General features: G+C 59.3%; 56 protein-coding genes, 4 tRNA genes and 1 pseudogene (1 of these 61 only partly in view). 33 read left to right on the forward strand and 28 right to left on the reverse strand.

The genetic code is table 11. The features are described from left to right. Window positions 1-44 carry the end of an FKBP-type peptidyl-prolyl cis-trans isomerase gene (locus KGA81_RS18950; protein WP_108216420.1) on the forward strand. 574 nt of this gene lie to the left of the window's left edge, so the window shows 44 of its 618 coding nt (coding positions 575-618); the start codon falls outside the window, past its left edge; it ends in the stop codon at window positions 42-44. A 115-nt stretch (window positions 45-159) separates the two neighbouring features. Here the strand turns inward: KGA81_RS18950 and KGA81_RS18955 are convergent, their stop codons facing one another. From KGA81_RS18955 to KGA81_RS18965, 3 genes are all read right to left on the reverse strand, one after another. Beyond that, entirely contained in the window at window positions 160-417 is a 258-nt protein-coding gene (locus KGA81_RS18955) for a hypothetical protein (protein WP_223547682.1), read from the reverse strand. A gap of 207 nt (window positions 418-624) precedes the next feature. Further along, window positions 625-966, reverse strand: a complete 342-nt coding sequence (locus KGA81_RS18960; RefSeq protein WP_020798653.1) for a zinc ribbon domain-containing protein YjdM — start codon at window positions 964-966, stop codon at window positions 625-627. Between the two features lie 185 nt (window positions 967-1,151). Then, on the reverse strand, window positions 1,152-2,120 hold the full coding sequence (locus KGA81_RS18965; RefSeq protein ID WP_223547683.1) for a polyprenyl synthetase family protein: 969 nt from the start codon (window positions 2,118-2,120) through the stop codon (window positions 1,152-1,154). Between the two features lie 239 nt (window positions 2,121-2,359). On the opposite strand from KGA81_RS18965, the gene rplU reads away from it, so the two are divergent. The 5 genes from rplU to KGA81_RS18990 all read left to right on the forward strand — a co-directional run bounded on the left by rplU (window position 2,360) and on the right by KGA81_RS18990 (window position 6,119). Further along, window positions 2,360-2,674 (forward strand): 50S ribosomal protein L21, encoded by a 315-nt coding sequence (gene rplU, locus KGA81_RS18970; protein WP_003176051.1) that lies wholly within the window; start codon window positions 2,360-2,362, stop codon window positions 2,672-2,674. Between the two features lie 35 nt (window positions 2,675-2,709). Then, on the forward strand, window positions 2,710-2,967 hold the full coding sequence (rpmA, locus tag KGA81_RS18975) for a 50S ribosomal protein L27 (protein WP_003281574.1): 258 nt from the start codon (window positions 2,710-2,712) through the stop codon (window positions 2,965-2,967). 195 nt (window positions 2,968-3,162) lie between these two features. Continuing rightward, entirely contained in the window at window positions 3,163-4,386 is a 1,224-nt protein-coding gene (gene cgtA / locus KGA81_RS18980; protein WP_008052064.1) for an Obg family GTPase CgtA, read from the forward strand. 137 nt (window positions 4,387-4,523) lie between these two features. Then, window positions 4,524-5,642 carry a glutamate 5-kinase gene (proB, locus tag KGA81_RS18985; protein WP_223547734.1) on the forward strand — a complete coding sequence of 373 codons (1,119 nt, stop codon included), beginning with the start codon at window positions 4,524-4,526 and terminating at the stop codon, window positions 5,640-5,642. A 12-nt stretch (window positions 5,643-5,654) separates the two neighbouring features. Continuing rightward, the gene (locus KGA81_RS18990) at window positions 5,655-6,119 is read left to right on the forward strand and encodes a CreA family protein (RefSeq protein WP_150803287.1); all 465 of its coding nucleotides are present in this window, start codon (window positions 5,655-5,657) and stop codon (window positions 6,117-6,119) included. A 181-nt stretch (window positions 6,120-6,300) separates the two neighbouring features. On the opposite strand, the gene rpsT is transcribed toward KGA81_RS18990, so the two are convergent. Then, window positions 6,301-6,579, reverse strand: a complete 279-nt coding sequence (gene rpsT, locus KGA81_RS18995; protein WP_007970922.1) for a 30S ribosomal protein S20 — start codon at window positions 6,577-6,579, stop codon at window positions 6,301-6,303. 252 nt (window positions 6,580-6,831) lie between these two features. On the opposite strand from rpsT, the gene murJ reads away from it, so the two are divergent. The 6 genes from murJ to ispH all read left to right on the forward strand — a co-directional run bounded on the left by murJ (window position 6,832) and on the right by ispH (window position 14,314). After that, entirely contained in the window at window positions 6,832-8,370 is a 1,539-nt protein-coding gene (murJ, locus tag KGA81_RS19000; RefSeq protein WP_223547684.1) for a murein biosynthesis integral membrane protein MurJ, read from the forward strand. A gap of 130 nt (window positions 8,371-8,500) precedes the next feature. Continuing rightward, window positions 8,501-9,439, forward strand: a complete 939-nt coding sequence (gene ribF, locus KGA81_RS19005) for a bifunctional riboflavin kinase/FAD synthetase (RefSeq protein WP_223547685.1) — start codon at window positions 8,501-8,503, stop codon at window positions 9,437-9,439. A gap of 13 nt (window positions 9,440-9,452) precedes the next feature. Further along, a complete protein-coding gene (ileS, locus tag KGA81_RS19010; protein WP_223547686.1) occupies window positions 9,453-12,284 on the forward strand; it encodes an isoleucine--tRNA ligase in 2,832 nt (943 codons plus the stop codon). Further along, the gene (lspA, locus tag KGA81_RS19015) at window positions 12,277-12,789 is read left to right on the forward strand and encodes a signal peptidase II (protein WP_223463599.1); all 513 of its coding nucleotides are present in this window, start codon (window positions 12,277-12,279) and stop codon (window positions 12,787-12,789) included. Before ileS ends, lspA begins: the two co-directional genes overlap by 8 nt. A gap of 7 nt (window positions 12,790-12,796) precedes the next feature. Then, the gene (fkpB, locus tag KGA81_RS19020; protein WP_223547735.1) at window positions 12,797-13,234 is read left to right on the forward strand and encodes an FKBP-type peptidyl-prolyl cis-trans isomerase; all 438 of its coding nucleotides are present in this window, start codon (window positions 12,797-12,799) and stop codon (window positions 13,232-13,234) included. Window positions 13,235-13,366: 132 nt separating this feature from the next. Continuing rightward, window positions 13,367-14,314, forward strand: a complete 948-nt coding sequence (ispH, locus tag KGA81_RS19025; protein WP_223547687.1) for a 4-hydroxy-3-methylbut-2-enyl diphosphate reductase — start codon at window positions 13,367-13,369, stop codon at window positions 14,312-14,314. On the opposite strand, the gene KGA81_RS19030 is transcribed toward ispH, so the two are convergent. Further along, on the reverse strand, window positions 14,283-14,822 hold the full coding sequence (locus tag KGA81_RS19030; RefSeq protein ID WP_223547688.1) for a GspH/FimT family pseudopilin: 540 nt from the start codon (window positions 14,820-14,822) through the stop codon (window positions 14,283-14,285). The genes ispH and KGA81_RS19030 overlap by 32 nt on opposite strands. A gap of 130 nt (window positions 14,823-14,952) precedes the next feature. Here KGA81_RS19030 and KGA81_RS19035 point away from each other — a divergent pair, with 130 nt between their 5' ends. Genes KGA81_RS19035 through thiO form a run of 7 tightly spaced genes read left to right on the forward strand, consistent with a single transcriptional unit; the run spans window position 14,953 to window position 19,037 of the window. Further along, on the forward strand, window positions 14,953-15,426 hold the full coding sequence (locus KGA81_RS19035) for a GspH/FimT family pseudopilin (RefSeq protein WP_223547689.1): 474 nt from the start codon (window positions 14,953-14,955) through the stop codon (window positions 15,424-15,426). Then, window positions 15,423-15,872, forward strand: coding sequence for a type IV pilus modification protein PilV (gene pilV / locus KGA81_RS19040; protein WP_223547690.1), 450 nt, complete (start codon window positions 15,423-15,425; stop codon window positions 15,870-15,872). The genes KGA81_RS19035 and pilV overlap by 4 nt, the downstream gene beginning before the upstream one ends. Then, on the forward strand, window positions 15,869-16,576 hold the full coding sequence (locus tag KGA81_RS19045) for a PilW family protein (protein WP_223547691.1): 708 nt from the start codon (window positions 15,869-15,871) through the stop codon (window positions 16,574-16,576). The genes pilV and KGA81_RS19045 overlap by 4 nt, the downstream gene beginning before the upstream one ends. A 10-nt stretch (window positions 16,577-16,586) precedes the next feature. Beyond that, on the forward strand, window positions 16,587-17,066 hold the full coding sequence (locus KGA81_RS19050; protein WP_223547692.1) for a PilX N-terminal domain-containing pilus assembly protein: 480 nt from the start codon (window positions 16,587-16,589) through the stop codon (window positions 17,064-17,066). Window positions 17,067-17,124: 58 nt separating this feature from the next. Then, complete coding sequence (locus tag KGA81_RS19055; protein WP_223547693.1) at window positions 17,125-17,466, forward strand: hypothetical protein; 342 nt, start codon at window positions 17,125-17,127, stop codon at window positions 17,464-17,466. A gap of 14 nt (window positions 17,467-17,480) precedes the next feature. Next, window positions 17,481-17,882 carry a type IV pilin protein gene (locus tag KGA81_RS19060; RefSeq protein ID WP_223547694.1) on the forward strand — a complete coding sequence of 134 codons (402 nt, stop codon included), beginning with the start codon at window positions 17,481-17,483 and terminating at the stop codon, window positions 17,880-17,882. A 54-nt stretch (window positions 17,883-17,936) separates the two neighbouring features. Continuing rightward, entirely contained in the window at window positions 17,937-19,037 is a 1,101-nt protein-coding gene (thiO, locus tag KGA81_RS19065; protein ID WP_223547695.1) for a glycine oxidase ThiO, read from the forward strand. A gap of 129 nt (window positions 19,038-19,166) precedes the next feature. On the opposite strand, the gene KGA81_RS19070 is transcribed toward thiO, so the two are convergent. From KGA81_RS19070 to KGA81_RS19085, 4 genes and pseudogenes are all read right to left on the reverse strand, one after another. Then, window positions 19,167-20,507, reverse strand: coding sequence for a sigma-54-dependent transcriptional regulator (locus KGA81_RS19070; protein WP_223547696.1), 1,341 nt, complete (start codon window positions 20,505-20,507; stop codon window positions 19,167-19,169). Further along, window positions 20,501-20,803 (reverse strand): annotated as a pseudogene (locus tag KGA81_RS19075) (hypothetical protein); the annotation flags it as partial. The gene KGA81_RS19070 and the pseudogene KGA81_RS19075, both read right to left, overlap by 7 nt. Before the next feature lie 46 nt (window positions 20,804-20,849). Beyond that, the gene (locus tag KGA81_RS19080) at window positions 20,850-21,083 is read right to left on the reverse strand and encodes a PP0621 family protein (RefSeq protein ID WP_108216441.1); all 234 of its coding nucleotides are present in this window, start codon (window positions 21,081-21,083) and stop codon (window positions 20,850-20,852) included. A gap of 125 nt (window positions 21,084-21,208) precedes the next feature. Next, a complete protein-coding gene (locus KGA81_RS19085; protein WP_223547697.1) occupies window positions 21,209-22,231 on the reverse strand; it encodes an outer membrane protein assembly factor BamD in 1,023 nt (340 codons plus the stop codon). A 151-nt stretch (window positions 22,232-22,382) separates the two neighbouring features. On the opposite strand from KGA81_RS19085, the gene rluD reads away from it, so the two are divergent. The 7 genes from rluD to KGA81_RS19120 all read left to right on the forward strand — a co-directional run bounded on the left by rluD (window position 22,383) and on the right by KGA81_RS19120 (window position 27,578). Continuing rightward, the gene (gene rluD / locus KGA81_RS19090) at window positions 22,383-23,345 is read left to right on the forward strand and encodes a 23S rRNA pseudouridine(1911/1915/1917) synthase RluD (RefSeq protein ID WP_008052092.1); all 963 of its coding nucleotides are present in this window, start codon (window positions 22,383-22,385) and stop codon (window positions 23,343-23,345) included. Further along, on the forward strand, window positions 23,342-24,067 hold the full coding sequence (gene pgeF, locus KGA81_RS19095; protein ID WP_223547698.1) for a peptidoglycan editing factor PgeF: 726 nt from the start codon (window positions 23,342-23,344) through the stop codon (window positions 24,065-24,067). The genes rluD and pgeF overlap by 4 nt, the downstream gene beginning before the upstream one ends. A 129-nt stretch (window positions 24,068-24,196) precedes the next feature. Continuing rightward, window positions 24,197-26,761 carry an ATP-dependent chaperone ClpB gene (clpB, locus tag KGA81_RS19100; protein ID WP_223547699.1) on the forward strand — a complete coding sequence of 855 codons (2,565 nt, stop codon included), beginning with the start codon at window positions 24,197-24,199 and terminating at the stop codon, window positions 26,759-26,761. 403 nt (window positions 26,762-27,164) lie between these two features. After that, window positions 27,165-27,240, forward strand: a tRNA-Asn gene (locus KGA81_RS19105). Between the two features lie 9 nt (window positions 27,241-27,249). After that, window positions 27,250-27,326 (forward strand) — tRNA-Pro (locus KGA81_RS19110). Between the two features lie 5 nt (window positions 27,327-27,331). Then, window positions 27,332-27,407 (forward strand) — tRNA-Lys (locus tag KGA81_RS19115). A 94-nt stretch (window positions 27,408-27,501) separates the two neighbouring features. Next, window positions 27,502-27,578: transfer RNA gene (locus KGA81_RS19120), tRNA-Pro, on the forward strand. 160 nt (window positions 27,579-27,738) lie between these two features. Here KGA81_RS19120 and KGA81_RS19125 read toward each other — a convergent pair. The 3 genes from KGA81_RS19125 to KGA81_RS19135 form a co-directional block, all read right to left on the reverse strand. After that, complete coding sequence (locus tag KGA81_RS19125) at window positions 27,739-29,037, reverse strand: NAD(P)/FAD-dependent oxidoreductase (protein ID WP_223547700.1); 1,299 nt, start codon at window positions 29,035-29,037, stop codon at window positions 27,739-27,741. Window positions 29,038-29,100: 63 nt separating this feature from the next. Then, the gene (locus tag KGA81_RS19130) at window positions 29,101-29,274 is read right to left on the reverse strand and encodes a DUF3094 domain-containing protein (RefSeq protein WP_007970531.1); all 174 of its coding nucleotides are present in this window, start codon (window positions 29,272-29,274) and stop codon (window positions 29,101-29,103) included. 104 nt (window positions 29,275-29,378) lie between these two features. Continuing rightward, window positions 29,379-30,005, reverse strand: coding sequence for a DUF1780 domain-containing protein (locus KGA81_RS19135; protein WP_007970534.1), 627 nt, complete (start codon window positions 30,003-30,005; stop codon window positions 29,379-29,381). A gap of 220 nt (window positions 30,006-30,225) precedes the next feature. Between KGA81_RS19135 and KGA81_RS19140 the strand changes: the two genes are divergently transcribed. From KGA81_RS19140 to KGA81_RS19150, 3 genes are read left to right on the forward strand one after another with little or no spacing between them, the layout of a single operon-like run. Beyond that, a complete protein-coding gene (locus tag KGA81_RS19140) occupies window positions 30,226-31,569 on the forward strand; it encodes an MFS transporter (protein WP_223547701.1) in 1,344 nt (447 codons plus the stop codon). 3 nt (window positions 31,570-31,572) lie between these two features. Beyond that, window positions 31,573-32,793, forward strand: coding sequence for a benzoate/H(+) symporter BenE family transporter (locus tag KGA81_RS19145; protein WP_223547702.1), 1,221 nt, complete (start codon window positions 31,573-31,575; stop codon window positions 32,791-32,793). A 16-nt stretch (window positions 32,794-32,809) separates the two neighbouring features. Beyond that, the gene (locus KGA81_RS19150; protein ID WP_223547703.1) at window positions 32,810-34,078 is read left to right on the forward strand and encodes an OprD family porin; all 1,269 of its coding nucleotides are present in this window, start codon (window positions 32,810-32,812) and stop codon (window positions 34,076-34,078) included. An 8-nt stretch (window positions 34,079-34,086) separates the two neighbouring features. On the opposite strand, the gene KGA81_RS19155 is transcribed toward KGA81_RS19150, so the two are convergent. Then, complete coding sequence (locus KGA81_RS19155) at window positions 34,087-34,329, reverse strand: DUF2790 domain-containing protein (protein ID WP_223547704.1); 243 nt, start codon at window positions 34,327-34,329, stop codon at window positions 34,087-34,089. A gap of 120 nt (window positions 34,330-34,449) precedes the next feature. Here KGA81_RS19155 and KGA81_RS19160 point away from each other — a divergent pair, with 120 nt between their 5' ends. After that, window positions 34,450-35,382, forward strand: a complete 933-nt coding sequence (locus KGA81_RS19160) for a LysR family transcriptional regulator (protein ID WP_223547705.1) — start codon at window positions 34,450-34,452, stop codon at window positions 35,380-35,382. A gap of 71 nt (window positions 35,383-35,453) precedes the next feature. Further along, complete coding sequence (locus KGA81_RS19165; protein ID WP_223547736.1) at window positions 35,454-36,143, forward strand: energy-coupling factor ABC transporter permease; 690 nt, start codon at window positions 35,454-35,456, stop codon at window positions 36,141-36,143. 35 nt (window positions 36,144-36,178) lie between these two features. On the opposite strand, the gene yacG is transcribed toward KGA81_RS19165, so the two are convergent. From yacG to KGA81_RS19185, 4 genes are read right to left on the reverse strand one after another with little or no spacing between them, the layout of a single operon-like run. Next, the gene (yacG, locus tag KGA81_RS19170) at window positions 36,179-36,379 is read right to left on the reverse strand and encodes a DNA gyrase inhibitor YacG (protein WP_108216452.1); all 201 of its coding nucleotides are present in this window, start codon (window positions 36,377-36,379) and stop codon (window positions 36,179-36,181) included. Beyond that, window positions 36,376-36,999, reverse strand: coding sequence for a dephospho-CoA kinase (gene coaE, locus KGA81_RS19175; RefSeq protein ID WP_223547706.1), 624 nt, complete (start codon window positions 36,997-36,999; stop codon window positions 36,376-36,378). The genes yacG and coaE overlap by 4 nt, the downstream gene beginning before the upstream one ends. Next, window positions 36,996-37,868: a prepilin peptidase gene (locus tag KGA81_RS19180; protein WP_223547707.1), complete on the reverse strand. Its 873-nt coding sequence runs from the start codon at window positions 37,866-37,868 to the stop codon at window positions 36,996-36,998. The genes coaE and KGA81_RS19180 overlap by 4 nt, the downstream gene beginning before the upstream one ends. Window position 37,869: 1 nt before the next feature. Further along, window positions 37,870-39,087 (reverse strand): type II secretion system F family protein, encoded by a 1,218-nt coding sequence (locus tag KGA81_RS19185; RefSeq protein ID WP_223547708.1) that lies wholly within the window; start codon window positions 39,085-39,087, stop codon window positions 37,870-37,872. Window positions 39,088-39,314: 227 nt separating this feature from the next. Between KGA81_RS19185 and KGA81_RS19190 the strand changes: the two genes are divergently transcribed. Both KGA81_RS19190 and KGA81_RS19195 read left to right on the forward strand, forming a co-directional pair. Continuing rightward, a complete protein-coding gene (locus tag KGA81_RS19190) occupies window positions 39,315-39,737 on the forward strand; it encodes a pilin (RefSeq protein WP_223547709.1) in 423 nt (140 codons plus the stop codon). Window positions 39,738-40,204: 467 nt separating this feature from the next. Next, window positions 40,205-40,561, forward strand: a complete 357-nt coding sequence (locus tag KGA81_RS19195) for a BON domain-containing protein (RefSeq protein WP_223547710.1) — start codon at window positions 40,205-40,207, stop codon at window positions 40,559-40,561. A gap of 158 nt (window positions 40,562-40,719) precedes the next feature. On the opposite strand, the gene KGA81_RS19200 is transcribed toward KGA81_RS19195, so the two are convergent. From KGA81_RS19200 to KGA81_RS19250, 11 genes are all read right to left on the reverse strand, one after another. Beyond that, the gene (locus KGA81_RS19200) at window positions 40,720-41,016 is read right to left on the reverse strand and encodes a DUF2845 domain-containing protein (RefSeq protein ID WP_223547711.1); all 297 of its coding nucleotides are present in this window, start codon (window positions 41,014-41,016) and stop codon (window positions 40,720-40,722) included. Continuing rightward, entirely contained in the window at window positions 41,016-43,973 is a 2,958-nt protein-coding gene (locus KGA81_RS19205) for a DUF748 domain-containing protein (RefSeq protein WP_223547712.1), read from the reverse strand. Before KGA81_RS19205 ends, KGA81_RS19200 begins: the two co-directional genes overlap by 1 nt. 93 nt (window positions 43,974-44,066) lie before the next feature. Continuing rightward, complete coding sequence (locus tag KGA81_RS19210) at window positions 44,067-45,083, reverse strand: class I SAM-dependent rRNA methyltransferase (protein WP_223547713.1); 1,017 nt, start codon at window positions 45,081-45,083, stop codon at window positions 44,067-44,069. A gap of 209 nt (window positions 45,084-45,292) precedes the next feature. Next, entirely contained in the window at window positions 45,293-46,165 is an 873-nt protein-coding gene (locus tag KGA81_RS19215; protein WP_223547714.1) for an oxygenase MpaB family protein, read from the reverse strand. Between the two features lie 130 nt (window positions 46,166-46,295). After that, the gene (gene acs, locus KGA81_RS19220) at window positions 46,296-48,233 is read right to left on the reverse strand and encodes an acetate--CoA ligase (RefSeq protein WP_223547715.1); all 1,938 of its coding nucleotides are present in this window, start codon (window positions 48,231-48,233) and stop codon (window positions 46,296-46,298) included. Window positions 48,234-48,433: 200 nt separating this feature from the next. Further along, the gene (pgi, locus tag KGA81_RS19225; protein WP_223547716.1) at window positions 48,434-50,098 is read right to left on the reverse strand and encodes a glucose-6-phosphate isomerase; all 1,665 of its coding nucleotides are present in this window, start codon (window positions 50,096-50,098) and stop codon (window positions 48,434-48,436) included. Window positions 50,099-50,322: 224 nt separating this feature from the next. Further along, on the reverse strand, window positions 50,323-50,703 hold the full coding sequence (gene panD, locus KGA81_RS19230; protein WP_003228271.1) for an aspartate 1-decarboxylase: 381 nt from the start codon (window positions 50,701-50,703) through the stop codon (window positions 50,323-50,325). 194 nt (window positions 50,704-50,897) lie between these two features. After that, entirely contained in the window at window positions 50,898-51,758 is an 861-nt protein-coding gene (gene panC / locus KGA81_RS19235; protein WP_223547717.1) for a pantoate--beta-alanine ligase, read from the reverse strand. Further along, window positions 51,755-52,555, reverse strand: a complete 801-nt coding sequence (gene panB / locus KGA81_RS19240; protein ID WP_223547718.1) for a 3-methyl-2-oxobutanoate hydroxymethyltransferase — start codon at window positions 52,553-52,555, stop codon at window positions 51,755-51,757. The genes panC and panB overlap by 4 nt, the downstream gene beginning before the upstream one ends. 389 nt (window positions 52,556-52,944) lie before the next feature. Next, the gene (gene folK / locus KGA81_RS19245) at window positions 52,945-53,430 is read right to left on the reverse strand and encodes a 2-amino-4-hydroxy-6-hydroxymethyldihydropteridine diphosphokinase (protein ID WP_223547719.1); all 486 of its coding nucleotides are present in this window, start codon (window positions 53,428-53,430) and stop codon (window positions 52,945-52,947) included. A 3-nt stretch (window positions 53,431-53,433) separates the two neighbouring features. Next, window positions 53,434-54,834, reverse strand: coding sequence for a polynucleotide adenylyltransferase PcnB (locus KGA81_RS19250; protein WP_223547720.1), 1,401 nt, complete (start codon window positions 54,832-54,834; stop codon window positions 53,434-53,436). Window positions 54,835-55,517 lie beyond the last annotated feature (683 nt).

Raw genomic sequence — 55,517 nt, forward strand, 5'->3', positions numbered from 1 at the left:
ACAGCGTACTGGTGTTCGACGTCGAACTGCTCGACGTTCTGTAATTGCGGTTACCTGTAGGAGCCGGCTTGCTGGCGAATCGCATCTACACGATTTCACATGCAAACCGTGTCGTCTGCATCGCTGGCAAGCCAGCTCCTACAGGTTTTGCAGCGTTTTTCATATCTCGATCTTATGGTTCAGATCGTGCGACGGGCGCAACGCCCGGGCATAGCAGAACAGAAACAGATTGCGCACCAGCTCCTTGAGCACCACCGGCTCGCTGGAGCTCAGGCCGTTGAGATCAAGATCACCCTGGTCTTGCAGTTCGTTCAAGGCTTCTTCTTCAAGTACCGCACAGACTTCCCCGGTATCCCGATGCAGGATCCTGAGGTAAGGGTGTGGGCGGTCCAGCCAGGCATCGATCAAATAAGTCATGATTCTCATCTCCATTGAAGGTATTTATGAGAATAATTCCTATTCAATAAATAGCAAGCGTCTATTGGCGGTTTGCGCTTTTTTCCAGGTAAAGATTGCGTCAGGTCAGAACGACTGGCGTCTGGCTATTGCGAGGATTGACCGGGCGAAGCGGGGGGAGGGGGAGGCGCCATCCCGCGGCCGGGCGCGGGATGGAAGACAGCAGGTTCAGACTTTCCTGACGAACTCGGACTTGAGTTTCATCGGGCCGATGCCGTCGATCTTGCAATCGATGTCGTGATCGCCATCGCACAGGCGGATGTTCTTGACCTTGGTGCCGACCTTGACCACCAAAGACGTACCCTTGACCTTGAGGTCCTTGATCACGGTGATGGTGTCGCCGTCCTGCAGGACATTGCCCACCGAGTCCTTTTTCACGGCGTCATCGGACACAGCTTCGGCTTCACCGCTGGCGGACCATTCGTGGGCGCACTCGGGGCAGATCAGCTGTGCGCCGTCTTCATAGGTGTATTCGGAATTGCATTTCGGGCAGGGTGGCAACGTGCTCACTAAGGCTCCTTGGATTCAGGATCGCTAAAAAGCGCACATTATATAGGGTTTTAGGCGGGAAAGGGCGATGCAACACCTGTAGGAGCGAGCTTGCTCGCGAAGAACTCAAAGACGCCGCATTCATTCAGGATGCACGCGTTATCGTTGACGACCTTCGCGAGCAAGCTCGCTCCTACAGATACCCCTTAGTGCGTACGCGCGACTGCGAACTCACTCAGCTCAACCAGCGCATCGCGGTATTCGCTGGCAGGCAGCATTTCGAGGCACTTGATCGCGCGGGCCACATAATCGCGGGCCAGTTGCGCTGTGTACTCCAGCGAGCCCGAGGCTTCCACGGCTTCGCGGATGCTTTCCAGATCTTCGATTCCGCCTTTCTGGATCGCCTTGCGCACCAGGGCGGCCTGCTCCGGTGTGCCTTCACGCATGGTGTAGATCAGCGGCAGGGTCGGCTTGCCTTCGGCCAGATCGTCACCGACGTTCTTGCCCAGGGTTTCGGCGTCGCCTTTGTAGTCCAGCAGGTCGTCGACCAACTGGAAGGCCACCCCCAGGTGATCCCCGAATGTACGCAGGGCTTCGGCCTGTTCCGGCGAGGCCTGGCACAGGGCGGCAGCACTGTGGGTCGAGGCTTCGAAGAGCATCGCGGTCTTGCCGCGGATGACTTCCATGTAGGTTTCTTCGGTGGTGCTGGCGTCACGAACCTTCGATAGCTGCAACACTTCGCCTTCAGCGATGATGCGTGTGGCCTGCGAAAGGATCTTCATCACCGGCATCGAGCCCAGCTCGACCATCATTTCGAATGAGCGCGAATACAGGAAGTCACCGACCAGCACGCTTGGCGCGTTGCCCCACATGGCGTTGGCAGTCGAGCGGCCACGGCGCATGCCGGACATGTCGACTACGTCGTCATGCAGCAGGGTAGCCGTGTGCAGAAACTCGATGGTCGCGGCCAGCAGGCGCAGCTCGTCGCCTTCGCGACCCAGGGCCTTGCCACACAGCAACACCAATAAAGGACGCAGGCGTTTGCCGCCGGCCGAGGTAATGTAATCGCCGATTTTCGATACGAGCGGCACGCGCGAAGTCAGCTGCTTCTTGATGATGCCGTCGACGGCGCTAAAATCGTCCGCCACCGCGCGGTAGAAAGCTTGGGGTTGCATCAGCGACAGTCGCTCCAGAAGGGTTGCGCGGCATGCTAGGACCCGCGCCTGCAGGTGTCAAGGCGCGATGGACGGCCCCTTGCAAGGGACTCGTGCCTTGCGTACAATCGCGCACCCTGAACTTCCTGGGCAGCACCTGCCTTACGCAATTGCAAGCGGGCCTCCAGCCCCATGCAGCCATGCCAGCCAATACCTCTTCTTATAAAGAGCTGGGTGAGCAGGATTATCGGAGAAATACCATGTCTTATGCAGTAATCGTTACTGGCGGCAAGCAGTACAAAGTCGCCCCAGGTGAATACCTGAAGATCGAAAAACTGGAAATCGCTACCGGCGAATCCGTTACCTTTGATCGCGTTCTGTTGGTTGCCAACGGTGACGACGTGAATATCGGTGCTCCAGTTGTTGCTGGCGCTACCGTTGTGGCTGAAGTGATCTCCCAAGGTCGTCACGATAAAGTCCGCATCATCAAGTTCCGTCGTCGTAAGCACCACATGAAGCGTATGGGCCACCGCCAGTGGTACACCGAGATCAAAATCACCGGTATTCAGGCTTAATTTCAGCCTAATTCCTCACTAGGAGAATTGAACTCATGGCACACAAAAAAGCTGGTGGTAGTACCCGTAACGGTCGCGACTCAGAAGCCAAACGCCTTGGCGTGAAGATGTATGGCGGCCAGGCTATCAAAGCAGGCAACATCATCGTGCGTCAGCGCGGCACCCAATTCCACGCTGGCTACGGCGTTGGCATGGGTAAAGATCACACCCTCTTCGCTAAGGTCGAAGGCGTGATCAAGTTCGAAGTAAAAGGCGCCTTCGGTCGTCGTTACGTGAGCGTAGTCGCGGCTTAATTGCGCGATCGCTGGAAAAGCCCTGTCTTGCGACGGGGCTTTTTCGTTTGTGGGGTGAGTCTCTTGCAAAGCTGTTTGTATGGGCTGTTGGCGTACGATGTAGGTGTCGTGGTTTGGGGTCGCTGCGCTCATTTTTGCAAGAGTCTTATGTCTTGATTGTTTTTCGGCTCGTCCGTATGGCGAGAGGCGTTTGTTATGAAGTTTGTTGATGAAGTATCGATTCGCGTAAAGGCTGGTGACGGCGGCAATGGCGCCATGAGTTTCCGTCGGGAAAAATTTATCGAGAACGGTGGCCCGAACGGCGGTGATGGCGGTGACGGCGGTTCCATCTACATGATGGCCGACGAAAACCTCAATACCCTGGTGGACTACCGTTACACCCGGCACTTCGATGCCGAGCGTGGCTCCAACGGCGGCAGTACCGACTGCACTGGCAAGAAGGGCGAGGATCTGATCCTGCGTGTACCCGTTGGTACCACGGTGATCGACTCCGCCACTCAGGAAGTGATCGGTGACCTGACCAAGGCCGGTCAGAAATTGATGGTAGTGCAGGGCGGCTGGCACGGTCTGGGCAACACCCGTTTCAAATCCAGTACCAACCGTGCGCCGCGCCAGACCACTCCGGGCAAGCCGGGTGAGCAGCGCGACCTGAAACTGGAAATGAAAGTGCTGGCTGACGTCGGTCTGCTGGGTTTGCCGAATGCCGGTAAAAGTACCTTTATCCGTTCGGTATCGGCCGCCAAGCCGAAAGTTGCCGACTACCCGTTCACCACGCTGGTGCCGAACCTGGGTGTGGTCAGCGTCGATCGCTGGAAGAGCTTCGTCATTGCCGATATTCCGGGTTTGATCGAAGGCGCTTCCGAAGGTGCTGGTCTGGGCATTCGCTTCCTCAAGCACTTGGCGCGTACGCGTCTGCTGCTGCACCTCGTGGACATGGCGCCGCTGGATGACGCCAGTGCACCGGATGCCGCTGAAGTGATCGTCAACGAGCTGATCAAGTTCAGCCCGTCCCTGGCGGAGCGTGATCGCTGGCTGGTCCTGAACAAGTGCGACCAGATCCTTGATGAAGAGCACGATGCTCGCGTCAAGGAAATCGTTGATCGCCTGGAGTGGACGGGTCCGGTCTACGTGATCTCGGCCATCTCCAAGCTCGGTACCGAGCGTCTGTGCCACGACATCATGCGCTACATGGAGGATCGTGCTGATCGCCTGGCCAATGACCCGGCTTACAAGGAAGAGCTGGCTGATCTCGATCAGCGCATCGAAGACGAGGCTCGCGCGCAACTGCAGGCGCTGGATGACAAGCGTGCCCTGCGTCGCAGCGGCGTGAAGTCGGTCCACGACATCGGCGACGATGATTGGGACGAAGAAGATGTGGATGACGAAGACGGTCCGGAAATCATTTACGTGCGTGACTGATTCGTTGCGATAAACTTAAGCGCCGCTCAATCGAGCGGCGTTTTGGTGTCTGGAAATCGATTGTTGGTCGCGAATAACCACGAATAACGTCACGGGCAGTGCCAGGTCGCGCTGTCCTCAAGCTAAGGTTGAAGATGATGCGGAGCAAGGTGACAGGTGCGCAGCGTTGGGTCGTGAAGATCGGCAGCGCATTGCTGACGGCGGACGGCAAGGGCCTGGATCGCGCGGCAATGGGTGTCTGGGTTGAGCAGATGGTGGCCTTGCATGAGGCGGGTGTCGAGCTGGTGTTGGTGTCCTCGGGGGCAGTGGCGGCCGGTATGAGCCGTTTGGGCTGGACCTCGCGACCCAGTGCGATGCACGAGCTTCAGGCTGCTGCTGCAATCGGTCAGATGGGGCTGGTACAGGCGTGGGAATCGAGCTTTGCCAAGCATGGCCGGCATACCGCGCAGATTCTCCTGACCCATGACGACCTGTCCGATCGCAAGCGCTATCTGAACGCCCGAAGCACCTTGCGTGCGCTGGTCGAGCTGAAGGTTATCCCGGTGATCAACGAAAATGACACCGTGGTCACCGATGAGATCCGTTTTGGCGACAACGACACCCTGGCGGCGCTGGTGGCGAACCTGGTCGAGGCTGACCTGCTGGTGATCCTGACGGATCGCGACGGCATGTTCGACGCTGATCCGCGCAACAATCCGGATGCCCGGCTCATTTATGAGGCGCGTGCCGATGATCCGGCGCTCGATGCGGTGGCAGGCGGTACGGGTGGGGCGCTGGGGCGTGGCGGCATGCAGACCAAGCTGCGTGCTGCGCGTCTGGCGGCCCGTTCCGGTGCCCACACCATCATCGTCGGTGGGCGGCTTGAGCGTGTGCTGGATCGTCTCAAGGCGGGCGAGCGCATCGGCACTTTGCTGTCGCCGGAGCGCGGCATGCTGGCTGCGCGCAAGCAGTGGCTGGCCGGTCACCTGCAAACCCGAGGCACCCTGGTGCTGGATGCGGGTGCGGTGATTGCGTTGTCCCAAGGCAACAAGAGCTTGCTGCCAGTCGGAGTCAAATTGGTGCAGGGCAGCTTCCGTCGCGGTGAAATGGTGGTGTGCGTGGCGCCGGACGGTCGCGAGATCGCTCGTGGGCTGGCCAACTACAGTGCGCTGGAAGCACAAAAAATCATTGGTCAGTCGTCTGAGGCGATTGTCGGTCTGTTGGGTTATATGGCGGAGCCGGAACTGGTTCATCGCGATAACCTGATTCTGGTCTGAAGGAATACCTGAATGCGCGTGGCAAAAGGATTGTTGGGGTTGCTGTTGGCGCTGCCCCTGCTGGCTTCGGCCGAAGAGATCGGTCAGGTGTCGACGGTGTTCAAGTTTGTCGGGCCGAATGACCGGATTGTGGTCGAGGCCTTTGATGATCCCAAGGTCGAAGGTGTGACCTGCTACCTGTCGCGGGCCAAGACTGGCGGCGTGAAGGGTGGTCTGGGGTTGGCCGAGGATCGTGCCGAGGCATCTATCGCTTGCCGGCAGGTGGGGCCAATCAGTTTCAAGGGCGAGCTCAAGGATGGCGACGAGGTGTTCAAGGAGCGCACCTCGCTGGTATTCAAGACCATGCAGGTGGTGCGTTTTCTCGACAAGAAGCGCAATACGCTGGTGTATCTGGTGTACAGCGATCGCTTGATCGAGGGCAGTCCGCAGAATGCCGTCACGGCCATCCCGATCTTGCCGTGGGCGCACGCCCAATAATCTGACGCAAATCGAACTGTGGGAGCGAGCTTGCTCGCGATAGCGGACTGTCAGTCAACGATGATGTTGAATGTGATGGCCCCTTCGCGAGCAATCTCGCTCCCACAGTTTTTTGTATGTTCATCAAATCGCAGGCAATAAAAAACCGACCCTGAGGTCGGTTTTTTAATGAACGAGTCGCTTAGGCAGCAGCGGCAACGTTCAGGGCCTTTACGTGGCCATTCAGGCGGCTCTTATGACGAGCGGCCTTGTTCTTGTGGATGATGCCTTTATCGGCCATACGGTCGATAACTGGCACAGCCAGAACGTAAGCGGCTTGAGCTTTGGCAGCGTCTTTTGCGTCGATGGCCTTAACTACATTCTTGATGTAGGTACGAACCATGGAACGCAGGCTGGCGTTGTGGCTGCGACGCTTCTCAGCCTGTTTTGCACGTTTTTTGGCGGAAGGTGAGTTGGCCACCGTCGAGCTCCTCGAAAGACTTTTTAGGAAATAGCAAACAAAATAGGCCGCGAATCATGCCGATGAAGATAAGTCTTGTCAAGGGCGCTTGAAACGTTCCGCTAAGTGGTAGGTATAAAGAGGCGGGATATTTATTTCCGGCGCTTGACCTGTAAACTCGCGAGCTTTGGCTCTGTGCTGTTGCGGCGCGGAGTATCGCACAAGTAGGCGCATTGTTCGCCTGCTGTTTATCGACAGGCACAAACTCCTTCCATGAATCTGCTCAAATCGTTGGCCGCCGTCAGCTCTATCACGATGCTTTCCCGGATTTTGGGATTTGTTCGAGACACCCTCATAGCGCGTGCATTTGGCGCGGGAATGGCGACCGACGCCTTTTTTATCGCCTTCAAGTTGCCCAATCTGCTGCGGCGAATCTTTGCCGAAGGGGCGTTTTCCCAGGCGTTCGTGCCGATTCTTGCCGAATATAAAGGCCAGCAGGGCGAGGAGGCGACCCGAACCTTCATTGCCTACGTCTCGGGCCTGCTGACGCTGGTGCTGGCGCTGGTCACCGTGCTGGGCATGATCGCCGCGCCGTGGGTGATCTGGGTGACGGCACCGGGTTTCACCAGCACGCCGGAAAAATTCGAGCTGACATCAAGCCTTTTGCGGGTGACTTTTCCCTACATTCTGCTGATTTCCCTGTCGTCATTGGCCGGTGCGATCCTCAATACGTGGAACCGCTTTTCGGTGCCGGCCTTCGTGCCGACCCTGCTCAACGTCAGCATGATCATCTTTTCGGTGTTTTTGACGCCGTACTTCGACCCGCCGGTGATGGCGCTCGGCTGGGCGGTTCTGGCGGGCGGGCTGGCGCAATTGCTTTATCAGCTGCCGCACCTGAAAAAGATCGGCATGTTGGTGCTGCCGCGCCTGAACCTGCGCGACACTGGCGTCTGGCGCGTCATGAAGCAAATGTTGCCGGCCATTCTCGGGGTGTCGGTGAGTCAGATTTCGCTGATCATCAACACTATTTTTGCCTCGTTCCTGGTCGCCGGCTCAGTGTCCTGGATGTATTACGCCGACCGTTTGATGGAGTTGCCGTCCGGCGTGTTGGGCGTCGCGCTGGGGACAATTTTGCTGCCGACCCTGGCCAAGACCTACGCCAGCAAGGATCGTCACGAGTATTCGCGCATCCTCGACTGGGGTTTGCGCCTGTGCTTTGTATTGGTGCTGCCTTGCTCGCTGGCATTGGGGATTCTGGCGGAGCCGTTGACGGTTTCCTTGTTCCAGTACGGCCAGTTCAATGCGTTTGATGCATCGATGACCCAGCGTGCCCTGATCGCTTATTCGGTCGGGTTGCTCGGGATTATCGTGATCAAAGTGCTGGCTCCCGGTTTTTATGCGCAACAAAACATTCGCACACCGGTAAAAATTGCGATTTTCACCCTGGTGATCACCCAGTTGTTCAACCTGATGCTGATCGGGCCGCTGGCTCACGCAGGCCTGGCCCTGGCGATCAGTGCTGGCGCCTGCCTCAATGCCGGTTTGCTGTTCTATCAACTGCGCAAACAGCAGATGTACCAACCGCAGCCGGGCTGGGCGAAGTTCGCGTTCAAACTGCTGGTCGCGGTGGCGGTGATGTCCGCGGTACTGTTGGGTGTGATGCACTTTATGCCAGCCTGGGATCAGGGGCATATGCTCGAACGCTTCTTGCGTCTGGGGGTGTTGGTGGCGGCGGGTGTGGTGGCTTATTTCGGCATGTTAGTGTTGATGGGCTTCCGTTTGCGCGACTTCAATCGCAAGGCGCTGGAATAGAGGTTCTGGCTTCGATAAACACGGGCGAGCCGACAGTTTTGTCGGCTCGATCACTTTGGGTTACGGTGTTGCCTGTCGTCGGCCGCCGGGTGTGGTTATAATCGACCACTTTATGAGCAAGAAGCGCGTTATGCAGCTGGTTCGAGGCCTCCACAATCTGCGCCCCCAGCATCGGGGCTGTGTCGCCACTATTGGCAACTTTGACGGTGTTCACCGTGGTCACCAGGCTATCCTGGCGCGGCTGCGTGAACGTGCGCTCGAGTTGGGCGTGCCCAGCTGCGTGGTGATTTTCGAGCCGCAGCCGCGAGAATTTTTCGCCCCGGACACGGCCCCGGCCCGTCTGGCCCGGCTGCGGGACAAACTGCAGCTGCTGGCCGACGAAGGTGTCGACCGCGTCCTGTGCCTGGCCTTCAACCAGCGGCTGAGCAAGCTCAGCGCCAGCGAATTCGTTGATACCATCCTGGTGGACGGCCTTGGGGTACAGCACCTTGAAGTCGGAGACGACTTCCGGTTCGGCTGCGACCGCATAGGGGATTTCGATTTCCTGCAACAAGCCGGCATCGTTCAGGGCTTTACCGTCGAGGCGGCGCAAACCGTTGAGCTGGACGGTATTCGCGTCAGCAGCACGCAGGTCCGCAATGCCCTGGCCGCAGCTGATTTTGCCTTGGCCGAGCGCCTGCTGGGTCGGCCGTTCCAGATTACGGGGCGGGTGCTGCACGGCCAGAAGCTGGCGCGCCAGTTGGGTACGCCCACGGCCAACATACAACTCAAGCGCCGTCGAGTTCCGCTTTCCGGGGTTTACCTGGTCAACATCGACATCGACGGCAAGACCTGGCCAGGCGTCGCCAATATCGGCGTGCGGCCAACCGTACAAGGTGATGGCAAGGCCCACCTTGAAATACATCTTTTGGATTTTGCCGGCGATCTGTATGACCGGCGTTTAACGGTGGTTTTCCACCACAAGCTGCGTGAAGAGCAGCGTTTCGCCTCTCTGGAGGCGTTGAAAACGGCGATCAACGCGGATGTCGCCGCCGCCCGTGCACTAGCCGCACCTAGCGCCCATCGCTAATGAAGAGCCTTAAATGACCGACTATAAAGCCACGCTAAACCTTCCGGACACCGCCTTCCCAATGAAGGCCGGCCTGCCTCAGCGCGAACCGCAGATTCTGCAGCGCTGGGACAGCATTGGCCTGTACGGAAAGTTGCGCGAGATTGGCAAGGATCGTCCGAAGTTCGTATTGCACGACGGCCCTCCGTACGCCAACGGCACGATTCACATCGGTCATGCGCTGAACAAGATTCTCAAGGACATGATCATCCGCTCGAAGACTCTGTCGGGCTTCGACGCGCCTTATGTTCCGGGCTGGGACTGCCACGGCCTGCCGATCGAGCACAAGGTCGAAGTGACCCACGGCAAGAACCTGGGGGCAGACAAGACCCGCGAACTGTGCCGGGCCTATGCCACCGAGCAGATCGAAGGGCAGAAGTCCGAGTTCATTCGCCTCGGTGTGCTGGGCGACTTCGCCAACCCGTACAAGACCATGGACTTCAAGAACGAGGCCGGGGAAATCCGTGCCCTCGCCGAAATCGTCAAGGGCGGTTTCGTGTTCAAGGGCCTCAAGCCTGTGAACTGGTGCTTCGACTGCGGTTCGGCCCTGGCCGAGGCGGAAGTCGAGTACGAGAACAAGAAGTCCTCGACTATCGACGTGGCCTTCCCGATCGCCGACGAAGCCAAACTGGCTGCCGCCTTCGGTCTGCCAGCCCTGGGCAAACCGGCTTCGATCGTGATCTGGACCACTACCCCGTGGACCATCCCGGCCAACCAGGCGCTGAACGTCCACCCGGAATTCAACTACGCCCTGGTCGATGTCGGCGACAAACTGTTGGTACTGGCCGAGGAACTGGTCGAGTCGTGTCTGGCGCGCTACTCGCTGGAAGGTTCGGTCATTGCAACCACCACCGGTAAAGTGCTGGAGCTGATCAACTTCCGTCACCCGTTCTACGACCGCCTGTCGCCGGTTTACCTGGCAGACTACGTTGAACTGGGCGCGGGCACCGGTGTGGTTCACTCCGCTCCGGCCTACGGCGTGGACGACTTCGTGACCTGCAAGAAGTACGGCATGGTCAACGATGACATCCTCAACCCGGTACAAAGCAATGGCGTTTACGTGCCGTCGCTGGAGTTCTTCGGCGGCCAGTTCATCTGGAAGGCCAACCCGGCCATCGTCGACAAGCTGACTGAAGTCGGTGCGCTGTTGCACACCACCATCATCGAACACAGCTACATGCACTGCTGGCGCCACAAGACCCCGCTGATCTACCGCGCCACCGCGCAGTGGTTCATCGGCATGGACAAGCAGCCGACCACCGGCGACACCCTGCGCCAGCGCTCGCTCAAGGCCATTGAAGAGACCCGGTTCGTTCCGGCCTGGGGCCAGGCGCGCCTGCACTCGATGATCGCCAACCGTCCGGACTGGTGCATCTCCCGCCAGCGCAACTGGGGCGTGCCGATCCCGTTCTTCCTGAACAAGGAAAGCGGCGAGCTGCACCCACGTACCGTCGAGCTGATGGAAGAAGTTGCCAAGCGCGTTGAAGTCGAAGGCATCGAAGCCTGGTTCAAGCTGGACGCCGCCGAGCTGCTGGGCGCTGAAGCGCCACAGTACGACAAGATCAGCGACACCCTGGACGTCTGGTTCGACTCGGGCACCACGCACTGGCACGTCCTGCGCGGTTCGCACCCGATGGGCCACGAAACCGGCCCACGCGCCGACCTGTACCTGGAGGGCTCGGACCAGCACCGTGGCTGGTTCCACTCGTCGCTGCTGACCGGTTGCGCTATCGACAACCACGCACCGTATCGCGAATTGCTGACCCACGGCTTCACCGTCGACGAGTCCGGCCGCAAGATGTCCAAGTCCCTGGGCAACGTGATTGCGCCACAGAAAGTCAACGACACCCTGGGCGCCGACATCATGCGCCTGTGGGTCGCTTCGACCGACTACTCGGGTGAAATGGCGGTTTCCGAGCAGATCCTGCAACGCAGTGCGGATGCCTACCGCCGTATCCGTAACACCGCGCGCTTCCTGCTTTCGAACCTGACCGGTTTCAACCCGGCCACCGACCTGCTGCCGGCCGAAGAAATGCTGGCACTGGACCGTTGGGCCGTGGACCGTACTCTGCTGCTGCAACGCGAGCTGCAGGAGCACTACAGTGAATACCGCTTCTGGAACGTGTACTCGAAGATCCACAACTTCTGCGTGCAGGAGCTGGGCGGCTTCTATCTCGACATCATCAAGGACCGCCAGTACACCACCGGTGCCGACAGCAAGGCCCGCCGTTCGTGCCAGACCGCGCTGTTCCACATCAGCGAGGCGCTGGTGCGCTGGATCGCGCCGATCCTGGCGTTCACCGCTGACGAACTGTGGCAGTACCTGCCGGGCGAGCGTAACGAGTCCGTCATGCTCAATACCTGGTACGAAGGCCTGACCGAACTGCCGCAAGGCTTCGAGCTGGATCGCGCTTACTGGGACCGGATCATGGCGGTCAAGGTCGCGGTCAACAAGGAAATGGAAATCCAGCGTGCGGCCAAGGCTGTCGGTGGCAACCTGCAAGCCGAAGTGACGCTGTTCGCCGAAGACGCGCTGACCGCCGACCTGGCCAGGCTGAGCAACGAACTGCGCTTCGTACTGATCACGTCGACCGCAAGTGTTGCACCATTGGCGCAGGCACCGGCCGACGCTGTGGTCACCGAAGTCAGCGGCCTGAAGCTGAAGATCGTCAAGTCGAGCCACGCCAAGTGCGCCCGTTGCTGGCACTGCCGTGAAGACGTCGGCGTGAACCCGGAGCATCCGGAAATCTGCGGCCGTTGCGTCGACAACATCAGTGGCGCTGGCGAGGTCCGTCACTATGCCTAATGCCGTTGGCCGTTTCGGACGGCTGAGCTGGCTCTGGTTGAGTTTGCTGGTTCTGGTCATCGACCAGGCCAGCAAGTTCTACTTCGAAGGCAAGCTTGCGATGTACCAGCAAATCGTGGTGATCCCCGATTACTTCAGCTGGACCCTGGCCTACAACACCGGTGCGGCATTCAGCTTTCTGGCTGACAGCTCCGGCTGGCAGCGCTGGCTGTTCGCGTTGATCGCTGTCGTGGTCAGTGCGGTGCTGGTGGTGTGGCTCAAGCGTCTGGGGCGCAACGAGACCTGGCTGGCGATAGCGCTTGCACTGGTGCTTGGCGGCGCGCTGGGCAATCTGTATGACCGCATTGCCCTGGGGCATGTGATCGATTTCATTCTGGTGCACTGGCAGAACCGCTGGTATTTCCCGGCGTTCAACTTTGCCGACAGTGCAATCACGGTTGGTGCTGTCATGCTGGCACTGGATATGTTCAAAAGTAAAAAGACCGGAGAAACCGTTCATGACTGAACAGGTATTGGCTGAGCAACGCATCGGTCAGAACACGGAAGTCACCTTGCATTTCGCGTTGCGCCTGGAGAACGGCGACACCGTGGACAGTACTTTCGACAAAGCCCCGGCGACCTTCAAGGTCGGTGACGGCAACCTGTTGCCAGGTTTCGAAGCGGCCCTGTTCGGTTTCAAGGCGGGTGACAAGCGTACGCTGTGCATCGAGCCGGAAAACGCTTTCGGCCAGCCCAACCCGCAAAACGTGCAGATCATCCCGCGCTCACAGTTCCAGGACATGGAACTGTCGCCTGGCTTGCTGGTGATCTTCAACGATGCAGCCAATACTGAATTGCCAGGTGTGGTCAAAGAGTTCGATGATGCGCAAGTGACCATCGACTTCAACCATCCGCTGGCTGGCAAGACGCTGACCTTTGACGTGGAAATCATTTCCGTCAAGGCGCTGTAATCGCTTTTATGTAGGAGCCGGCTTGCCGGCGAAGGGGCCTTCAAGCCCTGTGGTGAATTGGCTGCCCCCTTCGCTGGCAAGCCAGCTCCTACAAATGATCTAATTCCCTGCGCGCAAGACACGAGGCACAGCATGCAAATCAAACTCGCCAATCCCCGTGGCTTCTGCGCCGGTGTGGACCGGGCGATCGAAATCGTCAACCGCGCCCTGGAAGTCTTCGGGCCACCGATCTACGTGCGCCATGAAGTGGTTCACAACAAGTTTGTCGTCGAAGACCTGCGCTCCCGTGGTGCGATTTTCGTCGAAGAACTGGACCAGGTGCCGGACGATGTCATCGTGATCTTCAGTGCCCACGGCGTTTCCCAGGCCGTGCGCAGTGAAGCGGCTGGCCGTGGGCTGAAAGTGTTCGACGCCACGTGCCCGCTGGTGACCAAAGTCCACATCGAGGTGGCGCGGTACAGTCGCGACGGCCGTGAATGCATTCTCATCGGCCACGCCGGTCACCCGGAAGTCGAAGGCACCATGGGCCAGTATGATGCCAGCAATGGCGGCGCAATCTACCTGGTCGAAGACGAGAAAGACGTTGCGGCGTTGCAGGTGAACAACCCTGAAGCACTCGCCTTTGTGACCCAGACCACGCTGTCGATGGACGATACCAGCCGCGTTATCGACGCTCTGCGTTCGCGCTTCCCGGCCATCGGTGGACCGCGCAAGGACGACATTTGCTACGCCACGCAAAACCGTCAGGACGCGGTCAAGCAACTGGCCGACGAGTGTGACGTGGTACTGGTGGTCGGCAGTCCGAACAGCTCCAACTCCAATCGCTTGCGCGAATTGGCAGAGCGCATGTCCACTCCGGCCTACCTGATCGACGGTGCCGAAGACCTGCAAAAGAGCTGGTTCGATGGTGTCGAGCGTATCGGCATCACCGCCGGTGCATCCGCCCCGGAAGTCCTGGTGCGCGGCGTGATCCAGCAGTTGCAGGCCTGGGGTGCCACCGGTGCCGATGAGCTGGCCGGTCGCGAGGAGAACATTACGTTCTCGATGCCTAAAGAACTGCGCGTTCGCTCGTTGACCTGAATTTTTTCCTCTTTTCGCATAACGGATGCTCAGCCTTGTCGCTACGCAGGCTGACGCGACCGGTCCGGGCCAACACCACTTGATGTTGGCTCACCGGTTTGCGAACAGCGCAAACGTGTAGCGTCCCTCCAAACAGTGACTCGCCCTGACCTCTGAAGCGTATTGAGCTTTCGACCGGACCGTTCCCCACAATCGACAGGCGTGCGCCGCTCTGGTGTTGGGCCAGCAGTGGATTGTCGCTGTCCATCTCTCCCTTGCCGCTGATATCCAGAATGATCCGCCAGCCCTGGCTCCAGTCGCCATTGATGCCGTGAATCACCACGGCCTGGTTACGGACGATGGCTTCCGTCCGGGCGGTGCGAATACCACTGAAAAGAGCCTGTGCCGCTTGCTCTCTTTGGTTCGACTCGATGAGTGCTCCGTATGTCGGGCTGATCAAATGCAGAACAATTCCTGTAATTGCCAGTCCCATGAGCAGTTCGATCAGGCTGAAGCCTTGTTGCCGCATGACATCTCCCTCCCTGGTGTGCTGTGGCTCGCGCAATCCCTGCGCGAGAAATGGCAACGCAAACGCGCCGCATCGCTCGAATGTTGTGTGGTGCAAGGTCAGGTATAGCCGAAGGAAACAGAAGATCTCGATGGATCATCCTACAAAAGGTTTCACGCTGATCGAGTTGCTGGTCGCGTTCGCGATCCTTCTGATTCTGCTGACGCTGGCTGTCCCGGCGTTTACCCGCTCGACGCAAACAACCAGAGCTGATGCTGAAATCGCTGACTTGCGACGAGCCCTGAATTTTGCCCGGCTCGAAGCCGTCGAGCGGGGCAACACCACACGGGTGCGCCCGACGGCCGGTGGGGATGTCTGGAGTGGGGAACTGGCGGTTTACGACGGTACGGGCGCTTTGGCCAATGTATTGCGGGTTGTTCCAGCGATGAGCAGCGGCGCAAATCTGGCACTAACCTCAGGCCTGACTTTCATCGATTTCAACAGTATGGGCGGATTGTCATCATCGTCCTCGGAGGTGGTGATCAGCTATGGGCGGGGCGCACAGAGCAGGACGCTGACGGTGTGTTTGAACGGACGAATTCTATTGGGTGGAAATTGCGGATGAAAGCAGGGAGCAAGCGCAGGCAGGAAGGCATGACGCTGATCGAAGTGCTGGTGGCGCTAGTCATTCTGGGCGTGGGGTTGCTGGGAGCAGCGGCGTTTCAGCTCAATGCGTTGAAGTACACCGATAGCGCGCGAATGAACAGTCAGGCCAGTTTTATCGCCTACGACATGATGGACCGCATTCGCGCCAATGCCGCTGCGGACTACACCATCGCGCCGCCGGCTTCGGGCAATCCGGACGTTACCCGGGATCAGGACCTGTTTGACTTCAACGCCAATATTGTCAATTCGCTCGGTGCTACCGCGACGGGCAGCGTCACCGTCAATCAGCAGGTGTACACCATCACGATTACCTGGGACGACTCACGGGCTGCGAAGGCCGCCGACTCGCGGCGCAGCTTCGTCCTGACCAGTCGCACGGCCATTGATCCGGTGGTGACCCCGTGAGTCGCCGCAGCAAGGGATTTGGCCTGGTCGAACTGCTGATCGCCATGGCGTTGAGCCTGGTTGTGGTGCTGGGCGTGGTACAGGTTTCCATCGCAGCCAAGAACACTTGGCTCAGCCAGAATGCGGCCGCGAACATGCAGGAGGACGCACGTTTCGTGTTGAGCAAAATGATTCAGGAAGTCCGCATGGTCGGGATGTTCGGTTGTCTGGAAACGATCACCGATTCGAGTGAGAAAAGGGATTTCCATGCCAGTCAGCTTGCACCGATACGTTGGGACAACGGTGGCCGCAAGTTGACGCTGGTTACGGCGGATGTCGGCGGCAATGGCGGCAAGCCGGACTGGACCGTGCTTACCGATTGTCGAAACAATTCGACGGCCTACAGTGAGGGGCGGACTCCAGCGGCAGGGCAGCTGGCATTTCCGATCCGGCGGCTGATTTACAGCTTCAGCAACAACCAACTGCTGATGAAGGGCGGGGCCGCTGCGCCCCAGGTATTGGTGGACAACGTCAGCGCTTTCGACGTGAGCTTCGGCCTGGCCAGTACGGCCACTGATCTGGCTGCTTCGCGCTACAGCAGCAACCCGCCGGATCCCGCGCTGATTCGTAGCGTTCGCCTGAGCCTGACCCTCACCGATCCGAATCGCCGGGTGAGCGATCAAACCTTCAACGTGGTTGCCGCTTTGCGCAACCGCTTGCCATGAGAGGGTGCCAATGATTCGGTCTCCCATGACGTATTGCGCTCAACGCGGCATGGCACTGTTGGTCAGTCTGGTGTTCTTGCTCTTGCTGACGCTGATGGGCCTTTCATCGATGCAGAGTGCCAGCCTGCAGGAAAAAATGGCCGGTGGCGTCGCCTTGCGCAATCAGTCGTTCCAGAGTGCCGAAGCCGCATTGCGGGTGGGCGAGAGTGCCGTGCGGCGGGACAGTTATGCGTTACCTGTTTGCAGCGGCATCGTTCAATGCGCACCACCGTCCGAGTCGTCGACTATTACCGCTGCCGGTTTCAACGCCTCTTCAGGCGTGACCTGGGTTGCATCGGGCAAGGGGTTTTATGGCGTGCAAAATATTGGTATCAGCAAAAATGCGGTGAATGTGCCCATCAATACCCCGGCGACCCTGTATCGGGTAACGGCGGTCGGCATCGCGGGGCATTTGCGCAGTGTGGTGGAGAGCATCTATGCGAAGTACTGAGCGACCTGTCAGGTTATGGTCACAACTGATCGGTGTCGTAGTCGCGATTGACCTGTCGATGTCGGCACACGCTGCCACGACAGCGGATTCGCCAGCGCTGAACCGGCCAACCTGTCTGGCGAATGGCAACTGGTACGGTTTTTACCACAGTAATCAGGGGTTGAAAGCCGTCTGCCTGAAGCTGCCCAAGTCAATCGGCGTTAAGATGCTCGACAGCAACGGCGATGGAATAGTCGACAACAGCGACACGCTCTCCGACGGCGTGATCTTTGTTGGAGAGCATTCGACCCAGGACGCCGGTGATAATGGCGGCGCCGTCAACGATTCCACTGGCGACGGTACTGCAGGGATGGAAAAATCCGGCGGCAGCCGTCGCATCATGTGGCGACAAATACAGTAAGTGAGAGTTGAGGCATGCGTAGTTCCAACCGCGGTTTTACCCTGATCGAAATCATGATCGTGATTGCGATCATCGGGATTGTCATGACCATTGCCGCCCCGAGTTTCACCGAATACCTGAACAAGGGCCGTCGCGCAGAAGTAGCCGGTCTGCTCTCGGAGCAGGCGCAGCTTCTGGAACGCTTCTACTCGCAAAAAAATGCCTACACCGATGCGACTGGCCTCAGTGCCGGCAATGATTACTATGCCATCACACCGACCCTCACCGACCAGACCTTTCTGCTGACGGCGGTGCGCAAGGCTGACTCGAGCATGGCCACTGACAAGTGTGGCGACCTGACCATCACCAATACCGGAGTCCTCGGCATGATCAACGCAAAAGCCGGCCTGACCAGCAAAGACTGCTGGGGGCGCTGAGTTTTTTTCGGGTGCCTGTTGCACCCTCTGTCTATTTAACGATTGGATCAGAACATGACCAGGCAACAGCAAGTGGTGATTGTCGGCGGCGGAGTGATTGGCTTGCTGACGGCCTTCAATCTGGCGTCCGAAGTGCAAAGCGTTGTGCTGCTGGATCGCTCGAACGTAGGCCAGGAATCGTCCTGGGCGGGTGGCGGCATCGTTTCGCCGCTTTACCCATGGCGCTACAGCCCGGCGGTCACCGCGTTGGCTCACTGGTCCCAGGACTTCTATCCACAACTGGGCGAGCGCTTGTTTGCCGCCACCGGCGTTGATCCTGAAGTGCACACCACCGGTCTGTACTGGCTGGATCTGGATGACGAGGCTGAAGCGCTGGCATGGGCCGCCCGGGAAAATCGTCCGTTGAGTGCGGTGGATATTACGGCAGCCCACGACGCCGTGCCGGTGCTGGGCAGCGGTTTTTCCCGGGCGATCTACATGGCCGACGTCGCCAACGTGCGTAATCCGCGATTGGTGAAGTCACTCAAGGCCGCGTTGCTGGCGCTGCCGAACGTGACGATCCATGAGCACTGCGAAGTCAGCGGGTTTGTTCGTGACGGCAATAAAGTGGTCGGCGTGCAGACCGCCACAGGTGCCGTCTTGGGCGATCAAGTCGTCCTGACGGCGGGGGCCTGGAGTGGTGATTTGCTCAAACATCTGGATCTGACGCTGCCGGTCGAGCCGGTGAAAGGGCAGATGATTCTCTACAAGTGCGCGGCGGATTTCCTGCCGAGCATGGTCCTGGCCAAGGGCCGTTATGCGATTCCCCGGCGCGACGGGCACATTCTGATCGGCAGTACGCTGGAGCATGAAGGTTTTGACAAAACACCGACCGGGTCGGCACTGGAAAGCCTGAAGGCGTCCGCGGTGGAATTGATTCCGGCACTGGCCGAGGCCGAAGTGGTGGGGCATTGGGCCGGATTGCGCCCGGGGTCACCCGAGGGCATTCCTTATATCGGCCCGGTACCGGGGTTTGGCGGGCTCTGGCTCAACTGCGGGCATTACCGCAACGGGCTGGTGTTGGCGCCAGCGTCATGCCAGTTGTTTGCCGATGTGATGCTGGGCCGGGCGCCGATTATCGATCCGGCGCCTTATGCGCCTGCCGGGCGGCTTTGACTGCGGGACAGTTGTCGTTTGTCAGATCGCCGTCGCGAGCAAGCTCGCTCCCACAGGGTCATTGGTGAACACAACAACTGCGAACACCTCAGAACCATTGTGGGAGCGAGCTTGCTCGCGATGGGGGCCTCAATCCAGTCCCAGCTTCTTCAGTCGGTAACGCATCGACCTGAATGACAGATTCAATCGCTGAGCCGCCGCCGTGCGGTTCCAGCGGGTTTGCTCCAGGGCCTGGAGCAGCAGTTGGCGTTCGACGTTTTCCAGGTAGGTTTCCAGATTGTCGATCCGGGTCAGGTCCGGCAAGCCACCTTCAGCCCCACAGTTGCCTTGCGCCAGGCGCAGGTCACCGGCTTCGATCTGATTGTTCTCACACAGTGTGTGCGCCCGTTCGAGCATGTTTTCCAGTTCCCGCACATTGCCCGGGAAGCGATAGTTTTTCAGCGCGTCGAGGGCCTGGGAGTGGAGTCTCGCTGCAGGTTGACCGGTATCGGCGGCCAGACGCTTGAGTATGTGGCTGGCCAGTATTTCGATGTCATCACGACGCTCACGCAAGGGCGGCACCGAGAGCTCGATCACGTTCAAACGGTAGTAAAGATCATGACGAAAGCGTCCGGCGGCGACTTCGGTGCCAAGGTCCTTGTGCGTGGCGCAGAGAATGCGCACATCCACCGCCACTTCCTGCTGCCCGCCGACGCTGCGTACGGCTTTCTCCTGAATCGCGCGCAGCAGTTTGACTTGCATGGCCAACGGCAGGTCAGCCACTTCGTCGAGGAGCAGGGTGCCGCCGTGAGCTGTCTGGAACAGACCGGGCTTGTCTTCGATGGCGCCGCTGAAACTGCCTTTGCGATGGCCGAAAAACTCGCTCTCCAACAGTTCCGAAGGAATCGCCGCGCAGTTGATCGCAATGAACGGCTGATTGGCGCGAGGGCTTTGTTCATGGATCAGGCGCGCGACCAACTCCTTGCCGCTGCCGGATTCTCCGCTGATGTATACCGTCGCATGGCTGCTGGCCAGTTTGGTGATCTGTTTGCGCAGGTTGCGCATGGGCAATGAGTCTCCCAGCAGACATCGATCGAAGCCGACCCCGCGGGCAGGAACCAGCAGGGCGCTGGTGACCAGTTCACGCAGGCGCGTAAGGTCCACCGGTTTGGTCAGGAAGTCGAATGCCCCGGCCTTGAGCACATTGATCGCGGTTTCGAGGCTGGCATAGGCGGTGATCATCGCCACCTGGACCTGAGGGTGGCTTTGCTGGATGTGCTGCACCAACTCCAGGCCAGTGCCATCCGGCAATTGCATGTCGGTCAGGCATAGATCGAAGGATTCGCGTTTCAGCAGGGATTGCGCTTCGCCGACGTTGCGGGCATTGAACGTCTCCAGTCTCATCCTTCCCAGGGTGATTTCCAGGAGTTCGCGAATGTCCGGCTCGTCATCGACGATCAAGACTTTTTGTCGTGGTCTCGTATTCAACATGGGCTCCGTCCGTGAGCAAAGGTAATGCAAAAGCAGCCGTTTTCCTGGCGTGCCTCGAAGTCTAGGCGGGACAGAATGCTTTCGTCCGGCTGGCCGGACCGATAAAGCCCCAGACCCTTGATATAGGGGGCTGGGGCTTCATTATTGAGTATTTCCAGTGATTTCAGGTCGAGCCGTAGCGGCGACATTTGCTCGCGGCACAACCAGTGGAGGACGTTTTCGATTACCCGGTTCATTCGCAGAGAGTGATCTTGAATAATCTGCGTCAGACGTCGATCGACGCCTTTCAGTTCCTTGGGTGCGTGCGATAGTCCTCAATCGGCCGTCATTTCCGGTGACGTATCAGCGGCCTCTGGAACCCTTGTCTTGCTCGAGATGAGCCTGGCTGCAATACCATTGTTGGTCGTGGCTCAGCGCGCGGTCACGGGGCAGGTGAACGCCGCAATGGGCACAACGGACCATGGGCGCCGCTTCTCGTTCGGCAGGGGGCCTGGGGGTGGATGCCTGCCCCTTGAACTTGCGCCAGAACCATACTGCAGCGGCAATCAGGGCAATCCAGAACAATAAACGAAGCATGGTGTGCTGCTTTTTGATTGATGAAGCGGCAGTTTAGCCAAGGACCTGACAGGCGCACAGTGTAATAAAGCGCTGAAATAAAAAAGGGAGACTCGAAAGTCTCCCTCATTGCACAACCCGAGGTGTCAGTCGAACACGCCGAAAGTCATGCGGCTGAACCACGAGCGGTCGCTGTCGTTGCCTTGCGCTTCGTGATTTTCTTCTTCGACCGCGTCGCCATTGTCGTCTTTAGGCTTGAGCTCGGCCGGGATCGCGTCCTTGGCGTCCTGGAACTGCCTCTGTACGTCCTGGTTGGCGCGGGTTTCGCCCGGTGGCAGCGGCGGACGGGACTCGATCAGGCCCAGGGTCGCCTTGCTCAGCCACGAACGGTTGTCGGCTTCGGCCACGGTCGGTACGAACTGACCGTCCACCAGCGTCGGGTGGTTCGGGTAGTTGAGTTTCAGGGTTTCCAGGCTGGTGGCAGCCAGTTCGTCCAGGTGCATGCGCTGGTAGGCCTCGGTCATCACCGCCAGGCCGTCGCCGACCGAAGGGGTTTCCTGGAAGTTTTCCACCACGTAACGACCGCGGTTCGCGGCGGCGACATAGGCCTGACGGGTCAGGTAGTAGTCGGCCACGTGAATTTCGTAGGCCGCCAGCAAGTTGCGCAGATAAATCATGCGCTGCTTGGCGTCTGGTGCGTAGCGGCTGTTCGGGAAGCGGCTGGTCAGCTGGGCGAACTCGTTATAGGAGTCGCGGGCGGCACCCGGGTCACGCTTGGTCATGTCCAGTGGCAGGAAGCGCGCCAGCAGGCCGACGTCCTGGTCGAAAGAAGTCAGGCCCTTGAGGTAGTAGGCATAATCGACGTTCGGATGCTGTGGGTGCAGACGAATGAAGCGTTCCGCAGCGGACTTGGCGGCTTCTGGCTCGGTGTTCTTGTAGTTGGCGTAGATGAGTTCGAGTTGCGCCTGATCGGCATAACGACCGAACGGATAACGCGATTCCAGAGCCTTGAGCTTGGCGATGGCACTGGTGTAGCTACTGTTGTCCAGGTCATTTTGAGCCTGCTGGTACAGCTCGACCTCACTGAGGTTTTCGTCTACGACTTCCTTCGATGAGCAAGCAGCGGTCAATGCGAGGATGGCGATCAGCAGCAGGTGTTTCACTTGCATGGCGGCTTGCGTCCCTATGACGGCCGCTGTCTTGGGCGTGGCCGTCCTGTTATGATGAACGCCCCGTTGAATAGCCTCGGGGCAAAAGACGCCGTATTTAACCACAAGCGCGCAGCCGAAACCAAAGGCTGTGCCGACGCCTAGTCTGAGCATGTCCGATAAAATTGAACTTCGCGCAGAGGTGCCGTCCGAATTGGGCGGCCAACGCCTCGATCAAGTCGCCGCACAATTATTCGCTGAGCACTCGCGCTCGCGCCTTTCCGCCTGGATCAAAGACGGCCGCCTGACTGTGGATGGGGCGGTTATCCGCCCGCGAGACATTGTCCATGGCGGCGCCATCCTTGAATTGACTGCCGAGCAGGAAGCTCAGGGCGAATGGGTCGCTCAAGACATTGCCCTGGACATCGTCTACGAAGACGACGACATCCTGGTGATCAACAAGCCTGCGGGCCTGGTGGTACACCCGGCTGCCGGTCATGCCGATGGCACCCTGCTCAACGCCTTGCTGCACCACGTGCCGGACATCATCAATGTGCCCCGCGCCGGTATCGTGCACCGTCTGGACAAGGACACCACCGGTCTGATGGTGGTGGCCAAGACCATTCAAGCGCAGACGCAGTTGGTGACGCAGTTGCAGAGCCGCAGCGTCAGCCGAATCTACGAGTGCATCGTGATCGGTGTGGTGACAGCCGGAGGCAAGATCAATGCGCCGATCGGTCGTCACGGCCAGCAGCGCCAGCGCATGGCCGTGATGGAAGGCGGCAAGCAGGCCGTCAGCCATTACCGCGTGCTCGAGCGTTTCCGCTCCCACACCCACGTGCGGGTGAAGCTGGAAACCGGTCGTACGCACCAGATTCGCGTACACATGGCGCACATCAACTACCCGTTGGTCGGAGATCCCGCCTACGGTGGTCGCTTCCGTATTCCGCCGGCCGCCAACCCAACCATGGTCGAATCCCTGAAAAACTTCCCGCGTCAGGCGCTGCACGCGCGTTTCCTGGAACTGGATCATCCGACCACCGGTCAGCGGATGAGCTGGGAATCGCCGTTGCCGGAAGATTTCGTCTGGCTGCTGACCCTGCTCAAGCAAGACCGCGAGGCGTTCATCGGATGAGTGACTGGCTGATTCCTGACTGGCCCGCGCCGGCCGGGGTCAAGGCCTGCGTCACCACCCGTGCGGGCGGCGTCAGTGTGGCGCCGTTCGACAGCCTCAACCTCGGCGATCACGTCGACGACAGCCCTGAAGCTGTTGCCGAGAATCGCCGTCGTCTTACCGATCATTTCTCCATTCAACCGGCCTGGCTGCAACAGGTCCACGGTATTGCCGTGGCCCATGCCGATCCGGGCCGGGTGGTCACCGCCGATGCCAGTTGGACGTCGACACCCGGTATCGCCTGTGCGGCGATGACCGCCGACTGCCTGCCAGCGTTGTTTTGTGACCGTGCCGGTACTCGTGTCGCGGCGGCCCACGCCGGTTGGCGCGGGCTGGCGGCTGGTGTACTGGAGGCCACGCTCGACAGTCTGGTGGTACCGCCTGACGAGGTATTGGTCTGGCTTGGTCCGGCCATCGGTCCGCAAGCCTTTGAAGTTGGGCCTGAAGTGCGCGAAACCTTCGTGCAGCAGTTGCCGCAAGCGGCAGAAGCCTTTGTGCCGAGCCAAAATCCCGGCAAGTTCATGGCCGACATCTATATGCTGGCGCGCCTGCGCCTGGCAGCTCGCGACGTCACAGCTGTCTATGGTGGCGGTTTTTGCACCGTGACCGATCCGCGCTTCTTTTCTTATCGCCGTGCGTCCCGCACCGGCCGATTTGCCTCCCTTATCTGGCTCGAATACTAGACTGAGCTGACCTGCATCAACGTCCCGACGCTTGAAACTCCCAGAATCGACCACATCTATTGTGCTATCTGGCAGGTTTCTTCATTCGGGATGTTTATAGGTCCGGCCTGCTCAAAAGGAAGGTGACCCATGCGTATAGACCGTTTAACCAGCAAATTGCAGTTAGCGTTGTCCGATGCCCAATCCCTGGCTGTCGGCCACGATCATCCGTCCATTGAACCGGCGCATTTGATGCAAGCCTTGCTCGAGCAACAGGGCGGCTCGATCAAGCCTCTGCTGATGCAGGTGGGCTTCGACGTCAACAGCCTGCGTAAAGAGTTGACCAAAGAGCTCGACCAGCTACCGAAAATCCAGAACCCGACCGGCGACGTGAACATGTCGCAGGATCTGGCGCGCCTGCTCAACCAGGCCGATCGTCTGGCCCAGCAGAAGGGCGACCAGTTCATCTCCAGCGAACTGGTGCTGCTCGCCGCCATGGACGAGAACAGCAAGCTGGGCAAACTGTTGCTTGGTCAGGGCGTGAGCAAGAAAGCCCTGGAGAACGCAATCAACAACCTGCGCGGTGGCGAGGCGGTCAACGACCCGAACCACGAAGAGGCGCGCCAGGCCCTGGATAAATACACCATCGACCTGACCAAGCGCGCCGAAGACGGCAAGCTCGATCCGGTGATCGGTCGGGACGATGAAATTCGCCGGACCATCCAGGTGCTGCAACGTCGGACCAAGAACAACCCGGTGCTGATCGGTGAGCCTGGCGTGGGTAAAACCGCCATCGCCGAAGGCCTGGCTCAGCGCATCATCAACGGTGAAGTGCCGGACGGCCTCAAGGGCAAGCGTCTGTTGTCCCTGGACATGGGGGCGCTGATTGCCGGTGCCAAGTATCGCGGTGAGTTCGAAGAACGGCTCAAGGCGTTGCTCAATGAGCTGTCGAAGCAGGAAGGGCAGATCATTCTGTTCATCGACGAACTGCATACCATGGTCGGCGCCGGTAAAGGCGAAGGCTCGATGGATGCGGGGAACATGCTCAAGCCGGCCCTGGCCCGTGGTGAGCTGCATTGCGTGGGTGCCACCACACTCAACGAGTACCGCCAGTACATAGAGAAGGACGCCGCTCTCGAGCGACGTTTCCAGAAAGTGCTGGTGGACGAGCCGAGCGAAGAAGACACCATCGCCATCCTGCGTGGCCTCAAAGAGCGGTATGAGGTTCACCACAAGGTGGCGATCACTGACGGAGCGATCATTGCCGCGGCCAAACTCAGCCATCGTTACATCACTGACCGGCAGCTTCCGGACAAGGCCATCGACCTGATCGATGAAGCCGCCAGCCGCATCCGCATGGAGATCGACTCCAAGCCGGAAGTGCTGGACCGTCTGGAGCGTCGCCTGATTCAGCTGAAGGTGGAGTCCCAGGCGCTGAAGAAAGAAAGCGACGAGGCGGCGAAGAAGCGTCTGGAAAAATTGCAGGAAGAAATCGCTCGTCATGAGCGTGAGTACTCGGATCTCGAAGAAATCTGGAACTCGGAAAAAGCCGAGGTTCAGGGTTCTGCGCAGATCCAGCAGAAGATCGAGCAGTCCCGTCAGGAACTGGAAGCGGCCCGCCGTAAAGGCGACCTGAACCGCATGGCGGAGTTGCAGTACGGGGTGATCCCGGACCTGGAACGCAGCCTGCAAATGGTCGACCAGCATGGCAAACCCGAAAACCAGTTGCTGCGCAGCAAGGTGACTGAAGAAGAGATCGCCGAAGTCGTGTCGAAGTGGACCGGTATCCCGGTGTCGAAGATGCTCGAAGGCGAGCGCGAAAAACTGATGAAGATGGAAAGCCTGTTGCACCAGCGTGTGATCGGCCAGGAAGAGGCGGTCGTGGCGGTTTCCAATGCGGTGCGGCGTTCCCGCGCCGGGTTGTCCGACCCGAACCGGCCAAGCGGCTCGTTCATGTTCCTCGGCCCGACCGGTGTCGGTAAAACCGAGCTGTGCAAGGCGCTGGCCGAGTTCCTCTTCGATACGGAAGAGGCGATGGTGCGGATCGACATGTCCGAGTTCATGGAGAAGCACTCCGTGGCTCGCTTGATCGGTGCGCCACCGGGTTACGTCGGTTATGAAGAGGGCGGTTACCTGACCGAGGCCGTGCGCCGCAAGCCATATTCGGTGATCCTCATGGATGAGGTCGAGAAGGCGCACCCGGATGTGTTCAACATCCTGCTGCAAGTACTCGAAGACGGTCGTCTGACCGACAGCCATGGCCGCACGGTGGATTTCAAGAACACCGTGATTGTCATGACGTCCAACCTGGGATCAGTGCAAATCCAGGAACTGATCGGTGATCGTGAGGCGCAGCGTGCTGCGGTGATGGATGCGATTTCCACGCACTTCCGGCCGGAGTTCATCAACCGGGTCGATGAAGTGGTGATCTTCGAGCCATTGGCGCGGGATCAGATCGCCGGCATTACCGAGATTCAGTTGGGCCGTCTGCGCAGCCGCCTGACCGAGCGCGAACTGAAGCTTGAGCTCAGCCCTGAGGCGATGGACAAGCTGATCGCGGTCGGTTACGACCCGGTGTACGGTGCACGGCCGCTCAAGCGCGCTATCCAGCGCTGGATCGAGAACCCGCTGGCGCAGCTGATCCTGTCCGGTCGATTCATGCCGGGCGATACCGCTCACGGCGTGGTGGAAAACGACGAAATCGTTTTCGTCTGATCCTTTGTAGGAGCTAGCTTGCCAGCGATGGTCGTTAACGATGGCGTGTGATAACTGACTAAACGCGGCGCCTTTGAGACCATCGTCGGAACGCCGCCCGGAGCAAGCTCGCTCCTGCAAGAACAACATTGCTCGTCTTGCGAGGCTTTTTTTTCGTTAGGCTGTTGAACTCAAAGGAAAAGGCTTGTAAAGTGCGCCCCGCAGTCAGTCACCCACCAGGGTTTCCGCTCCCCATGCAGGAATCCAAAATAAGTTGCAAATCATTAACTTGAAAGCAATTTAGGGGGTTGACAGAGGTGCTGAAGATTGTAGAATAGCGCGCCTCAGACACACGAATGCAGCGATGCGAACGGGTTGAAGAGAACGCAGTAAAGCTTCAAAGTTGTAAATTGAAATGTGTAGTTCCGTGATAGCTCAGTCGGTAGAGCAAATGACTGTTAATCATTGGGTCCCAGGTTCGAGTCCTGGTCACGGAGCCAATTTCAAACCGGGGTATAGCGCAGTCCGGTAGCGCGCCTGCTTTGGGAGCAGGATGTCAGGAGTTCGAATCCCCTTACCCCGACCATTTTTGGGTCGTTAGCTCAGTTGGTAGAGCAGTTGGCTTTTAACCAATTGGTCGTAGGTTCGAATCCCACACGACCCACCATTTTTGAAACCAGTTAGCGCTGGAATCGAATCTTAAGATCAGAGGCCAAAAGCGCTGATCGAGGAAGGCGCCTTTCAAAGGTGCCTTTTTTTTCCGGGGTATAGCGCAGTCCGGTAGCGCGCCTGCTTTGGGAGCAGGATGTCAGGAGTTCGAATCCCCTTACCCCGACCATATTAAAAATCCTCGTATCGAAAGATACGGGGATTTTTTTTGTTCCGGTTTTTTATGGAGTCCATGAGAAGCTTCGCTGGCAAGCCAGCTCCTACAAGGTCACATCAATCCTGTAGGAGCTGGCTTGCCAGCGAAGAGGCCCTTCAGAGCGCTAAAGAACTTAGTGCAGCTTGAGCCGTGGCTCGGTGCCGCGCCCGATCTTGCTGCCCAGCATCAGCATCGCCGTGCGAAACGGCCCGTACAGCGCCATCTGGTGCATGCGGTACAGCGACACGTAGAACATCCGCGCCAGCCAGCCTTCGAGCATCACGCTGCCGGTGAGGTTGCCCATCAAGTTACCCACAGCCGAAAAACGCGACAGCGAGATCAGCGAGCCGTAGTCGGTGTACTTGTACTCCGGCAGTGCTTTGCCTTCGATGTGCAGTTTCAGCGATTTGGCCAGCAACGAAGCCTGTTGATGCGCGGCCTGGGCACGTGGCGGAACATTGCGCTCGCTGCCTGGTTGCGGGCAGGCGGCGCAGTCACCGAAGGCGAAAATGTTCTCGTCGCGAGTGGTTTGCAGGGTCGGCAGCACTTGCAGCTGATTGATGCGGTTGGTTTCCAGGCCATCGATGTCCTTGAGGAAACCCGGTGCGCGAATCCCCGCGGCCCAGACCTTCAGGCTGGCGTTGATCACTTTGCCGTCGGCGGTAATCAAGGCGTCTGACGTCACTTCGCTGACAGCGGCATTGGTCATGACGTTGACCCCGAGTTTCTCCAGGGTTTTATGCACCGGTCCGCCGATCCGTTCCGGCAGCGCCGGCAGCACCCGTGGACCGGCTTCGATCAGGGTGATGTGCATGTTTTCCGGTTTGATCCGGTCCAGGCCATAGGCTGCCAATTCATGGGCGGCGTTGTGCAGTTCGGCGGCCAGTTCGACTCCGGTGGCACCGGCGCCGACGATGGCCACGCTGATTTGCTCGATCGTGTCGGTCTGGCCGGCGTGAGCGCGCAAATAGTGATTGAGCAGTTGCTGGTGAAAACGCTCGGCCTGTTTACGGGTGTCGAGGAACAGGCAGTGTTGCGCCGCGCCCTGGGTGCCGAAGTCGTTGGTGGTACTGCCGACGGAGATCACCAGCGAGTCGTAAGGCACTTCGCGGGCCGGCACCAGTTCCAGACCGGCGTCGTCATAGGTGGCGGCCAGCTGGATTTTCTTGTTCGCGCGATCGAGCCCGCTCATGCGCCCCAGTTGGAACTCGAAGTGGTTCCATTTGGCCTGGGCGACATAGTTGAGTTCGTCTTCGGAAGAGTTCAGGGAACCGGCCGCCACTTCGTGCAACAACGGTTTCCAGATGTGGGTCAGGTTTGCGTCGACCAGCATCACGCTGGCTATGCCACGCTTGCCCAGAGTCTTACCCAGGCGGGTAGCCAACTCCAGACCGCCGGCGCCGCCGCCGACAATGACAATACGATGGGACATGGGGATAACTCGCAAGGCTAAAAGAAATCTTTGTCGTCGTTACCCAAGCGAGCGCAAGGCAGCTCATAGCGTCAGGTAACTGATAAGTCGGCTCAACAGGCCCAGACCAATGGTCACTGCCAATACCAGCACAAGGAGCATCCACGGCCGGAAAGGTCGGCGCTCGACTTGGTGCTGGGACAACTGCAGGTACTCTTCGACATGCTTTTGGTCGTCGGGGTTCAGGCGGCTGGTCATATCGGGCCTCGTCAGGGGTAGACGTTGCTGAATGTATGGAAGCTACAGGGAAATTATTCAGCTGTGAACGAAGCTTAGCTGCTGACCGGGGAAAGGCTCGAGTCTCACAGGCTGATCCCGACATCAAAAACAATGCTGCGCCCCAGGTTGCTGCGCAAGAAGTCCGGCGCATCCGGGTGAGCGAACAGCACACGGGCAAAGGTCGGCCCGACCAGCGACAGCGAACGCCAGCCCTGGCGCAGGTATTCGGTGGGCGGCGGGAAATGGCTGTTGAGGTCCAGCACTTCGCGTTTGAGGCTGGCGAAGGCAATGATGTCCAGTTCCCCCAGATCCATGCCGCGCTCTTTGTAGTTGTGCGCCTTTTTGCGCAAGGTCGGCGCCAATCGCAGCAAGAACTCGTTGGCGGGGATACGTCGTGGCTTGGCCTCGCGGCGCACCAGTTGACTCAGGGAAAATGCGCTGCGTCGGCGTTGCAGTTCATCGCGCCATTCATCGTTGAGGCGCCGGCCTTCGTCGAGCACGAAGAACACCTCGAAACTGGCATCGCGAAACAACACATCCGGCGGCTCCCCGGCGGGGGCGAACTCATCGGCGCGATAGGGAATGTTCAAGCCTTGCAGCAGGCGCTGGCACACCCAACGCTCACGCTCCCATTTGCGGGCATTGGACAGGAACGCGTTGGCTTGCTCGGCCGCGATGGTCAGCAGGCGTAAATAATCTGAGTCATCCATAGGCCCAAGCTTAGCGTTCAAATGTGATCGCAAAGAAGACAATTTTGTCGCAGAGGCTCATAGCCTTCCGTTCCCATGCCCGTTCCTGGGCCCTGCACAAAACGGATAGTGATCTGCGCGCGCTGGATATTGCCTCGTGTCGGGCGGCTCTACCCTCGGCTGTACGGACGTAAGCCGTGCTACCGACGCTCTAAAAAAACAACAACAAGAGATATATGCCATGCGCAAGATCGACGTACATGAGGTTATCGACAACGCACGTTTCAACCGCTTTCACTGGATGGTGCTGTTCTGGTGTGCCCTGATCATCATTTTCGACGGTTACGATCTGGTGATCTACGGCGTGGTCTTGCCGATGCTGATGAAAGAGTGGGGGCTCAGTCCTTTGCAGGCCGGTGCGCTGGGCAGCTATGCACTGTTCGGCATGATGTTTGGCGCACTGTTCTTCGGCCCGCTATCGGACAGGATCGGCCGCAAAAAAGCCATCACGATCTGCGTGATGCTCTTCAGTGGCTTCACCGTGCTCAATGGTTTCGTCCGCAACCCCACCGAGTTCGGCCTCTGTCGCTTCATTGCCGGGCTCGGCATTGGCGGCGTGATGCCTAACGTCGTGGCGCTGATGAACGAGTACGCGCCGAAAAGAATCCGCAGCACGCTGGTCGCGATCATGTTCAGCGGTTACTCGGTGGGCGGCATGCTGTCCGCCGGACTGGGCATTGTGCTGATCCCGAATTTTGGCTGGCAGTCGGTGTTTTACGTGGCGGTCCTGCCGTTGCTGTTGTTGCCGCTGATCATGTATTTCCTGCCCGAATCGGTGGGCTTCATGTTGCGTCAGGGGCGCAATGAAGAGGCGCGCAATATTCTTCAGCGCATCGATCCGGCCTGCGTCGTGCAAGCGTCTGATCAATTGCACATGGCCGAAGTGAAAGGCACGGGCACCCCGGTGCTGCAGTTGTTCCGTGAAGGCCGAGCGCTGCGCACGCTGATGCTGTGGCTGGCGTTTTTCTGCTGCCTGTTGATGGTGTACGCGCTGAGTTCCTGGCTGCCGAAACTGATGGCCAACGCCGGTTACAGCCTGGGTTCGAGCCTGTCGTTCCTGCTGGTGTTGAACTTCGGGGCGATCTTCGGCGCGGTCGGCGGCGGGGTGCTGGGCGACAAACTCAATCTGCCGAAAGTGCTGGCGGTGTTTTTCGCCATGGCGGCGGCGTCGATCACTTTGTTGGGCTTCAACAGCCCGATGCCGGTGTTGTACCTGCTGATCGCCATTGCGGGTGCCACCACCATCGGCTCGCAGATTCTTTTGTACGCCTGCGCCGCACAGTTTTATTCCATGACGATTCGTTCTACCGGCCTGGGCTGGGCGTCGGGCATTGGGCGCAACGGGGCCATCGTCGGTCCGCTGCTGGGCGGCGCCTTGCTCGGGATCAGCCTGCCGCTGCAACTGAATTTCATGGCGTTTGCCTTGCCCGGTGCGGTGGCGGCCCTGGCCATGACTGTGTTCGCCATCAGCAGCCGGCGTAGCGCCTCTGCGGTCAACCCTGCGCTGTCAGCGACCGGTGCCTGAATCATGAAAGCGTTTTTCCAGGACTTCTCGTTGTCAGCCGCCGTGGCTGGATTCATTGCCACGGTGATTTCCTATGCCGGCCCGTTGGTGATCATCTTTCAGGCGGCAGAAGCGGCACATCTTTCGCGGGAAGTGTTGTCGTCCTGGATCTGGGCGATCTCCATTGGCAGCGCCGTGCTCGGTATCGGTTTGAGCCTGCGCTACCGCGCTCCAGTGATCATCGCCTGGTCGGCACCGGGCTCGGCGTTGCTGGTGACGCTGTTGCCGGACATTTCCATGGCAGAGGCGGTGGGGGCTTATCTGGTCAGCAGCCTGATCATTTTCGCCGTTGGCATCTCGGGGGCTTTCGACCGGATCATCAGCAAACTGCCCGCAGCCATCGCGGCGGCGATGCTGGCGGGGATTCTGTTCAGTTTCGGCACCGGCTTGTTCGTGTCGATGCAGCACAAGCCGTTGCTGGTCCTGGCGATGTTTGCCACGTACCTGATCTGCAAGCGTGTGATGCCGCGTTATGCGGTGATGATGGTGTTGCTGGTGGGGTGTTCGATTGCCGCGTTCTCCGGTGATTTGCATCGTGAAGCGCTGGTGATCGGCTTGGCCACGCCGATGTGGATCACGCCCGAGTTCAGCCTTGGCGCGATCCTGAACATCGCCTTGCCGCTGGTGATGGTGGCGCTGACCGGTCAGTTCGTGCCCGGCATGGCGGTGCTGCGCGCCAGCGGTTATCCGACGCCGGCGAGCCCGATCATTGCCAGTTGCGCACTGGGCACGGCACTGCTGGCGCCGTTTGGTTGCCATGGACTGAATCTGGCGGCGATCACCGCGGCGATTTGCACCGGTCGCGAATCCCACGAAGATCCTCGCAAACGCTATGTGGCCGGAGTGGTTGGCGGCCTGTGTTACCTGCTGTTCGGGATCTTCGGTGCCACGCTGGTTTCGCTGTTTTCCGCGTTCCCCAAAGAGCTGGTCGCGGCACTGGCCGGGCTGGCCTTGTTCGCCGCCATTGCCGGCGCGTTAACGGGCGCGATGGCGGTGCCTAGCGATCGTGAAGCCGCGCTGGTGACCTTTCTGGTCACGGCTTCGGGCATGTCACTGTTTGGATTATCCGCCGCATTTTGGGGGCTGATTTTCGGCATGGTCACCCATGGGCTGTTGAGCGCCCGCCGTCCCGTTCCTACTCGTAAAACCACTGCAACTGAAGTCCTTCAATCAGTCGAAAAATAACAACAAGAGAAAAACGATGAAACAGATTCTCCCAACAACCGGTTCGGCGTTGTCCCTGGCTGTCGTCTCGAGTTTTTCCACGGGCGCGATGGCTGCCGAAAAAGGCTTTATCGAAGACAGCACAGCGACGTTGCAGGCGCGCAATTACTACTTCAGCCGCGACTATTCCGACATCGTCGGCGCCAACCAGCAATCGAAGGCAGAAGAGTGGGCCCAGGGTTTTATCCTCAACGTGAAGTCCGGATACACCCAGGGCACCGTCGGTTTTGGGGTGGATGTCATCGGCTTGCTCGGCCTCAAGCTCGACAGTGCCCCGGACCGGACCAATACCGGTTTGCTGCCGGTGCAGGACGACGGCCGCGCGGCGAACGATTACAGCCGTCTGGAGGGCGCGTTGAAGATGCGTTACTCAAAGACCGAGCTGAAGGTTGGTGAGTTGCAACCCAACTTGCCGGTACTGGTGTTCAGCGATATTCGTCTGCTGCCGCCGAGTTATCAGGGCGCAAGCATCACCTCCAGCGAGATCAATGGCCTGACCCTGCAGGGCGGTCACTTGAGTTCGACCAGCCTGCGCAACGAGGCCGGCGACGAAAAGATGCAAGCCATGCTCGGCCATGTGCCGCAGCGCCAGGTCAGCAGTGACGGTTTCAACTTTGCCGGCGCCGATTATGCCTTCAACGACAAACGCAGCTCGGTCAGCGCCTGGTACGGGCAACTGGAAGACATCTATAACCAGCGCTTCCTGGGCCTCAAGCACAGCGAGCCAGTGGGCGACTGGATCCTCGGCGCCAATCTCGGTTACTTCGATTCCCGCGAGGATGGCAAAAAGCTGTTGGGCAACATCGACAACCAGGCGTTCTTCTCGTTGCTGTCGGCCAAGCGTGGCGGTCATACGTTTTACATCGGCTATCAGGGCATGTTCGGCGACAGCGCCTTCCCGCGGGTGTTCGCTAATATTTCGCCACTGGGCAACGAAGTGCCGACCTACGAGTTCGCCTTCACCGATGAGCGCTCCTGGCAGGCACGCTACGACTACGACTTCGCGGCGCTCGGCGTACCGGGGCTGACCAGCACCGTGCGTTACATCACCGGCAATAACGTCGATACCGGCAAGGGGTTTGAAGGCAAGGACCGCGAACGCGATCTGGATATTGGCTATGTGCTGCAAAGCGGCAGTCTCAAAGGCCTGGGTATTCGCGTGCGCAATGCCATGGCGCGTTCCAACTACCGCAGTGATATCGATGAAAACCGCCTGATCCTTAGCTACACGTGGACCCTGCTATGAGCACCTGATCACAGGTTGCTTGTGCAATCACCGATGACTTCGTAGGTGACGCGTCGGGTCTGGCCTTGATGATCGACATACACCATGGTCGCCGGTACAACCCCGCACGCGGTCGCCGTGTCCGACACCGAAACCACCTTGGCGATGTCCAGTGGCTGCGCCGGGTTGTACAGGACCGCGAGGGGCTCGTTGTCAGCGGCCATGGCCGAGGTGGCGATGACGCTCAGCAACAGGCTGATCAACGTTTTCATGTTGGCGTGCTCCATGTCGGTTTGATGTCTGAATTTTAGTCTTTGCCACCGATGGATAAAGGGGCGAACGCCGGATGCAGCCTTACATAAAATGTAACAGTCAGCGCCCGAGGGGGGCTTATGGATGTGCTTAACAACTTGCGCGTGTTCATCCGGGTGGTGGACTGCGCCAGTTTCACCGGGGCTGCCGATGCGCTGGATCTGTCGACCGCGCAGGTCTCCCGATTGGTGGCGGACCTGGAGGAACACGTACAGGCGCGCCTGCTGCAACGCACCACGCGGCGCTTGAGCCTGACCGACGCCGGCGAGCGCTTGCTGCTGCGTAGCCGGCAAATCGTCGAAGCCATGGATGAGGCGACGGCCGAGGCCCGAGGCGCTCATATCAATCCGGCCGGACGCCTGCGAGTGCACAGCATGAACGGCCTGGGTGTGCTGCTTACGCCGTTGATCGCCCGCTACAGCGAGCTTTATCCCGATGTGGTGTTCGAGCTGACCTTGTCGCAGCGCAATCCCGATCCGCTGGAGGAGGGGCACGATGTGGTGATTTCGATCGCTGCGGAATTGGCCGACTCGCAAATGGTTGCGCAGGCCGTCGGGCAGATCTACAGCGTGCCCTGTGCTTCCCCGGCTTACTTGCAGCGCCGGGGTGTGCCGCAGCAACCGATGGCGCTGAGCGAGCATCGATGCCTGCGCATGCTCGACCCGTTGTACAGCGATCAATGGCTTTTCCAGGACGAGCGCGGCGAGCACGCCGTCAGCCCGGCCAAGACCTTTCAGTGCAATGTTGCCGAGTCGATGGTCAAGGCTTCGGAGGCGGGCATGGGCATCAGCCTGCTGCCGTTCTATGCCGCGACCCGGCCATTGAGCGACGGTACTTTGCTGCGTGTGTTACCGGCATGGCGCCTGCGCGAGCGCAATGTGTATGCGCTGTATCCTTCGCGACGCTTTCTCGATGCCAAGGTCCGCACCTGGGTGGACTTTCTCAAGTCCGAGCTACCGAAACTGTTCGCCGAACATGACGCGGTGATGAACGATCCGCGGCATTGGGCTTGAAGTCGAAGGGCAGGCGAGCGGCGGTGTAGACTGAATGTCTGTTGTTCTTCGCCTGGGAGACGCGCGTAGCCATGATCGGTGCAGAGTTGCTGTCATCGTCAACCCTTGCGGTCGGCTGGCTGATCTATGTGCCGGTGTTGATCTGGGCGATCTGTCGTGCGCCGTGGGTTGAGCTGTTCACCGACAGCCGTCGTCAGCATCTGCTGTTTGGAACGGTGTTTGCGCTGTTTCTGTTGTGGCTGGTGCGGCGGGATTTCGATACCGGCGTGTCTTATCACTTTATCGGCATGACAGCGGTGACCCTGCTGCTGGACTGGCCGCTGGCGCTGGTGGGTGGCCTGGTGGCGCAAACGGGGCTGGTGTTGCTCGGCCGGCAGGACCTGGCGGCGGTCGGGGTCAATGGCGCGCTGTTGATTGCGCTGCCGGTGCTGGTCACCGAGTGCTGCGCCATTCTGGTGGAGCGCGCGCAGCCGCGAAATCTCTTCGTGTATATCTTCGTTTCCGGATTCTTTGCCGCCGCGCTGTCGGCGTTGCTGTGCCTGCTGCTGGCGCTGTGGTTGCTGTGGTTGGATGAACGTTTCGAGATGCCGTATTGGCTTGAGGATTTTGTCGGTTACCTGTGGCTGATCATCTTTCCCGAGGCGTTTATCAACGGCATGGTGGTCAGTGCGCTGGTGGTGTTTTGTCCGGAGTGGCTGGAGACGTTCAACCGCACACGCTACCTCTCTGCCCCCTGGAAGGACGACGATCCCAAGTCCTGATCCATGTCAAAACCTGGAATCGTCTACTCGATGGATCAGTGGCGCGGGTCGAAGTCACCGCTGAACATCTCGTCCTCGGCATCGGGGGGTACTGGAATCTTGTGTTCTTCGGACGCCCAGGCGCCCAGGTCGATCAATTTGCAGCGGTCGGAGCAGAATGGCCGGTATTTGCTTTCGGCAGTCCATTCCACGGGAGCGCCACAGGTTGGGCATTCGACGGTTGTTGGTTGGCTCATGACTGGCCTCCACGCAAAGAAAGATAAAAGTGATGCAGGCGTTCGACCTCGCTGTGCAGCCAGGCAAGGTCGCGGTCATTGATCACGACATCGTCTGCATGGCTCACGCGATCCTGGCGGCTGGACTGGGCCTTGAGGATCGCCTGGACTTGCTGCTCACTGGTCTGGTCACGTTGCAGGGTGCGTTCGATCTGCAATTGTTCAGGGGCATCGATCACCAGCACCCGTTGGGTCATGACGTATTGCCCGGACTCGATCAGCAGCGGCGAAACCAGAATCGCATAAGGCGATTTTGCCAGCGCCAGGTGGTGAGCGATCTCCTCGCCGATCAGCGGATGCAGGAGGGCCTCCAGCCAGCGGCGTTCTTCAGGCACTTCGAAGATCAATTTGCGTAGCGCTGCACGGTCCAGTTGCCCGTCGGCTTGCAACACGCCGGGGCCGAAGTGTTCAGCGATTTGTGCCAGTGCCGGGCGACCGGGCTCCACTACCCAGCGAGCGGCATGATCGGCGTCGACCACATGCACGCCCAGGTCGATGAAGTGTTGGGCGGCCGCACTTTTGCCGCTGCCTATGCCGCCGGTCAGGCCGAGAATCCAGGGTTTTTCCACAGGGCTATTCATTTCAAACCGACAAACTGCCAATAGAGGTCGGTTATTTGACCACCCCAGAGCAACGCAATCCAGCCGGCAATGGCCAGGTAGGGGCCGAAAGGGATTGGCGTCGAGGTTTTTGCGTTGCGCAAGCGCAGCATCATCAGCCCGATAATGGCCCCCACCAGCGAGGATAGCAGGATGGTCAGCGGCAGAATCTGCCAGCCGCCCCAGGCGCCCAGCATCGCCAGCAGCTTGAAATCTCCGTAGCCCATGCCGTCCTTGCCCGTGATCAGCTTGAACAGCCAGAACACCGACCACAGCACGCAGTAGCCGGTTATCGCCCCCCAAAGCGCCTCGTGCAACGACACGAACAGGCCGAAACTGTTGACGATCAACCCCAGCCACATCAATGGCAGCACCAGTACGTCCGGCAATATCTGATGTTCGGCGTCGATCAGGCTCATCGCCAGCAAACCCCAGCTCAGGACCAGCACCAGGGCGGCCGGCCAACCGAAGCCGAAGTGCCAGGCAACAAACGCCGACAACAGGCCACAGGCCAGTTCGGTCAACGGATAGCGCGGGCTGATTGCCGCCGCACAGGCTGAACAGCGGCCGCGCAAAAACACATAACTGAGCAGCGGGATGTTTTCCCAGGCACGGATCCGGTGACCGCAGTGCGGGCACTGGGAATGGGGCAGCAACAGGTTGTAGGTCGGCAGCGGGGTTTCGCCAGGCAGGCCGAGGATGTCATGGGCCTGCTCACGCCAGTCGCGTTCGAGCATTTTCGGCAGGCGCCAGATCACGACATTGAGGAAACTGCCGACCAGCAGGCCGGTGATGCCTGCGAGAAGGACAAAGGCCAGCGCAGAGTGAGTCAGAATTTCATTCAAGGGCATGTCAGATCGCTGAGCCAAGTTGGAAGATGGGCAGGTACATGGCAACTACCAGTCCACCGACGATAACACCCAGCACCACCATGATGAACGGCTCCATCAGGCTGGTGAGGTTATCGACCATGTTATCGACGTTGTCTTCGTAGAATCCCGCGACTTTGTCGAGCATGGCGTCCAGGGTGCCTGACTCTTCGCCGATGGCGGTCATCTGTATCGCCATGTTCGGGAAGACGCCGCAGGTACGCATGGCGAAATTCAATTGCATGCCGGTCGAGATGTCCTGCCGGATGCGCAATACCGCGCGCTTGAATACGATATTGCCGGTCGCACCAGCCACTGATTCCAGGGCCTCCACCAGCGGCACGCCAGCGGCGAAAGTGGTCGACAGGGTGCGGGCGAACCGGGCCACGGCAGACTTGTGCATCAGGGGGCCCACCAGCGGCAGTTTCAGCAGCCAGGTGTCCATCCGGTCGCGAAAGGCCGGGGATGTCCTGAGGGCGTGGCGCACGCCGAAGGCCATCGTGATCAGCGTTCCAAGAACCACCCACCACCAGGCCTGCATGAATTGCGACAGGCCAATGACCATCACGGTGAAGGCCGGCAGTTCGGCGCCGAAGCCTTTGAACACGGATTCGAACTGCGGCACGACATTGACCAGCAGAATCGCGGTGACGATCGCCGCGACGAACACCACCACCAGCGGGTAGGTCATGGCTTTCCTGATCCTGGCCTTGAGGCTTTCGCTTTTTTCCTTGTAGGTCGCGACCCGCTCCAAAAGGGTGTCGAGGGCACCGGCCTGCTCGCCGGCATCCACCAGGTTGCAATACAGTTCATCGAAATACCGGGGTTGCTTGCGCAGGGCGGTGGCGAAGCTGCTGCCTGCCGCGACTTCCTGTTTCAGTTCGTCCACCAGCTTGCGCATGGCCGGATTGTCGAAACCTTCGCCAATGATGTCGAACGACTGCAGCAATGGCACACCGGCCTTCATCATCGTCGCCATTTGTCGGGTGAACAGGGCAATGTCATGGGCCTTGATGCGCTTGCCCATGTTGAAAACCGCAGGTTTTTTTTTGCGAACCTTGCCGGGACTGATGCCTTGCTTGCGTAGTTTCGCCTTGATCAGCGCCGGGTTTTGAGCGCTGAGCTCGCCGGTCACTTTTGTGCCTTTGCGGTCGATGCCTTCCCATGCATACACGCTGATTTTCGCTGCCTTGACCGCCATGTTCAGTCCTGGGTAATCCGGTTGAATCGCTCTTATAGCCTAGTCAAGGGATGAGGCCAAACCTGCAGGGGCAAGGTGACAAAAAACGTCAGATAGTGCTGAACCTGGTAATAGGCAAGGGCTTTGCAGCCACCATGCCCCCTGCCAACAGGGGCTTTTGGCCTTGGCACAGGCTGTGCTGCCATGGGGCAGATCATGAGCTTTCGACTCATGCATGGAGCTTGTACATGAACAATCAAAAAGGTTTTACCCTGATCGAGTTGCTCGTCGTGGTGGCGATCATCGGGATCCTGGCAACTCTGGGGCTGCCGATGTATTCCAAATACCAGGCTCGGGCCAAAGTCACTGCGGCGTTGGCCGAACTGACTGCAATGAAAGTGCCGTTCGAGGATGTGATCAGCCAGGGCGAAACCCCGACAATTGCCAACGTGGCGCCCGCCGGCGCGACATCGACCAACCACTGCGCCCTGTCTGTGACGGCTACAACGCCGGAGGGGGCGGGATCAATCGTATGTACGTTGCACAATGCCCCGGGGGTGGTCCTGGGTAAAACCGTCACCCTGACACGGGACGAAACCAAAGGCTGGTCATGTAAGAGCAGCGTTTCCCAGGACTACTTGCCTAAAGGGTGTTCCGGTTCCGCGACATGAATGGCTGAATCAAGTCCCCGCTTTTGCGTAATGCTGTTCAGTTAAGCGAATGTGGTCCTCTGTAGGAGCGAGCTTGCTCGCGATGATCGCAAGTACGACGCGTTAAATCAGAAAGCACGCATCATCGTTCACGACCATCGCGAGCAAGCTCGCTCCTACAATTTCCTTAACTGAACAGCATTACCGCTTTTGCGTGGTTTTTTCCTGTTTATCGACCCGTCGTCAAAAGCGACAGAGAAAGCTCGGAAATTCAGGATCTTAGGAACTTTCCAGAAACCTGCAACTTGCATGCAGCGTTTCTGCGTCTCGTGCATTTTGCATGATTCCGAAAATTGGCTGATTTTATAATTTGTTGATTTATCAGGTTTTGCTCGCTGTTTTGAAGTTGGCACAGCGTTCGCAATATTCCAGGTAACCCTGCCGACTTGGCACCCGGCAGACTTTTCCGAAAAACAGGAGTTACTCGTATGAAAAAGTTCGCTTTCACTGCCGCTGCTGCTACCGCGCTGACCCTGACCATGGTCAACGTTGCGTTTGCTCAAACCACCCAGGCAACTCAGTCGCCAATGGTGCTGGCTGCCGGTGAAATGACCGAAGCGAAAGAAGCTACCTCCGACATCTGGATCACCACCAAAGTCAAAGCCGACCTGATGACCGAAAAAGGCATTCCAGGTAGCGACATCAAGGTTGAAACCAACAAAGGCGTGGTATCGCTATCGTCGACCAACGCCGTGACCAATTCGCAAAAAGACATGGCAGTGGCCATCACCAAGAAAATCAAAGGTGTCAAAGCGGTTTCCGCTGACGGCCTGAAAGCCGAGTAAGGCAAGGTTTCTCGCCTGGACCGGGGCCAAACGAATGTTGGTCACCACAGGCCCCGCGCATTTTTGCCGGGGCCCGTTTTATGTGTAGCGCTGAAAATCAATTGTGGGAGCAAGCTCACTCCAACATTGAAGAGTGTTCACATGAATTGGGGGTGGGGTCAGTTTCCGCGTTTGCTGTTGATCTGCTTCAGCCGATTACCTTCGAACCGCAAGTATTGATACATCCCGCCATTCGGTCCGTAGGTCCATTCCTCGACCTGAAACTCTTCGCGCCGATCTGCACTGCGCTTGTACCCCAGCAAGTCGCGGCTGACCGGCTCACCGCATTTTTGCAAGACCTCACTCGAGCGATCACCGACGCTGATCAGTTGGCTGCCACAGCGCAGGGTATCGGCCGCCCAGGCCTGACTGGCGCAGAGCGCCAGAACCAGGCCTGTCAGCAGCCACCGAATCATCACTCGGCGTCCAGATGCATCGGTGTCACCACGCGGCCGTCACTTTGCGCCTCGCCCAGACTGGCGTCGACGAAGTACACCCGGTCGTCTTCCAACTGCGCCTTGTCGACCAGGTAATCCTTGATGCTGCTGGCGCGTTCCTGGCCCAGTTGACGCAACAGCACTTCACTGGAGCTCCAGAATTTGATCACTTCGGCGCGCATTTTTGCGGTGCGCTCTTCCTTGCCCAGATCCTTCCATTCGGCAGGGGGCTGGGTTTTCAGGCGGATGCGGTAGATACCTTCAAGCAACGGGCCCTTTTCGTCGTCCGGTACTTCCAGCAACGAAGCCTGGGCCGGGACCTTGTCGCCGCGGCGCTGGAGCATTTTGTAGTAGTTGTACTGATATTCACGCTCCAGGCGCTGTTCGGCGATCAGTGGGCCATCGGCGTTCTGGGCGGCGGTGCCTTCGATTTCCAGGCGCAGGGCCGGGCGCTCCTTGAGCGCCTTGGACAGTTTGTCCAAAGCGCCCTCGGCGTCCTTGCTCAGGTCGCTGGAACCCGCTGCGAACGACACACTGCCCAGATCTTCCGCGCCACCACCGTTGACCAGTCCACCAATGAGCTTGAACGGTGCTGCCGCCGCTTTAACGATCAGGTTGCGCAGGCTCTGCCAGATAATCGGCATGATGCTGAACTGCGGGTTGTTCAAGTCGCCGGTGATCGGCAGTTCGATGGAGATCTTGCCATCGACGTCCTTGAGCAAGGCAATCGCCAGTTTCAGCGGCAGGCTCACGGCATCCGGGCTGTCGACTTTTTCACCCAGTTGCAGTTGTTCGACCACCACTTTGTTTTCAGCTTTGAGTTGGCCCTTGGTGATCTGGTAGTGCAGGTCGAGATTGAGCCGGCCCTTGCGAATACGGTAGCCGGCGAACTTGCCGGAGTAGGGCGTCAGCGTGGTCAGCTCCACGCGTTTGAAGCTGGTGGCGATGTCGAGGCTGGCCATCGGGTCGAACGGATTGACCGAGCCCTTGATGGTTACCGGCGCGTAGCGATCGACCTTGCCCTTGACGTCGACACCGGCCGGTTTGGGCTGGCGGCTGTCGATGGTGCCAATCTGCCCGTTGAGTTGCTGGATGGCGGTGGCGAAGTTCGGGGTCAGGCTGAAGTCGGCGAAGTTGGCCGAACCATCATTGATGAAAATGCCGCCGATGTGGATACCCAACGGCTTTTCATTGCTGGCCGGTTTGCTCGCTGCCGGTTTTGCCCCTGTGTCTGCTGGCTGCGCGATCAGCAGGTCATCGATGTTGGTGGTGCGATCATCGTTGATCATGAAGCGCGCATAGGGCTGGAACAGGTTGATCCTGTCGATCGACAGGCTGTCCCCATGCTGATAGTTCAGGCCTTCGACCACGACCTGTTGCCACTTGAGGAAGTCGCGGGTTTTCAGGGTATCCAGAGTATGCAACTGATCGACCTGGGCGCGGCCTGTGACGCTGAAGGCCAGGGGGGCGGTGCTTTTCAGGTCGACCGCCAGATCGCTGCCGAGCATGCCGCTGCGCAGTTCCAGGCGAATGAACGGCGTGATGTAGGACTGGGCAACCCGCAGGTCGATGTCCCTGGTCTGGACCTTCAGCCTGGCGCTGACCGGGGCCAGGTTGACCTCGCCGTCGGCCATGATCTTGCCTTGCTTGCCCACACCGGTATCGAGCTTGAGGGTAAAGGGCGAGCCGTTGAGGCTGTCGAAGTTTTGCAGGTCGAGGTTCAGCGGGCTCAGATCCAGGGCGACGGCGGGTTGTGCCTTGCGGTCAGCCAGATGCACCTGGTAGTCGCGTAACTGCACATCCTTGAGCAGTACTTGCCAGGGTTTGTCTGGCGTGGCTGGTTCAGGTTTCGCTGAGTCAGCTGCCGCCGGGGCGCTGGCCGGTTCGGCATCCGCCTTGGCTTTGGCAGCGGGTTTTGACGGCTGACTGGCGAACAGCTTCTGCCAGTCGAGTTGGCCGTCCGATTCCAGCGCGGCCCAGGTTTCCAGTTTTTGGCTGCGGATCTTGCCGACCACCACTTGCTGTTTGGCCAGGTCCACGGTGGTTTCGCTGACGTCCAGGCGCTCGAGCTTCACCAGCGGCCGGCCATCCGGGGCCTTGATCGCGAAGGGTGCAATGTTGACCGCTACATTGCTCAGCAGCAGCTCGGTTTCCTTGGCCAGGCTGAACTTGTAGTCGGTACTGATGCTCATGACGCCGTTCTCGAGGTCCAGTGGCACGGCATCGCGCACATAGGGCCAAAAGGCTTTCATCTTGCCATCGGTGATTTTCAGCTTACCTTCGGAGGCGATCGGGATCAGGCTGAAGTTGCCGGTCCAGTCGATCTGTCCGCCATTGGGGCCGACGGCGACCAGGGTCATGTCGGCGCTGTCATCGGGCAGGGTGCTGAGGTTCTTCAACTCGAAATCGAGTGTGTCGTAGACAAACTCGATGGGCTCGCTGGGCCGGGCATCTTCAAAGTGCACGGCGCCACCGGCCAGTTTGATCCGCTCGATGCGCAGTGGAAACGGCTTGGCATCCGGGTCGGCGGGTGTGGGTTCGCTTGCTGGCAGTTTGAACAGCCCCAGCAGATTGAGTTTGCCGTCCTTGCTGAACAGGATTTCGGTCTTGGGCTTGTCCAGTTCGACATCGGACAGATGTACCGCCTTGGTCCACAGGCTGTCGAATTGCAGATTGGCGTACAGGCGTTCGAAACCGACCTGCTCCTTGCCGGGCTCGCCGATGCTCAAGCCCCAAAGGGTCAGTTCAAGGCTGAACGGATTGAATTCGATCCGCTGGATCGTGGCGGGCGTGGTGGCGTAGTTGGCCAGTTGCTGGTTGGCAACGCGCAGCGCGACACCCGGTAAAATCAGAAAACCCAGCAAGCTGTAGAGGGCCAGAGCAGTCAACAAGGCGCCGATGGCGCGGATCAATCCTTTGTACATGTGCGGCTTCATCTGTCTGGATCGGAGTGCCTTGGAGTATGGCACGCGTTTCCGGTTCCCAAGTGATCGCTCTGTTCAGTAAGTTTCAGATTTCTCCCACAGTAATCAGAGCTGCAGGATGAGGGTTTTCAGCGGTGGTTGCTGATCCATCGACGGGAAGTCGGCGCCTGGCTTCATTACGCTCCACTCGCGCACCGGCCGCCCGGCCTTCTCTGCGCAACGCAAAACCTGCTCGCGCCAGTCGTCCATGCTGACTTTCGCCAGGTTGTTGCAGCAGATCAGTACGCCGTTATCGGCAGTGGTCAGCAGGGCCGGTTTGAGCAGGCTCTGGTAGTCGCGCAGCAGGTCGACGGTGCCAAATGCGCTCTTGGCCCAGGCCGGCGGGTCCAGCAGCACCAGATCGTACTGGCGCTGTTCCAGGCGCTGATAGCTCGGCAGTTTTTGCCCGCGGCGCTGGCTGATCGGCAGGCCGGCCAGTTGGCGAATGGCCGGGAAGTAGTCGGACTGGATAAATTCCATGGTCGGCAACTGCGGGTTAAGTTGGCCGTTCTCCCGACCTACCGCCAGATTGCCTTCGGCGAAATCCAGGTTGCATACCTCGCGCGCGCCGCCGGCGGCAGCACTGAGGCCGACACCACAGGTGTAGGCGAACAGGTTCAGCACGCTTTTGTTTTTGCTGTGGTCCTTGACCCAGCCACGGGTGTTGCGCAGGTCGAGGAACAGCAGTGGGTCTTGTCCGGCATGGCGACCCCGTACCCGGTAGTTCTGGCCCCATTCGTGGCCGACCAGGTCTTGCAGGGCGGCTTCGTCGGCGCGGTAGACGATGTCTTCGCGATCGATGCGCGAGTTGCCACGGGAGCGGTCGTTGTAGACCAGCAGAGTGTCAAAACCCAGGTGTTGATTGATCGTTTCGTGCAGTTGCAGCAGCGTCTCGCGCTCCAGCGGCTGGTGGAAGCTTTGAACCAGCAATTGCGGGCCGTAGCGGTCGATGGTCAGCCCGCCTGCACCTTCCTGGCTGCCGTGGAACAGGCGATAGCAATCGGTGCCCTGGCTGTGCAACTGCGCCAGCAGATCCTGGCGACGTTCGAGGGCGGCGCGCAGCGCCTGATTCAAGGAAGACATGCTGGGCGCCTTGCAGGAGGGAATTGGGCGCGGGAGTTTAACACTGTGGAACAGAGATGAGGGGCTTGCCCGTGGCGAGGGAGCTTGCTCCCGCTGGGCTGCGAAGCGGCCCCAAAATCCTGGTACGTTTCAATTTATATGCGAGTGCTGCGCACTCGAGCGGGAGCAAGCTCCCTCGCCACAGAGTGATCACATTCAAGAAGTTGTGTTCAGGTCAATAACCCCATCCGCCGCCTGGCCCGCTGCACCGATCCATTGCGCACCGCCCAGCGCAGCATCGGCGCACTGCGATTGACGCTGGCACGGATCAGCTTGCGTTGCAGTGGGTTCTGGCTGACGCCGAGCATGTCACTGGCCCAGTCCGGCAGCAGATCGATCCCGGCCTGCATCATCAATCCGCCGAAAGGCTTGGCCAGGCGACTGGGGGAGGGGGCGTTCAGCAACAGGCGCAGGACTTCACGACTGCGCTCGTCGCACAGCAGTTGTGGACGGATGCGCTCAAGGTAGTCGGCAATTTCCCGCCGCGAACGGGGTACATCCCTGGCCCCGAGTCGCTCGGCGATCAGGGCAATTTCAGAGTAGTAGCGATCCTGATCGGCCGGGGACAGGTGCGGATTGCGATAGCGCAAATGTGCAGCGAGGAAGTTGCTGACTTCCGCCACGTGCACCCACGTCAGCAATACGGGATCGCTGGCGGCGTAGGGGCGTCCATCCGGCGCTGTGCCGGTAATCTGCAAATGAATGGTGCGGACCTTCTCGATCAACCAGTCTGCGTCCTGTCGTGAACCGAACGTAGTGCCGGAAATGAACTGCCCGGTGCGGCGCAAGCGGCCGAGCATGTCTTCGCGAAAGTTCGAATGGTCCCAGACCCCGGCCAATGCCAGCGGGTGCAGGGCTTGCAGCATCAGGGCGCTGATGCCGCCGATCAGCATGCTGCTGAAGTCGCCATGGACTTGCCAGCTCACCGAGTCTGGCCCGAACAGCCCGGGGTCGCCCTTGGGGTTATCCAGGTCGAGTTTGCCCAGGGACAAACCGCTCAGGCTCATGATCTGGGTTTCGATGCGGGTGCGGATGAATTCCATGGTGACTCAATGGTTTTCTGTAGGAGCGAGCTCGCTCGCGATGGACGTTAACGATTACGCGTGTTTCCTGAATATACGCGGTGTATCGGAGTTCATCGCGAGCGAGCTCGCTCCTACAGGTCGCGGTACTTTATTGATTCAGGCGTTTATCGATCAAGCCTTGTACCACGCTCGGGTCGGCCAGGGTCGAAGTGTCGCCCAGGTTGTCGAGTTCGTTGCAGGCGATCTTGCGCAGAATGCGTCGCATGATCTTGCCTGAACGGGTTTTCGGCAAGGCCGGCGCCCACTGGATCAGATCCGGTTTGGCGAAACTGCCGATTTCCTGGCTGACGAGGGCCAGCAATTCTTTCTTCAGGTCATCGTTGGTTTCGACGCCGTTCATGGGCGTGACGAAGACATAGATGCCCTGGCCCTTGATGTCGTGGGGATAACCGACCGCAGCGGCTTCGGCGATGCTCTGGTGCAGCACCAGGGCGCTTTCCACTTCGGCGGTGCCGATGCGGTGGCCGGACACGTTGATCACATCGTCGATGCGCCCGGTGATCCAGTAATCACCGTCTTCATCGCGTCGTGCGCCGTCCCCGGTGAAGTAGTAGCCGGGGTAGGGTTTGAAATAGGTGTCGATCATGCGTTGCGGGTCGCGGTAGACGCTGCGGATCTGTGCCGGCCAGCTGGACTTCAAGGCGAGTATGCCGCTGCCGGCACCTTTGATTTCGTTGCCTTGCTCGTCGAGCAATACCGGCTGCACGCCGAACATCGGCTGTGTCGCGCAACCGGGTTTGATCCGCTGAGCGCTGACCAGCGGGCTGAGCATGATGCCGCCGGTTTCGGTCTGCCACCAGGTATCGACGATCGGGCAGCGCTCCTCGCCGACCTCGTGGAAGTACCACTCCCATGCTTCCGGATTGATCGGCTCACCGACCGTACCGAGCAGCCTGACACTGGCGCGGGACGTTTGCTTCAAGGGCTCGGGGCCTTCGCGCATCAGCGCACGCAGGGCCGTCGGGGCGGTGTAGAAAATGTTCACCTTGTGTTTGTCGATCACCTGCCAGAAGCGCGAGGTACTCGGGTAGCTCGGCACGCCTTCGAAGATCAGCGTGGTCGCGCCGTTGGCCAGCGGACCGTACACAATGTAGCTATGGCCTGTGACCCAGCCGATGTCGGCGGTGCACCAGAAGACTTCGCCATCGCGGTAGTCCAGCACGTACTTGAAGGTCATCGCGGCTTGCAACAGGTAGCCGCCGGTGGTGTGCAGCACGCCTTTGGGTTTTCCGGTACTGCCGGAGGTGTAGAGGATGAACAACGGGTCCTCGGCGTCCATCGGCTCGGGCAGGCAATCGGCGCTGGCATCGCGCAGGGCCTGCTGATACTTGATGTCCCGTCCATCGACCCAATTCACCTGCCCCTTGGTGCGTTCGACCACCAGCACGCTGCTCACGTTCGGGCAGCTTTGCAGCGCCTTGTCGACGTTCTGTTTGAGGGGCACGACCTTGCCGCCGCGCACGCCTTCGTCCGCGGTAATCACGGTACGGCAGTCGGCGTCGAGAATACGGTCGCGCAACGATTCCGGGGAGAAACCACCGAACACCACCGAATGCACCGCGCCAATGCGGGTACAGGCAAGCATGGCGTAAGCCGCCTCGGGAATCATCGGCAGGTAGATGCACACGCGGTCGCCTTTTTTCACGCCACGGCTTTTCAGCACGTTAGCCAGGCGGCAGACGTTTTCATGCAGTTTTTTGTAGGTAATGGAGGTGGCGTCGGCAGGGTCGTCGCCTTCCCAGATGATGGCGACCTGATCGCCGTGTTTTTCCAGGTGCCGGTCGATGCAGTTGTAGCTGACGTTCAGCTTTGCACCGGCAAACCAGCTGGCCTCGCCGGTCTTCAGGTCGTAGCGCTGGACGGTCTGCCACGGTGCGCTCCAGTCGAGGAAGCGAGTGGCCTGTTCGGCCCAGAACGTACTGGGGTGTTCAACGGACTCGCGGTACAGGCGCTGATAGTCTTCTTGACTCAATTGTGCGGCCCGGCGGACGGCATCGGCTTTGGGGAACGTGCTGATATCGAACATGACGGTTCCTTATTCTTGTATTGCGACAAGGATTAAGATGCGCCGAGAGGTCAATGGGTTCAAGAGGGGAGCTGTGCGACCCTCGTAGGAGCTGGCTTGCCAGCGAAAGCGGTGGCTCAGTCAATATTTATTGGACTGACACACCGCCTTCGCTGGCAAGCCAGCTCCTACAAAGGGGGGGCTTGGCGCCCCCTGTCAAATCACCCGCGGTGACGACCACGGAAGTAGTTGATCAGCCCTTGGGTCGAAGCGTCCTCGGCCGGGGTTTCTTCGCTGCCGACCAGGCGGTTGTAGACGCCTTTGCCCAGCTCCTTGCCCAGCTCCACTCCCCACTGGTCGAAGGCGTTGATGCCCCAGATCACGCTTTGCACGAAGACTTTGTGCTCGTACATCGCCACCAGTGCGCCGAGGCGACGCGGGCTGATGCGCTCGACCACCAGGGTGTTGCTCGGACGGTTGCCCGGGATCACCTTGTGCGGCGCGAGTTTGTGCACATCGGCCTCACTCATGCCTTTGTCGCGCAGTTCGGTTTCGGCCTCGCCAAGGGTCTTGCCGAGCATCAATGCCTGGCTCTGCGACAGGCAGTTGGCGTACAGCCATTGGTGGTGGTCGGACACCGGGTTGAAGCTGACGATCGGCACGATGAAGTCGGCCGGGATCAACTGGGTGCCCTGGTGCAGCAACTGGTGATAGGCATGCTGACCGTTGCAGCCGACGCCGCCCCAGATCACCGGCCCGGTGTCTGTGGACACAGGCTTGCCGTCCTGGCGTACGCTCTTGCCGTTGGATTCCATGTCCAGCTGTTGCAGGTGCTTGGTGATGTTACGCAGGTAGTGATCGTACGGCAGGATCGCGTGGCTTTGCGCGCCCCAGAAGTTGCCATACCACACGCCGAGCAAGGCCAGCAGCACCGGCATGTTCTGTTCGAACGGCGCGCTCTGGAAGTGCTGGTCCATGGTGTAGGCACCGGACAGCAATTCCTTGAAGTTGGACATGCCGATGGCCAGGGCAATCGGCAAGCCGATGGCCGACCACAGCGAGTAGCGTCCGCCGACCCAGTCCCACATCGGGAAGATGTTTTCTTCGCGGATGCCGAAAGCTACCGCGGCGGCGTTGTTACTCGATACCGCGATGAAGTGGCGATACAACTCGGCTTCCGAACCACCCTGGGCCAGGTACCAGGCACGGGCGGCCTGGGCGTTCTTCAGGGTTTCGAGGGTGTTGAAGGATTTCGACGAGACGATGAACAGCGTGGTCTCGGCGCGCAGCTTCATGGTCAGTTCGTGGAACTCGCTGCCGTCGATGTTCGCCAGGTAATGGCAACGCACGCCTTTCTGGGCGTAGGACAGCAGCGCTTCGGACACCAGCTCCGGGCCGAGGAAGGAGCCGCCGATGCCGATGTTGACCACGTCGGTGATCGGCTTCTCGGTGTAACCACGCCACAGACCGTCGTGGATGCGGCCAACGAGGTCGGTGATCTGGTTCAGCACCTTGTGCACTTCCGGCATCACGTTGACGCCGTTGACCGACAGCTTGTCGCCAACCGGGCGACGCAGGGCGGTGTGCAGAGCTGGACGGCCTTCGGAAGCGTTGACGATTTCGCCGTCGAACAGCGATTTGATTGCGCCCTTGAGGTCTACTTCGTTGGCCAGGCCCACCAGCAGATTGCGGGTTTCGGCGTTGATCAGGTTTTTCGAATAGTCGAGAAACAGGCCGCAGCTGCTGAGGGTGAATTGAGTAAAACGCTGCGGATCGGCATTGAAGGCTTCGCGCATGCTGAAATCCTGCATGGCTTGGCGGTGGTCATTCAACGCTTGCCAGGCGGGCAAAGCGGTAACGTCGTGAGGAGTGCGGTAATACGCCATCGCTGCGGGTTTCCTTATTACTTGAACGGCCTTTTGAACACTAAAAATCCCGGAGCGCTGTGGGTGGGCGTTCCGGTCAACTGCGTCGACACGATTTCATGGCGCAGGGCGAATACAGTAAACCCCGCGCAATGATCTGTCTTGCCTTTGTCTGACCTGTTTCCGGTACTTTTTTAACACCAAAGTTAGGAACGGTCCGACAAACGGAAAAGACAGGACTCGGATCAGGCGACCTGGACCGGAATGGCGTTGCTGGTGTGGCTCAGTTCATTGCCCGGCGCCATGTAGAGCATGCGCGGCTTGAAGTTGAGCAGTTCGGCTTCGCTGTAATGGGCGTAAGCGCAGATGATCACACGATCGCCGACCTTGGCCTTGTGCGCCGCGGCGCCATTGACCGAGATCATGCGCGAACCTTCTTCGCCACGGATGGCGTAGGTGGTGAAGCGCTCGCCATTGTCGACGTTGTAGATCTGGATTTGTTCGTACTCGCGGATGCCGGACAGGTCCAGCCATTCACCGTCGATGGCGCAGGAGCCTTCGTAATCGAGTACAGCGTGGGTGACTTCGGCGCGATGCAGCTTGGCTTTGAGCATGATGGCGTGCATGAGTATTTCCCAGGTCGGAATCGAACGGCGGGCAGTTTGCCCGAAGGGTTTGTAGGGGGCAATACAGTCTGTTCGGGCGCAGCGGCCCCCTGTGGGAGCGAGCTTGCTCGCGATGAGGGCCTGACATTCAACAGGTGTGTTGGCTGACAGTCCGCTATCGCGAGCAAGCTCGCTCCTACAGGTTTTTGCGATGGTTAGGCTGGCGCGTCGAGGTTCAGATGCAGGTTGTCGATCAACCGCGTCGTACCGAGGAACGCTGCCACCAGAATCACCAGATCACGATCCTGCGCCGTCGCCGGGCGCAAGGTCAGGGCATGGCGGATTTCCAGATAGTCAGGACGCAGGCCGGCCGTTTCGAGTTGTTTGATCTGGGTGTCGATCAGCGCCGGGTAGTCGCGTTCACCCTGTTTGATCGCCTCGCCGATCGCTTTCAGCGTGCGGTAGACCACCGGTGCCACTGCGCGTTGCTCTTCGCTGAGGAAGCCGTTGCGCGATGACAGCGCCAGGCCATCGGCCGCCCGTACGGTCGGCTCACCGATGATCTGGATCGGCATGTTCAGGTCATGGACCAGCGCACGAATCACCGCCAGTTGCTGGAAATCTTTTTCGCCGAAAATCGCCAGGTCCGGCTGGACCATGTTGAACAGCTTGCAGACCACCGTCGCCACGCCTTCGAAATGCCCCGGCCGGCTGGCACCGCACAGGCCTTCGGACAGCTGCGGAACGCTGACGCGGGTCTGGCCGGTCATGCCGTCGGGGTACATCTCTTCAACAGTGGGGGCAAACAACAAATGGCAACCGGCCTGGAGCAGTTTTTCCTGGTCGGCGGCGAGGGTACGCGGGTACTTGTCGAGGTCTTCGCCAGCACCGAACTGCAGCGGGTTGACGAAAACGCTCGCGACCACGAAGTCCGCCCGTTGGGAGGCTTTGGTCACCAGCGCCACGTGGCCGCTGTGCAGGTTGCCCATGGTTGGCACAAAGGCGATGCGCTTGCCTTCGCTACGGGCACGGGCCACTGCGGCCCGTAGTTCGCGTACGGTTTTTACGGTGTTCATGCAGAGAATCCGTGTTCGATCCCAGGGAAGGTCGCCGCTTTGACTTCAGTCACGTAGGCATTCAGTGCAGCTTCGATGCTGGTCTGGCCAGTCATGAAGTTTTTTACGAATTTTGGCATGCGGCCGGTAATGGACAGCCCCAGCATGTCGTGCAGAACCAGCACCTGGCCGTCGGTGCCATTGCCTGCGCCAATACCAATCACCGGAATCTTCACCGCTTGGGTGATTTCTTCGGCCAGTTCGCTCGGGACGCACTCGAGCAGCAACATTGCCGCCCCGGCCTGTTCCAGGGCGATCGCGTCGGCACGCATCTGCCGCGCCTGGTTTTCATTGCGACCCTGGACCTTGTAGCCGCCAAGGATATTCACCGATTGCGGCGTCAGGCCCATGTGCGCGCAGACAGGGATGCCGCGCTCGGCCAGCAGGCGGATCGAATCGGCCAGCCACAACGCCCCTTCAACCTTGACCATGTGCGCGCCGGCCTGCATCAACAGGGCGCTGTTGGTCATGGCTTGTTCGGTGGTGGCGTAGGCCATGAAAGGCAGGTCGGCGAGGATCAAGGCGTCGCTGTTACCGCGCTTGACGGCGGCCACGTGGTAAGCCATTTCGGAGGTGGTGACAGGCAAGGTGCTGTCGTGGCCCTGCAAAACCATGCCGAGGGAGTCGCCCACCAGCAGCACTTCGACGCCAGCCTGATTGCAGGCGTGGGCGAAGGTCGCGTCGTAGCAGGTCAGCATGGTGATCTTTTCACCTTTTTGCTTCAGACCTTGCAGGGTGGTCAGGGTGATGGCTGGCATGAAAAATTTCCTCGTTCAGGCGCTGTGGAAACTACTGCGAGTAACGCGCGTGATTCTTCGTTGAATACAGGCGCACGTTCTTCAGTCGTGCTTTTAAGGCCTGGATTGCGCCCTTGAACGCCGTGTTGGCGGTAGCGGGACGCCTATAGTCATGAGGAGAACGAGGGAAGTCAATTGTGTGTGTTACCGCATTGTTACGGGAGGGGTGTTACCGGGGTAACTGATGCGATTCAGCAGGTTTGTTCAATACGGAGCCTGCTGCACTTTTTGTGCTCACCACAAACCAATGTGGGAGCGAGCTTGCTCGCGATAGCGGTAGTACATTCAACATTGATATGGACTGACACAACGCCATCGCGAGCAAGCTCGCTCCCACAGGGGATTTTGTGTCACTTCGGGGGCAGGCGTTCCAACCCGACGAACGGGCAGGCCGCGAGTAATTCACTCAGCGCGCGGCCATCGGCCAGGCGCAAATCCGCAGGTGCCAATTCTGCCAGCGGATACAACACGAAGGCCCGCTCTTGCATGTGGTAATGGGGAACCTTGAGGCGCAGTTCGTCGATCAGGCGATCACCGAACAGCAGGATATCGAGGTCCAGCGTGCGCGGTCCCCAGCGCTCAAGGCGCTCGCGACCCTGGCCATTTTCGATGGCCTGCAAGGCATCCAGCAGTTCCAGTGGCGCCAGCGTGCTGTCGAGAGCGGCCACTGCATTGGTGTAGCGCGGTTGTCCGGGCAGCAGCGAGTCACTTTGATAAAACGCAGAAACCCCGACCAGCTCTGATTGCGGCAAGTGCGCCAGCGCCTCGACTGCGCTGCGCAATTGTTCGGCAGGGGCAGCCAGATTGCTGCCCATGCCGATGTAGATGCGTTCCATGGATTACTCGCCTGTGGTGCTCGAAGCGCCGGCAGCGCGTTTGCGCTTGGAGCCACCGCTGCGGCGACGCTTGCGCGGGGCGCCGGTGCCTTCGTCCTTGCCGCTGAGGTCGCGAATCATGTCACGGCGCTCGCTTTCGTTGGCGTCCTGGTAGTCCGTCCACCATTCGCCCAGGCCATCGGTCTGCTCGCCGGCGCTTTCGCGTAGCAACAGGAAGTCGTAGCCGGCGCGGAAGCGCGGATTGTCCAGCAACAGATCGGCACGCTTGCCGCTGCGGCGCGGCAGGCGTTCCTGCATGTCCCAGATCTCGCGGATCGGCATGGTGAAGCGTTTCGGAATCGCGATCCGCTGGCACTGTTCGGTAATCAGCTCGTGTGCCGCTTCCTGCATCGCCGGAATCGGTGGCATACCACGCTCCTGCAGGCGCAGGACGCGGGCCGGCAGGGCAGGCCAGAGCAGGGCTGCAAACAGGAACGCCGGGGTGACCGGTTTGTTCTGCTTGATCCGCAGGTCGGTGTTGATCAGGGCTTCGCTGATCAGGGTGTGGGTGTACGTCGGGTTGTATTCCAGTGCTTCGGCGCTGGCCAGGAACAGTGGATCGAACAATTGCAGGTCGACCAGCATTTCAAACGTATCGGCGGCATGGCCGGAGAGGAACAGCTTGAGCACCTCTTCGAACAGGCGAGCGGACGGGATCTCGCGCAGCATCGGTGCCAGGCCGCGGATCGGCAGGGCGCTGTGTTTCTCGATGCCGAAGTTCAGTTTGGCGGCGAAGCGCACGGCCCGCAGCATGCGTACCGGGTCTTCCTGGTAGCGTTGTTTCGGATCGCCGATCAGGCGAATCAGGTGATTGCGGATGTCGTGTACGCCGTTGGCGTAGTCGAGGATGCGTTCGCTGACCGGATCGTAATACAGGGCATTGATGGTGAAGTCGCGACGCTGCGCGTCTTCTTCCAGGGTGCCATAGACGTTATCGCGCAAGATGCGCCCGCTTTCGTTGCGCGAAGACTGGTTGCTGTCTTCCTCGTCTTCGTTTTGCGGATGATTGGCGCGGAAGGTCGCGACTTCGATGATTTCGCGGCCGAAGTGGATGTGCACCAGTTTGAACCGGCGCCCGATGATTCGCGCGTTACGGAATTCGGCCCGCACCTGCTCGGGTGTGGCGCTGGTGGCAACGTCGAAATCTTTCGGTGTGATACCCAGCAGCATGTCGCGCACGCAGCCGCCAACCAGGTAAGCCTGATAACCGGCGCTCTGCAGGCGTTCAACGATATTCACCGCGTAACGGCTGAATTGCGCCTTCTGCAGCGAGTGTTGGCCGCTGTTGAGCACTTCAGGCGTGCTGCGAATGTGTTGCGTAGGACGCTTGGGAGAACGGAATGACTGGAACAGCTTCTTCAGCATGGGATGCACTGTTTGAAGGAATGTTCGGCCATAACAGAAGAATGACCGCATGATGGGCGGGGATTCTAGCATTTAGTCGGGGGATGGTGTAGGACGCTGTAGGAGGTAGGAGCGAGCTTGCTCCGGGCGGCGTTCCGACGATGGTCGTGAACGATGACGCGTTAAATCAGATACCCAGCTACGCCCTCAGGTTCTTCGCGAGCAAGCTCGCTCCTACAGGAAGTGGGTGTGGGGGCTTGGATCACAGAAACCACAAGGGGAGCCGAAGCTCCCCAAGAAGTAGTTGCATGCTCTATTTTTATTTTTGGTTTCGGGCTTTTTGTTTTTGTTGAGTGCCCTCGCCATGAAGTTTCCTTCATGACCCTCCCAATCGGGAGTCAAGAGCAAACGGATTGCTTTGGTCGCTGTGTTGCAGTGATCTTGCGATCCAACCAGTACAGGCTCTGTCTTAAGACAGTTTTTTGTTGTTCTCGGCCTGGTCGTGGGGCTAGCCCCAAATACAACGCCTCTCCAAAAGAATCAGTTAGCTGCGCCTCTCGCCGTCTTGTTTTTATTGTGCGTGAGTCGATTCGTCTTATTTTTATTGTCTTGTGCATTGCTTGTTATTGTTCTTGTACCAAACATATAGCAGGGTGCGTGCCAACTTTTGCGAAACCCAATAAAACAAGGGGTTAGGCCGCCTG

The organism is Pseudomonas sp. A-B-19 (genome assembly GCF_019947515.1).
In the GTDB taxonomy this organism is placed as follows: domain Bacteria; phylum Pseudomonadota; class Gammaproteobacteria; order Pseudomonadales; family Pseudomonadaceae; genus Aquipseudomonas.

Coding starts and splice junctions, on each gene's coding strand:
- KGA81_RS19165 (WP_223547736.1), top strand. CDS start 35,454: ATGATCGGTGCAGAGTTGCTGTCATCGTCAACCCTTGCGGTCGGCTGG.
- KGA81_RS19190 (WP_223547709.1), top strand. CDS start 39,315: ATGAACAATCAAAAAGGTTTTACCCTGATCGAGTTGCTCGTCGTGGTG.
- KGA81_RS19085 (WP_223547697.1), bottom strand. CDS start 22,231: ATGCAAGTGAAACACCTGCTGCTGATCGCCATCCTCGCATTGACCGCT.
- KGA81_RS19080 (WP_108216441.1), bottom strand. CDS start 21,083: ATGCTTCGTTTATTGTTCTGGATTGCCCTGATTGCCGCTGCAGTATGG.
- KGA81_RS19200 (WP_223547711.1), bottom strand. CDS start 41,016: ATGATTCGGTGGCTGCTGACAGGCCTGGTTCTGGCGCTCTGCGCCAGT.
- KGA81_RS19055 (WP_223547693.1), top strand. CDS start 17,125: ATGTCGGCACACGCTGCCACGACAGCGGATTCGCCAGCGCTGAACCGG.
- rplU (WP_003176051.1), top strand. CDS start 2,360: ATGTCTTATGCAGTAATCGTTACTGGCGGCAAGCAGTACAAAGTCGCC.
- KGA81_RS19215 (WP_223547714.1), bottom strand. CDS start 46,165: ATGGAATTCATCCGCACCCGCATCGAAACCCAGATCATGAGCCTGAGC.
- KGA81_RS18955 (WP_223547682.1), bottom strand. CDS start 417: ATGACTTATTTGATCGATGCCTGGCTGGACCGCCCACACCCTTACCTC.
- pilV (WP_223547690.1), top strand. CDS start 15,423: ATGAAAGCAGGGAGCAAGCGCAGGCAGGAAGGCATGACGCTGATCGAA.
- KGA81_RS19155 (WP_223547704.1), bottom strand. CDS start 34,329: ATGAAAACGTTGATCAGCCTGTTGCTGAGCGTCATCGCCACCTCGGCC.
- ispH (WP_223547687.1), top strand. CDS start 13,367: ATGCAAATCAAACTCGCCAATCCCCGTGGCTTCTGCGCCGGTGTGGAC.
- ribF (WP_223547685.1), top strand. CDS start 8,501: ATGCAGCTGGTTCGAGGCCTCCACAATCTGCGCCCCCAGCATCGGGGC.
- KGA81_RS19135 (WP_007970534.1), bottom strand. CDS start 30,005: ATGGATGACTCAGATTATTTACGCCTGCTGACCATCGCGGCCGAGCAA.
- coaE (WP_223547706.1), bottom strand. CDS start 36,999: ATGAATAGCCCTGTGGAAAAACCCTGGATTCTCGGCCTGACCGGCGGC.
- rpmA (WP_003281574.1), top strand. CDS start 2,710: ATGGCACACAAAAAAGCTGGTGGTAGTACCCGTAACGGTCGCGACTCA.
- acs (WP_223547715.1), bottom strand. CDS start 48,233: ATGTTCGATATCAGCACGTTCCCCAAAGCCGATGCCGTCCGCCGGGCC.
- folK (WP_223547719.1), bottom strand. CDS start 53,430: ATGGAACGCATCTACATCGGCATGGGCAGCAATCTGGCTGCCCCTGCC.
- clpB (WP_223547699.1), top strand. CDS start 24,197: ATGCGTATAGACCGTTTAACCAGCAAATTGCAGTTAGCGTTGTCCGAT.
- KGA81_RS18990 (WP_150803287.1), top strand. CDS start 5,655: ATGCGCGTGGCAAAAGGATTGTTGGGGTTGCTGTTGGCGCTGCCCCTG.
- yacG (WP_108216452.1), bottom strand. CDS start 36,379: ATGAGCCAACCAACAACCGTCGAATGCCCAACCTGTGGCGCTCCCGTG.
- KGA81_RS19250 (WP_223547720.1), bottom strand. CDS start 54,834: ATGCTGAAGAAGCTGTTCCAGTCATTCCGTTCTCCCAAGCGTCCTACG.
- KGA81_RS19130 (WP_007970531.1), bottom strand. CDS start 29,274: ATGACCAGCCGCCTGAACCCCGACGACCAAAAGCATGTCGAAGAGTAC.
- cgtA (WP_008052064.1), top strand. CDS start 3,163: ATGAAGTTTGTTGATGAAGTATCGATTCGCGTAAAGGCTGGTGACGGC.
- KGA81_RS19035 (WP_223547689.1), top strand. CDS start 14,953: ATGGATCATCCTACAAAAGGTTTCACGCTGATCGAGTTGCTGGTCGCG.
- KGA81_RS19050 (WP_223547692.1), top strand. CDS start 16,587: ATGATTCGGTCTCCCATGACGTATTGCGCTCAACGCGGCATGGCACTG.
- murJ (WP_223547684.1), top strand. CDS start 6,832: ATGAATCTGCTCAAATCGTTGGCCGCCGTCAGCTCTATCACGATGCTT.
- KGA81_RS19125 (WP_223547700.1), bottom strand. CDS start 29,037: ATGTCCCATCGTATTGTCATTGTCGGCGGCGGCGCCGGCGGTCTGGAG.
- KGA81_RS19205 (WP_223547712.1), bottom strand. CDS start 43,973: ATGAAGCCGCACATGTACAAAGGATTGATCCGCGCCATCGGCGCCTTG.
- KGA81_RS19060 (WP_223547694.1), top strand. CDS start 17,481: ATGCGTAGTTCCAACCGCGGTTTTACCCTGATCGAAATCATGATCGTG.
- KGA81_RS19180 (WP_223547707.1), bottom strand. CDS start 37,868: ATGCCCTTGAATGAAATTCTGACTCACTCTGCGCTGGCCTTTGTCCTT.
- thiO (WP_223547695.1), top strand. CDS start 17,937: ATGACCAGGCAACAGCAAGTGGTGATTGTCGGCGGCGGAGTGATTGGC.
- KGA81_RS19185 (WP_223547708.1), bottom strand. CDS start 39,087: ATGGCGGTCAAGGCAGCGAAAATCAGCGTGTATGCATGGGAAGGCATC.
- proB (WP_223547734.1), top strand. CDS start 4,524: ATGCGGAGCAAGGTGACAGGTGCGCAGCGTTGGGTCGTGAAGATCGGC.
- panC (WP_223547717.1), bottom strand. CDS start 51,758: ATGAACACCGTAAAAACCGTACGCGAACTACGGGCCGCAGTGGCCCGT.
- pgeF (WP_223547698.1), top strand. CDS start 23,342: ATGAGTGACTGGCTGATTCCTGACTGGCCCGCGCCGGCCGGGGTCAAG.
- KGA81_RS19070 (WP_223547696.1), bottom strand. CDS start 20,507: ATGTTGAATACGAGACCACGACAAAAAGTCTTGATCGTCGATGACGAG.
- pgi (WP_223547716.1), bottom strand. CDS start 50,098: ATGGCGTATTACCGCACTCCTCACGACGTTACCGCTTTGCCCGCCTGG.
- KGA81_RS19145 (WP_223547702.1), top strand. CDS start 31,573: ATGAAAGCGTTTTTCCAGGACTTCTCGTTGTCAGCCGCCGTGGCTGGA.
- ileS (WP_223547686.1), top strand. CDS start 9,453: ATGACCGACTATAAAGCCACGCTAAACCTTCCGGACACCGCCTTCCCA.
- KGA81_RS19160 (WP_223547705.1), top strand. CDS start 34,450: ATGGATGTGCTTAACAACTTGCGCGTGTTCATCCGGGTGGTGGACTGC.
- KGA81_RS19210 (WP_223547713.1), bottom strand. CDS start 45,083: ATGTCTTCCTTGAATCAGGCGCTGCGCGCCGCCCTCGAACGTCGCCAG.
- KGA81_RS19150 (WP_223547703.1), top strand. CDS start 32,810: ATGAAACAGATTCTCCCAACAACCGGTTCGGCGTTGTCCCTGGCTGTC.
- lspA (WP_223463599.1), top strand. CDS start 12,277: ATGCCTAATGCCGTTGGCCGTTTCGGACGGCTGAGCTGGCTCTGGTTG.
- rluD (WP_008052092.1), top strand. CDS start 22,383: ATGTCCGATAAAATTGAACTTCGCGCAGAGGTGCCGTCCGAATTGGGC.
- KGA81_RS18965 (WP_223547683.1), bottom strand. CDS start 2,120: ATGCAACCCCAAGCTTTCTACCGCGCGGTGGCGGACGATTTTAGCGCC.
- KGA81_RS19195 (WP_223547710.1), top strand. CDS start 40,205: ATGAAAAAGTTCGCTTTCACTGCCGCTGCTGCTACCGCGCTGACCCTG.
- panB (WP_223547718.1), bottom strand. CDS start 52,555: ATGCCAGCCATCACCCTGACCACCCTGCAAGGTCTGAAGCAAAAAGGT.
- panD (WP_003228271.1), bottom strand. CDS start 50,703: ATGCACGCCATCATGCTCAAAGCCAAGCTGCATCGCGCCGAAGTCACC.
- KGA81_RS19140 (WP_223547701.1), top strand. CDS start 30,226: ATGCGCAAGATCGACGTACATGAGGTTATCGACAACGCACGTTTCAAC.
- KGA81_RS19030 (WP_223547688.1), bottom strand. CDS start 14,822: ATGCGGCAACAAGGCTTCAGCCTGATCGAACTGCTCATGGGACTGGCA.